The sequence below is a fragment of the Zoogloea sp. genome, from assembly GCF_041908905.1.
Lineage (GTDB): Bacteria > Pseudomonadota > Gammaproteobacteria > Burkholderiales > Rhodocyclaceae > Zoogloea.
Genome location: NZ_JAYREK010000031.1, coordinates 1 through 43628, shown reverse-complemented (window position 1 = coordinate 43628; position 43628 = coordinate 1). Strand labels below are relative to the sequence as shown.

The window sequence follows — 43628 nt, the reverse complement described above, 5'->3', positions numbered from 1 at the left end:
CGGCCCTCCACGACCCCCGCGTGCGCGGCTGACCCGGCTTGGGGCGGCCCGGCGCTTTCCTGCCGGAGGACGACCCCCGGTGCCGGCGCTCCGCGCCGTCACCGCCCCCCGCGGGGGCTGGCAGTAAAGCTTGGGGCGGCCCGGTGCTTTCCTGCCGGAGGACGACCCCCGGTGCCGGCGCTCCGCGTCGTCACCGCCCCCCGCAGGGGCTGGCAGTAAAGCTTGGGGCGGCCCGGCGCTTTCCTGCCGGACGACGGCCCCCGGTGCCGGTGCCCTGCGCCGTCACTGCGCCCCGGAGGGCCGGCAGGGCGCCCGGGGGCGCATGATTTTTGCCTGAGCGTTCATAGCCAGGGCGCGCAGGCGGCGACGAGGGCGTCGATCTCGGCGCCGATGGCGTCGAGGCGCGCGTCGAGGTCGGTGGCGTCGGCGCCGGCTTCGATGGCTTTCTCGAGTTCGCCGGCCGAGTCCATCAGGTCGAGGGCGCAGATGAAGCCGGCGTTGCCGCGCAGGGTGTGCATACGTCGGGCGGCTGCCTCCAGGTCGCCGGCGGCCAGCCGCGCGCGGGTTTCTGTGGCGGCGTCGCGGTTGTCGGCGACGAAGTGCTGCAGCAGGCCGATGAACATCGCCCGGTCGCCGCCCAGCCGGCGGGCGGCCCGGGTGGCGTCGATGCCGTCGATCTCCGGGAAGGCGTTGCTTTCGGCCGGGGCCGGCTCGGCCGCCGGCTGCGGCCGGGGCTTGACCCAGCGGGCCAGCAGGGCCGCCATCTGGTCGAGGTCCATCGGCTTGGGCAGCACGTCGTTGGCGCCGGCCTGGCGGGCTTCTGCCTGCTGGTCGTCGCGCACGCCGGCGGTGAAGGCGATGATCGGCAGCCCGGCGAGGCCCAGCTCGGTGCGAACCTTGCGGGTGGTGGTGAGCCCGTCCATCACCGGCATCTGCACGTCCATCAGCACTGCGTCGAAACCGTCCGGCTTGTTGCGCAGGCATTCGAGGGCCTGCTGGCCGTCGGCGGCCAGGGTGGCGGTGGCGCCCTCCAGGGCCAGGGCCCGCTCGACCAGGTCACGGTTCATCGCGCTGTCGTCCACCACCAGCAGGTGGGCGCCGGTGAGGCGCGGGCCGCGCGGGGCTGCCGGGGCGGGCGCCGTTGCGGGGCTGCCCGGCTCGGCCTGGCCGCGCTGGAAGGGCAGCTCGAAGTGGAAGGTGCTGCCCGCGCCGGGCTGGCTGTCGGCGCCGATGCTGCCGCCCATCAGTTCGACCAGCCGCTTGCAGATCGACAGGCCCAGCCCCGTGCCGCCGAAGCGCCGGCCGATGCCGGCGTCGGCCTGGGTGAAGGGGGTGAACAGCCGGGTCAGGGCGTCGGGGGCGATGCCGATGCCGGTATCGATGACTTCGAAGCGCAGGCGCACGCCGTCGGCGCCGCCGTCGAGGGCGTGAACGCTCACCGCGACCTCGCCGTGCTCGGTGAACTTGATGGCGTTGCCGGTGAGGTTGAGCAGGATCTGCTCCAGCCGCAGCCCGTCGCCGACCAGCGGGCCGGGGGGCAGGGGCGGCGGGGTGATGCGCAGGGCCAGGCCCTTGCTGCGGGCGGCCTCGCCCATCAGGCTGTCGAGGTTGGCAAGCAGCGCGCCAAGCTCGAAGGGACGGGGCTCCAGGCGCAGCTGGCCGGCCTCGATCTTGGAGAGGTCGAGCACGTCGTTGAGGATCGCCAGCAGCGACTGGCCGGCGCTGCGGATGCGCTGCACCATCTCCCGCTGGTTGCCCGGCAGGGGTTCCCGCTCCAGCACCTGGGCCAGGCCGAGTACGGCGTTCATGGGGGTGCGGATCTCGTGGCTCATGTGGGCGAGGAACTCGCTCTTCGCCGCGTTGGCGGCCTCGGCGGCGGCGTGGGCCTCGCGCAGCCGGCTCTCGTAGCGCTTGTGCTCGCTGATGTCGCGGGACACGCCGAGGACTTCGACGAAGCTGCCGTCGGGGCTCAACAGCGGGTTGGCCGACACGTCGGTCCACACGGTGGTGCCGTCCTTGCAGCGCTGTTCGAGTTCGCCGCGGAAGTTCTGGATCGGCCGCCCGGCCTCCAGGTCGGCCCGCAGGCGGTTGAAGTAGGCCTGGATGGTGGTCAGCGAGGCGCCGGCGAAGACGTCCTCCTGGCGCTGGCGCAGGGTTTCTTCGGGGGTGAAGCCGCGCAGCTTCTCGACGGAGGGGCTGACGTAGGTGTAGCGGCCGGCGAGGTCCAGGGTGGCGATCACGTCGATGGCGTTGTCGGCGATCAGGCGGTGGCGGGCCTCGCTGATGCGCAGCTGTTCCTCCATCTGCCGGCGGGTGGTGATGTCCTCGACGATGTAGAGGTAGCGGGGCGCGTCGTCGGTCTCGAGGCGCACCGGCGCGCAGGTCAGGCTGGCCCACACCAGGGTGCCGTCCGGACGCAGGTAGCGCTTGGTGAGGCGGTAGCCGGGGATCTGGCCGCTGTTGAGGCGCCGCAGCAGGTCCATGCCTTCGGCGATGTCGTCCGGGTGGGTGATCTGCTGGGGCGAGAGGCCGGTGAGCTCGGCGGCGCTGCGGCCGAGGATCTCGCACAGGCGCGGGTTGGCGTCGGTGATGCGGCCCTGGCGGGGGTCGAGCAGGGCGACGCCGAGGGGGGCCTGCTCGAAGACCACCCGGAAGCGCGCCTCGGCGTCGCGCTCGGCCTGCAGGGCGGCCATCTCGTGGCGCTGCCGGCCGCGCCGCCACAGCAGGTAGCCGCCGGAATAGACGAACGCGATGCCCAGGCCGGCGAGGAGGGTGGTGGCCCAGGCGATGGTGCGGACGCCGGCGTAGGCTTCGGCCTCGTCGATCTCGGCGATCATCAGCCAGGGCGTGCCGGCCACCGCCGCGGCGTAGGCCAGCACCGGCGCGCGCCGGTAGTCGCGCCCGCCGGCGATGATCCCCCGCTCGCCGCGGGCGGCGCGGGCGGCGGGCATGTCCGGGGTGGTCAGCGGCAGGCTCAGCGCCAGCGCGGCGTCGCGGTTGAAGCGCAGGGGGGTGAGGAAACGGACCTGGTCGCCGTCGCGGCGCACCAGGTAGGTTTCGGCGGACTGGGTCGGCACCGGCCACGCGCCGACCAGCGGGTTGAGGGCACGGTCGGCGCGCCAGGTGACGTAGGCCACGCCGAGGGGCTCCATGTCGGGGGAGCCGATGGGCGCCAGCACGCCGTAGCGCACCTGGCCGTCGGCGTTCCGGTGGAGGTCGACCAGCTCGACCCGCGGGCGGCGCAGGATGTCCTCGATCAGCGCCTCGTGGCCGCGCACGTCGGCGTCGCCGACCACGAAGGCGGACCCGGCGTCGGCGCCGACGAGGGCCAGCCCGGCCCAGCCGCGGGCCTCGGCCATCTGCATCATGAGGGTCTGGATCTGCTTGAGGCTGGCGGTGTCCTTCCGTCCGCTGCCCGCCCACTTGCCGAACAGCAGCTCGAGCTGGGAGTGGCCGTAGAAGCTCAGGTCGGTGTCGACCCGCGCGTCGGCGAGCCAGCCTTCGATCTGCTGGCGCTTCTGTTCGACGATGACCGCCAGGGTGCGATGGGTTTCCCGGCGGATCTCGTCGCTGAGATAGCGGTAGCCGACGCTGCCCAGCCCGGCGATCAGGATCGACAGGGCCAGCAGGGGCAGGACGAAGCGCAGCCAGGGGCGGTCGACGGCAGTGCCTTCGGGGGCTGCCGGGAGGGTGGGGCGGGTCATGGTTCGGCGGGCTGCGCGGGAGGTTGCAGCAGGGCCGTCGTACCGGGCGCGGTGGGCGGCTGTGGGCGTGCGGTGGGGGCGGGCATGGGTGTCGGGGTGAGCGGAGCCAGCCGCTCATTATCCGCCCGTATCGCCCGCCGCGGCGTGATTGATGGCCGGGCCCGAGGGGGGCGCACGCCGCCGCGGGCCCGCCGGCCGGCGCGTGTGCCGGCCTACTCGGTGCCGGGCTCAGCCCCCGGCGGGCGGGTGCAGGCCCTCGTCCACCTTGCGGGCCATGTCCATCATCATGTCGCGGGAGCGGGTGGCGGTGTCGAGCAACCCGGTGACCACGTCGATCATCAGCGGGGCCGCGGTGGCGCCGGGCACCAGGGGCTGGCCGTCGGGGCCGGCGGCCTCGGCGAGATTCGAGAGCTTGCGCTGGTTCTCGGCCACCACCTCCTGGAAGCTCAGGGCGTAGCCGACGGCCTGCTCGATGAGCCGCTGGGCCATCTCGGACTGGGCCTGGCAGAGGCTGGCCGGGTCCCGGGCGGTGAGGAGGGTCTTTACCTCGGAGAGGTTGCCTTCCATCAGCGACTGGGTGGCCTTGAGGTTGAGGTCGATCACCCGGTGGGCGCAGACGAGGGCGTTTTCGTAGAGCGCGGTGAGATCGTTGTGCAGGGAGAACATCGGTTTTTCCTGATAGCTGGGATGCACGGGAGAAAACACCATACCGGCCGTCTGCGTCACGGCCATTGCGGGACGTCAACAATTTGCGTTGCCGCCCGCCGGTGGTGGCGGGCGGCGGGCCGGGCTTACTCGAGGACGACCATCAGGTCCTTGGCGTCCACCGACTGGCCGGCGTTCACCAGCACCTCCTTGACCACACCGTCGCGGGGGGCGTGGAGGGCCATCTCCATCTTCATCGCCTCGAGGGTGGCGATCACGTCGCCGGCCTTGATCGCCTGGCCCGGCTTCACCGCGATGGTGACCACCAGGCCGGGCATCGGCGCGGCCACGTGGGCGTCGTTGCCCTCGTCGGCCTTGCGGCGGCTGACCACCTTGGCGGCGAGCTTGCGGTTGGGCACCTTGATGATCCGCTGCTGGCCGTTGAGCTCGAAGAAGACCTTCACCTGGCCTTCCTCGTCGGCCTCGCCGAGGGTCAGCAGGCGCACCACGAGGGTCTTGCCGCGCTCGATCTCGACGGTGATCTCCTCGCCCGGTTCCATGCCGTAGAAGAAGGTCGGGGTGGGCAGCACCGACACCGGGCCGTAGCGGCGGGCCAGGGTGTTGAACTCGGTGAACACCTTCGGGTACATCAGGTAGGAGGCGAACTCGGCCTCCGAGAGCTGGCGGCCGCACTTCTTCTCGGCCTCGGCGCGCAGCGCGCCGAGGTCGGCCTCGGCGAGCAGGGCGCCCGGGCGCTCGGTGATCGGCTCCACGTTCTTCAGCACCTTCTTCTGCAGGGCCTTGGGCCAGCCGCCCGGGGGCTGGCCGAGGTCGCCGTGCATCATTTCGACCACCGAGGCCGGGAAGGCGATCTCGCGGGCCGGGTCGAGCACGGCGGCGGGGGTGAGGTCCTGGGCCACCATCATCAGGGCCATGTCGCCGACCACCTTGGACGACGGGGTGACCTTGACGATGTCGCCGAACAGGTCGTTGGCGTCGCGGTAGGCGCGCGCCACCTCGTGCCAGCGGGTGTCGAGGCCGAGCGAGCGGGCCTGCTCCTTGAGGTTGGTGAACTGGCCGCCGGGCATCTCGTGCAGATACACCTCGGAGGCGCCGGACTTGAGGTCGCTCTCGAAGGCGGCGTACTGCTGGCGCACGGCTTCCCAGTAGAAGCTGATCCGGCGGATCGCCTCGGGATCGAGGCCGGGGTCGCGCTCGCCGTGGCGCAGGGCTTCGACGATGGAGCCGAGGCAGGGCTGCGCGGTCATGCCCGACATGGCGTCCATCGCCGCATCCACCGCATCCACGCCGGCGTCGATGGCGGCCAGCACGGTGGCGGCGCTGATGCCCGAGGTGTCGTGGGTGTGCAGGTGCACCGGCATCCCGACCTCCTCGCGCAGGGCCTTCACCAGCACGCGGGCGGCGGCGGGCTTGAGCAGGCCGGCCATGTCCTTGATGGCGAGGATGTGGCAGCCGGCCTTCTCGAGTTCCTTCGCCATCTTCACGTAGTAATCCAGCGAATACTTGGCGCGGTTCGGGTCCAGGATGTCGCCGGTATAGCACAGGGCGCCTTCGGCGAGCTTGCCGGTGTCGAGCACGGCGTCGATGGCGACGCGCATGTTGTCGACCCAGTTGAGGCAGTCGAAGATGCGGAACAGGTCCATCCCGCCCTCGGCGGCGCGCTGCACGAAGTGGCGCACCACGTTGTCCGGGTAGTTGGTGTAGCCCACGCCGTTGGCGCCGCGCAGCAGCATCTGGGTGAGCACGTTGGGGGCCTGGGCGCGGATCTGCGCCAGGCGCTCCCACGGGTCTTCGTTGAGGAAGCGCATCGCCACGTCGAAGGTGGCGCCGCCCCAGCACTCCAGCGACAGCAGCTGGGGCAGGCCGCGGGCGTAGGCCTCGGCGACGCCGACGATGTCGCGGGTGCGCATGCGGGTGGCCAGCAGCGACTGGTGGGCGTCGCGCATGGTGGTGTCGGTGATGAGCACGCGCTGCTCGTTGCGCATCCACTCGGCGAACTTGGTGGGGCCGAGTTCCTCGAGGCGCTGGCGGGTGCCGGGCTGGGCGTCGGCGGCGAAGCGCGGCGCCTCGGGCTTGCGGGCGTGGGCCGGCGGCAGCGCGCGGTCGCGGGTCTCCGGGTGGCCGTTGACGGTGACGTCGGCGATCCAGCCGAGCAGCTTGGTGGCGCGGTCCTTGCGCTTGCGGAAGTCGAACAGCGCCGGCGTTTCGTCGATGAAGCGGGTGGTGTAGTCGTTGGCGATGAAGCGCGGGTGGCTCACCAGGTTGTGCAGGAAGGCCAGGTTGGTGGCCACGCCGCGGATGCGGAACTCCATCAGCGCGCGGTCCATGCGGCGGATCGCCTCCCCGGGGGTCGGCGCCCAGGCGGTGACCTTCTCGAGCAGCGAGTCGTAGAAGCGCGTGACCACCGCGCCGGAGTAGGCCGTGCCGCCATCGACGCGGATGCCGAAGCCCATCGCGCCGCGGTAGGCGCTGATGCGGCCGTAGTCGGGGATGAAGTTGTTCTCGGGGTTCTCGGTGGTGATGCGGCACTGCAGCGCGTGGCCGGACAGGCGGATCTCCGGCTGGGCCGGGATGCCGGTCTCGCCGGTGTTGCCGATGTGGCCACCCTCGGCGATGCGGATCTGGGCCTTCACGATGTCGAGGCCGGTGACCATCTCGGTGACGGTGTGCTCCACCTGGATGCGCGGGTTCACCTCGATGAAGTAGAACTCGCTGGTGTCGGCGTCCATCAGGAACTCGACGGTGCCGGCGCCCACGTAGTTCGTCGCGCGGCCGATGGCCAGCGCCGCCTCGCACAGGCGCTCGCGGGTGGCGTCGTCGAGGTAGGGCGCCGGGGCGCGCTCGACCACCTTCTGGTTGCGGCGCTGGATCGAGCAGTCGCGCTCGAACAGGTGCACCAGGTTGCCGTGGCCGTCGCCGAGGATCTGCACCTCCACGTGGCGGGCGCGGCGCACCAGCTTCTCGAGGTACACCTCGTCCTTGCCGAAGGCGCTCTTGGCCTCGCGGCGGGCCGCGGCGACGGAGTCGAGCAGGGTCTCCTCGCTCTCGATCGGGCGCATGCCGCGGCCGCCGCCGCCCCACGAGGCCTTCAGCATCACCGGGTAGCCGATCTCGCGGGCGAGGCGCTTGATCTCCTCCGGGTCGTCCGGCAGCGGCGGGGTGGCCGGCATCACCGGCGCGCCGCAGGAGACGGCCAGGTTGCGCGCCGAGACCTTGTTGCCCAGGGTGCGCATGGTGTCGGGGCGCGGGCCGATGAAGATGATGCCGGCGGCGGCGCAGGCCTCGGCGAACTCGGGGCTCTCGGAGAGCAGGCCGTAGCCCGGGTGGATCGCGTCGGCGCCCGCCTCCTTGGCGACGCGGATCACCTCGTCGATGGACAGGTAGCTCTCCAGCGGGCCGAGCTGGCGGCCTTCGCCGCGGCCGACCTGGTAGGCCTCGTCGGCCTTGAAGCGGTGCAGGGAGAGCTTGTCTTCCTCGGCGTAGATTGCGATCGTGTTGATGCCGAGTTCGGTTGCGGCCCGGAATACGCGGATGGCGATTTCGGAGCGGTTGGCAACAAGGAGGCGACGGATCATGCGGGGTACTCCGAAGGCGGGGGGAAGGCGGACCTCCGGCAGGAGGCCCGTCAGCGGCTCAATAAAAACGATAAATTGCAGTTTTCTCGAGATTTGCGTTGCGTACAATCGGGTGAACCCCGATATGGCCGTCCGGGGCCCTCCCCGCCGACGTCCCGGCGCGGTGCGCGTGTAGTGCGCCGCAGCGTTGCATTCGCGGGGGGCGAGGTTCATGCTGATCCGGACAGATGTCAGGGAGGAGCAGGCGATGCGGATCTCTTTTTACGGCGCGGCCGGCGAGGTGACCGGCTCGTGCACGCTGGTGGAGGCGGGGGGCGTCCGCTTCCTGGTGGATTGCGGCATGTTCCAGGGCGGGCCGGAGGCGCGCACCAAGAACCTGCGGGCCCTCGACTTCGGCTTCGACGTGCGGGGCATCGACTTCGTGCTGCTGACCCACGCCCACATCGACCACTCCGGCCTGCTGCCGCGGCTGGCGGTGCTGGGCTTCCGCGGCCCGATCTACGCGACGCCGGCCACCATCGACCTCCTCGAGGTGTTGCTGCCCGACAGCGCCCACATCCAGGAGAAGGAGTCCGAATGGCAGCTGCGGCAGCAGCACCGGCGCGGCAAGGGCGGCGGCCGCAGCGGCGTCGTCCCGCCGCTGTACACGGTGATCGAGGCCCAGTACTGCCTGGGCCTGCTGAGGCCGGTGGATTACGGCGATGAGCTGCGGGTGGCCGAAAATGTGAAGGTGCGCTTCCACGACGCCGGCCACATCCTCGGCTCGTCCTGGCTCGAGGTGACGCTGGGCGGCGAGGGGCACACCCGCAAGCTGGTCTTCTCGGGCGATCTGGGCATGCGCGACCGCCCGGTGCTGCGCGACCCCGAGCGGCCGGTGCCCGAGGCCGACCTCCTGCTTATCGAATCCACCTACGGCGACCGCCTGCACCGGCCGCTGGCCGAGACCGAGGCGGAGATCGTCGCGGCCTTCGAGCGCACCCGGGCGGCCGGGGGCAACCTGATCATCCCGTCCTTCGCGGTGGGCCGCACCCAGGAGATCATCTACATCCTGGCCGACCTGGTGCGCCGCGGGCGCCTCGCGCCCCTCAAGGTGTACGTCGATTCGCCGATGGCCAACGCCGCGACGCGGATCACCCTGGCCCACCCGGCCCTGCTCGACAGCGAGACCCGCGAGCTGCTGGAGTGGGTGGAGGCCCACCCGGACCAGATGAGGATCGAGTTCGTCGCCGACGTCGAGGCCTCGAAGGCCCTCAACACCGTGAAGAGCGGCGCGGTGATCATCTCCGCCAGCGGCATGTGCGAGGCCGGCCGTATCAAGTACCACCTGCGCGAGAACCTGCCGCGCAGCGAATGCAGCGTGCTGATCGCCGGCTTCCAGGCGGCGGGCACCCTCGGCCGGCGCCTGGTGGATGGCGCCCGGCTGGTGCATGTCTTCGGTGCTCCGGTGCCGGTGCGGGCGCGCATCTACACCGTCGGTGGCCTGTCGGCCCATGCCGACCAGGCCGAGCTGCTGCACTGGCTGCAGGGCTTCCACACCCCGCCCCGGCACACCTTCGTGATGCACGGCGAAGCCGAGGCCTCGGCGGCCCTCGCCCGGCGGATCCACGAAGACCTGGGCTGGAGCGGCGTGACCGTGCCCCGCGCGGGCACCTGCGTCTCGCTGTAGGCGCCGCGGCCAGCCGCCCGACAGGGGGCTCCGGACGGCCGGGAGCCCGCCGGGCGTGCCCGGGCAGGTGGCGAAGAGCGGTCTGGCCCCGGGCTGGGGCAGGCCGGCGGTGCTTTCGTCGCGCTGCGTCACCCCCGGCGAAGACGGGATGACGCGGCGGCAGGGCCGGCAGGATGTCGAGCGCGGCGAGGCCGGCCATCGGCGGGGATGCCCTCGGTGTAATCAGAATGAAAATCCGCCTGATGGCAGGGGAATCCGCCGTCAAACCCACTCCGCCTAAAGATGCGCCTATGACTTCCGATATACGATAAATGACATTTCTTCCGCTCTGCTGAGCCCATGGGCTGCCCATGCGTCTTTTCCCGCCAGGGGGGCCGCCACGGCGGGTGTGCCGCCCGCCTGCGCCGCGTCGTCACCCTGCTGTGGGGGTGCGGGCTGGTGCTGGCGGCGTCGCAGCCCCTGGCCGCGGGGCCGCACGGAGGGACGGACGCCCCATTGCGGGCGGCCTATCTGATCAATTTCATCAAGTATGTGGACTGGCCCGGCGAAGCGATGACGGCGACGATCTGCCTCTACGGTCCCGACCGGCTCGGCCCCCACCTCGCCCGCCACGAGGGGAGCCGCGTGCACGGACGCGTGCTCCACATCCGCCGGGTGCGCCGGTTCGACCCGCTGGCCGGGTGTCAGGTGCTCTACGTGACGGACGCCGACCCGCAGCGCCAGGCGGCGCTGCTCGAGGCCGTGGCGCGGCTGCCGGTGCTCACTGTCGCCGAGACGCCCGCCTTCGTCCGGTGCGGGGGCGCGATCGCCCTGCTGCGCCAGGACAACCGGATGGTCTTTGCTGTGGATGCGGCGGCCATCGGCCGCGCCGGCCTGCGCGTCAGCCCGCAGATGTTGCGGCTCGCCGTCGAGGGCGGCGCGCGATGAGCCGGCGCTTCCTGCCCCAGCGGCTGAGGGCCCTGATCCGGCGCCTGCCCATCCACCGCAAGCTGTCGGTGATCGTCGCCATCGCGGTGGCGACCAGCCTGGTCTTCGTGTTCGTGCTGGTCAGCTTCGTGCAACTGCAGGAGCAGTACGCCGCGCGGGTCGCCAAGCTGCGGGCGGTGGCCGAGGTGGTGGCCTTCAACGCCTCGGCGGTGCTGGAGTTCCAGGATCCCGTCGGTGCCGAGAATCTGTTCCGGGCCCTGGAGGGCGACCCGGGCATCGTGGCGGCCCACCTGGTAGCCCGCGACAGCACCTTCCGCCACACCTATCGGGCCAAGGGCTGGACGGCGGCGCTCCCCGCCAGGGTGCTGGCGCCGCACCAGGAGCTGGCCGGCTACCTCGACCCGGCGACCCTCTCCGTGGTGGTGCCGATGCGCCGGGGCGGCGAACTGATCGGCTCGCTGGCCCTCGTCAGCCGCATCGATGGCGTGTGGGGCGCGCTGGTGCTGCAGTTCGGCCTGTTCTCCCTGGCCCTCGGGCTGGCCTTCTGGCTGGCTACTGCCATCGCGCGCTGGCTGCAGGGCGGCATGACCCACGCCATCGAGGCCCTCACCGCCACCGCCCAGCAGGTGTCGGCGCGGCGGGATTTCTCGCTGCGCGCCGAGAAGACCAGCGAAGACGAGATCGGCCAGCTCGCCGATGCCTTCAACGCCATGCTGGCCGAACTCGCCGCCCGCGACCAGGATCTCGCCGCCCATCGGGCCTCGCTGGAGGAGACCGTCCAGGTGCGGACCCGGGAGCTGATCCAGGCCAAGGAGGCCGCCGAGAGCGCCAACCGGGCCAAGAGCCAGTTCCTCGCCAACATGAGCCACGAGATCCGCACCCCGATGAACGGCATCATCGGGATCGCCGAGCTGCTCGAGGCCGGCGCCCTCGACCCACGCCAGCGCGAGCTGCTCCGCAACCAGCGCTCGTCGGCGACGACGCTGCTCCACCTGCTCAACGACATCCTCGACTTCTCGCGCCTGGAGGCCGGCAGCCTGCAGCTCGAATCGCTGGTCTTCAGCCTGCGGGAGATCATCGTCCAGACCGCCGCGGTGTTCGCGCCGATGGCGCGCAAGAAGGGGCTGGCGCTGCACTTCGAGATCGACACCGAGATGCCCGACCTGTTCCGCGGCGACGCCCACCGGATACGTCAGGTGCTCAACAACCTGCTCAGCAATGCGATCAAGTTCACCCAGCAGGGCGGGGTGACCATCATCTGCCGCCGCGACAGGACCGACGGCGCGCCGGTGCTGCTGGAGGTGCGCGACACCGGCATCGGCATCGAGCCGGCGGCCCTCGGGAAGATCTTCGACCCCTTCCGCCAGGCCGACAACAGCACCAGCCGGCGCTACGGGGGCTCGGGGCTGGGGCTCACCATCGTGCGCGACCTGGTCGGCCTGATGGGGGGCCAGGTGACGGCGGTGAGCGAGCTCGGCGCCGGCTCGGCGTTCACGCTGCGCCTGCCCCTGCCGGCGGCCGAGGCCGGGCGCTGCCTGCCGGCCTGGGCCGAGGGCTTGCGGGGCCGGCGCATCGCGGTGGTCTGCGGCAGCACCGGGCAGGCCGCGCGCTGGTGCGCGATGCTGGCCGCCGGCGGCATGAGGGCCACGTCCCACGCTGCCTGCGGTGGTGCGCTGGAGAGCATCGTGGCCGACCTGCCGGACGCGATACTCGTCGAGGAGGAGGCCTGCCTGCGGATGGCCGCCGAGCACCCCGACTTCGCCGGCCCGGGCGTGCCGGTGCTCTTCGTGCGCCACTGCCTGCGCGCACCGGACGAGGACCTCGCGCTGCCCGCCTGGGTCGGGGGCGAGATCCACGAGCCCTTCTCCGACATCGGCCTGTGGCGGGCGGTGGCGGGCCTGTGGGGGCTCGATCCGGACGCCCGCCCGCACCACGCTCCTTCCCGGGAGCAGGCCCGCCCGCTGCATGTGCTGATGGTCGAGGACAACGCCGTCAATCAGCTGGTGCTCGGCGAGATGCTCGACGGCCTGGGCTGCACCTGCACCGTCGCCGACAACGGCGTGGAGGCCCTCGAGCGCCTCGCCGAGGCGCGCTTCGACATCGTGCTGATGGATGTCCAGATGCCGGTGATGGACGGCCTCACCGCCACCCGCCGCCTGCGGGAGCGCGAGCTCGCCGCCGGCCAGCCGCGCCAGCTGGTGGTCGCCCTCACCGCCAACGCGCTGGCCGGCGACCGGGAGATGTGCCTCGCCGCCGGGATGGACGACTACCTCGCCAAGCCGGTCACCTTCGAGAGCCTGAGCGCCACCTTCCAGCGCTGGCTGCCGGCCGTCGGGGGCGCGCCCGCCGGGCCCGGCGCCCCGCCCGGGCCGGGGCTCGCGCCGGTGGCGCGCTTCGATCCGGGCTATCTGTCCCGCACCCTCGGCGGAGGGGCGGCCAAGATCATCCCGGCGGTGCTCGGCTCCTATCTGACGACGGCCACGCGGGACATCGAGGCGCTGGCCGTGCTGGACGACGATTTCGACCCCCAGCGGGCGCTCCGCCGCCTGCACAACCTCAAGAGCGCAAGCGCCTCGATCGGGGCCGAGGCCTTCGCGGCGCGCTGCAAGGAGGCCGAGCGGGCCGCCCGTGCCGACGCCTGGGACGCGGTGCGGGCCATGCTGCCGGCCCTGATCCGCGAGTTCGCGCCCCTCCGCGACGAGGTGGAGGCCCATCTCAAGTCCCTGGGAGGCGCCCCCCGGGCGTGACGGCCGGCCGGGCCGTGGCAGGCGTCGGTCCCGGCTTTGGCGTGGCGTTCGGCGCCCGCGCCGTGTCCTCCCGGGCGCATCCCGCCCGCGCCGGCGTGGGCCGTGGACGCCGGACATCCGCCTGCGGGGCGGTGGTTGCCGCGCAACTCCGGTCGCCCGGTCGGTCGCGCCGGGGGTGGGCCGGTCGAACCCAGGCCAGTGGCTCAATCGAGAATTCCTTTGCTCAGATCAAGGTTTTTCCGTCGTCCACTGCCTAGAATGAGTTTGTTCGATCAGTCCAAGCCAAACCCATGGATGTTTCCCGTCGCCATTTTCTGGGGGGGCGCAAAGCCGGCCCGGCGCCGTTCCGCCCGCCCTGGAGTGTGCCCGAGGCCCGCTTCGTCGAGGCGTGTACGGCCTGTGGCGACTGCCTGAAGGCCTGCCCGACCGGCCTGCTGGCGCGGGGTGACGGTGGCCTGCCGGTGGCCGACTTCGCCACCGCCGCGTGCACCTTCTGCGGCGACTGTGCCCGGGCCTGCGCCACCGGCGCCATCGGCCGTGACACCGCCGCCACGGCCTGGTCCTTCAGTATCGCCATCGCCGACAGCTGCCTGGCCGTCCGCAAGGTCGAGTGCCGGGTGTGCGGCGAGGCCTGCGACACCTCGGCGATCCGTTTCCGTCCCCGTATCGGCGGCGTGCCGCTGCCCGAGGTGGACGCCGCCGCCTGCAACGGCTGCGGTGCCTGCATCGCGCCATGCCCGGTGAGCGCCGTGCAGCGCGTCGCCGGCACCCCGGCCCAACTTCCGGAGCTTCCATGAACATCGTCAGTCTCGTCCTGCGCATCCACCCCGAGACCCGCGCCGAGGCCGAAGCCGCGCTCCTGGCCTTTCCCGGCGTCGAGTGCCACGGCATGTCCGACGACGGCAAGCTCGTCGTCACCGTGGAGGATGCCGACGGCGCCGCCATGTCCGACACCCTGATTGCCCTGCACCGGGTGCCCCAGGTGCTCGCCGCAACCCTGGCCTACGAACACTCCGATGCGATGCTCCCGGAGGCATCCGCGAGCCAGGCCACCTGATTCACGCCATCACCGAATACCCCCTGCGAGGAGGCTCCACCATGACCATCAACCGACGCGACTTCATCAAGACCCAGGCGATCGCCACCGCGGCCGCCACGGCCGGCATCTCCGTACCGGCGCTGGCGGCAAAGAAGGAAGCCGCCCCGGCCGCGGCCGAAAACACCACCGCGGTGCGCTGGGACAAGGCCGCCTGCCGCTTCTGCGGCACCGGCTGCTCGGTGCTGGTGGGCGTCCAGAACGGCCGCGTGGTCGCCACCCAGGGCGACCCGGACGCGCCGGTCAACCGGGGCCTCAACTGCATCAAGGGCTACTTCCTGTCCAAGATCATGTACGGCGAGGACCGCCTCACCAAGCCGCTGCTGCGCATGAAGGACGGCAAGTACAGCAAGGACGGCGAGTTCACCCCGATCACCTGGAACCAGGCCTTCGACATCATGGCCGAGAAGTGGAAGGCCGCGCTGAAGGCCGAGGGGCCGGGTTCGATCGCCATGTTCGGCTCCGGCCAGTGGACGATCTGGGAAGGCTACGCCGCCAGCAAGCTGATGAAGGCCGGCTTCCGCTCCAACAACCTCGACCCCAACGCCCGCCACTGCATGGCCTCGGCCGTCACCGGCTTCATGCGCACCTTCGGCATCGACGAGCCGATGGGCTGCTACGACGACATCGAGCAGGCCGACGCCTTCGTGCTGTGGGGCTCCAACATGGCCGAGATGCACCCCATCCTGTGGACCCGCATCACCGACCGCCGCCTCACCAAGACCGACGTGCAGGTGCACGTGCTGTCCACCTTCGAGCATCGCAGCTTCGAGCTCGCCGACAACGGCATGATCTTCGTGCCGCAGACCGACCTGGCGATCCTCAACTACATCTGCAACCACATCATCCAGTCGGGCAAGGTCAACCAGGAGTTCGTCAAGGCCCACGTCAACTTCAAGGCCGGCGAGACCGACATCGGCTTCGGCCTGCGCCCCAACCACGCCCTCGAGAAGGATGCCAAGTTCAACGGCTACCCCGGCGCCGACGGCAAGCCCAAGAACAACCCCAGCGACGCCCGGCCGTCCACCTTCGAAGAGTTCAAGAAGTTCGTCTCGACCTACACGCTGGACTACACCGCCAAGCTCTCCGGCGTGCCCAAGGAGCGCCTGCAGAAGCTCGCCGAGCTGTACGCCGATCCCAAGAAGAAGGTCGTCAGCTTCTGGACCATGGGCTTCAACCAGCACACCCGCGGCACCTGGGTGAACAACATGATCTACAACGTCCACCTGCTGGTGGGCAAGATCTCCACCCCGGGCTCCGGGCCGTTCTCCCTCACTGGCCAGCCCTCCGCCTGCGGCACCGCCCGTGAAGTGGGCACCTTTGCCCACCGCCTGCCGGCCGACATGGTCGTCACCAACCCCGAGCACCGCCACCACGCCGAAGAGATCTGGCAGCTGCCCGAAGGCACCATCAACGACAAGATCGGCCTCCACGCCGTGGCCCAGAGCCGCGCCCTGAAGGACGGCAAGCTCAAGTGCTACTGGACCAGCACCACCAACAACATGCAGGCCGGCCCCAACATCAACCAGGAGATCTACCCGGGCTGGCGCAACCCGGCGGCCTTCGTGGTGGTGTCGGACGTGTACCCCACCGTCTCGGCCCTCGCTGCCGACCTGATCCTGCCCTCGGCCATGTGGACCGAGAAGGAAGGCGCCTTCGGCAACGCCGAGCGGCGCACCCAGGTGTGGCGCCAGCAGGTCAAGGCGCCGGGCGAGGCCAAGTCCGACCTGTGGCAGTACATGGAGTTCTCCAAGCGCTTCAAGGTCGAGGACGTGTGGCCGGCCGAGCTGATCGCCAAGAAGCCCGAGTACAAGGGCAAGACCCTCTACGACGTGCTCTACGCCAACAAGGTGGTGAACAAGTTCCCGAAGAGCGAGCTGGTGCGGGTCAACGAGCACGCCATCAAGAACTACACCAACGACGAGTCCGAGGCCTTCGGCTTCTACGTGCAGAAGGGCCTGTTCGAGGAATACGCGATCTTCGGCCGCGGCCACGGCCACGACCTCGCCCCCTTCGACGTCTATCACAAGGCCCGCGGCCTGCGCTGGCCGGTGGTCGATGGCAAGGAAACCCTGTGGCGCTTCCGCGAGGGCTACGACCCGTACGTCAAGAAGGGCGAGGGCGTGAAGTTCTACGGCCACAAGGACGGCAAGGCGGTGATCTTCGCGCTGCCCTACCAGGATCCCCCCGAGAAGCCCGATGCCGAGTTCGACATGTGGCTGTGCACCGGCCGCGTGCTGGAGCACTGGCACACCGGCTCGATGACCCGCCGGGTGCCCGAGCTGCACAAGGCGGTGCCCGAGGCCCAGGTCTTCATGCACCCCGAGGACGCCAAGAAGCGCAACCTGCAGCGCGGCATGGTGGTTAAGGTCCAGTCCCGCCGTGGCGAGATGACCGCCCGCCTCGAGACCAAGGGCCGCAACAAGCCGCCGGTGGGCCTGATCTTCGTGCCCTTCTTCGATGAATCGAAGCTGGTGAACAAGCTCACCCTCGACGCCACCTGTCCGATTTCCAAGGAAACCGACTACAAGAAGTGCGCCGTCAAGGTGGTTCGCGCCTGAGGCTCCGCGCCGGCACGGCGGGGCGGGCCCAGGCCCGATCCGCCGCCGGCGCACCAACCCACACATCCCCATCATGGACCCTGGCAAGAAGCCCGCCCGCCCGGCCACCGCCGAATCTCCGGCCTCGGCCGCCCGGCGCAAGTTCATCAACAGCGTCGCTGCCGCTGCCGGTGGCGGCTGCCTGCTCGCGCTGGGGGCGGGGCTTTACTCCAAGAGCGCCTCGGCGCTGCCGGCCCAGGCCCTGCGCCCGCCGGGCGCGCTGCCCGAGGCCGACTTCCTGGCCGCCTGCGTGCGCTGCGGCCTGTGCGTCCGTGATTGCCCCTACGACACCCTGCGGCTCGCCGACCTGGGCGACCCGGTGGTGGCGGGCACGCCGTATTTCAACGCCCGCAAGATCCCCTGCGAGATGTGCGAGGACATCCCCTGCGTCAAGGCCTGCCCCACCGGCGCGCTGGACCGGGAACTCACCGACATCAACAAGGCCCAGATGGGCCTCGCGGCGCTCGTCGACCACGAGACCTGCCTCAACTTCCTCGGCCTGCGCTGTGACGTGTGTTACCGCGTGTGCCCGGTGATCGACAAGGCGATCACCCTCGAAACCCAGCACAACCCGCGCTCCGACCGGCACGCCATGCTGCTGCCGACGGTGCATTCCGACGCCTGCACCGGCTGCGGCAAGTGCGAGAAATCCTGCGTGCTGCCCGAGGCCGCCATCAAGGTCTTCCCGCGCAAGCTGGCCCAGGGCGCGCTGCCGGCCCACTACCGCAAGGGCTGGGAAGAAAAGGCCCGCCACGGCGGCTCGCTGATCGGCGAGCAGGTCGAGCTGCCGGTGCGCGGCTTCGAAGGCCCCACCGCCGGCCGCTCGGCCACCGAAACGGTGGTGGCGCCGACCACGCCGGCCGCCCCCGTGGTGCCCGACGCGCAGCCCGCCGCGCCCCGCAAGGCGCCGCCGGGCATCAACTCGAACTGGAAGCCCTGAGCCATGGCCACCTCGACGATCCCCGTTGAAACGCCCCAGGGCGCGCGGCGCGGCTTGCTGGCCCGCAACCGCTGGCTGCTGCTGCGCCGGGCGAGCCAGCTGCTCATCCTGCTGGCCTTCCTCACCGGCCCGTGGTTCGGGGTGTGGATCGCCAAGGGCAACCTGTCCTCGTCCCTCACCCTCGGCGTGCTGCCCCTCACCGATCCGCTGCTGGTGCTGCAGACCCTCGTCACCGGCCATCTGCCCTATGCGTCGGCGCTGATCGGCGCGGCGATCGTGCTGGTGTTCTACGTGCTCTTCGGTGGGCGGCTGTTCTGCAGCTGGGTGTGCCCGGTCAATGTGGTCACCGACGCCGCCGCCTGGTCGCGCCGCCGCCTCGGCATCAAGACCGGCCGCGTGCCCGATGCCGACACACGCTACTGGCTGCTCGGCGGCATCCTGGTGGCGGCCGCCGTCACCGGCACCCTGGTGTGGGAGTGGGTGAACCCGGTGTCCCTGCTGCACCGGGGCATCATCTTCGGGATGGGCGGCGGGCTGTTCGTGATCGCCGGCATCTTCATCTACGACCTGCTGATGGCGAGCCGCGGCTGGTGCGGCCACCTGTGCCCGATGGGCGCCTTCTACGGCCTGCTCGGCAAGAAGTCGCTGGTGCGCATCTCGGCCGTCAACCGCAAGGCCTGCGACGACTGCATGGACTGCTTCGCGGTCTGCCCCGAACCCCAGGTGATCCGCCCGGCCCTCAAGAAGGTCGGGCAGGAGAGCCCCCTCATTCTGGCCTCGGACTGCACCACCTGCGGCCGCTGCATCGATGTGTGCGACAAAAAAGTTTTCAAGATGACCCACAGGTTCGACCAAAGGAGCGCGTGATGAACAAGCCGACCTTCAAATCCCCCCGTCTGCGCGCCGCCGCGCTGGCGCTGACCTTGTCCGCGGCCCTTGCCCAGACCTTCCTCGCACCGGCCGCCGCCGTGGCCGCGGAACCCGCCATCAAGCTCATGACCCTGCGTGGCGCCGACATCCAGGCCAGCGACCCCGAGGGCGAGGGCACCCGCTACAGCCGCGACCAGCCGCCGCTGCCCCGCGACTTCGTGCAGCAGCCGCCGCTGATCCCCCACACCATCAAGGGCTACACGGTCACCAAGAACTTCAACAAGTGCCTCGACTGCCACGCCTGGTCGCGGGCCAAGGAGACCGGCGCCACCAAGATCTCGGTGACCCACTTCAAGACCCGCGAGGGCGAGGAGCTGTCGAGCGTGTCGCCGCGCCGCTACTTCTGCAACCAGTGCCACGTGCCCCAGAGCGACGCCAAGCCGCTGGTCGGCAACACCTTCAAGCCGGGCGTCGGCATGCGCTGAGCGCACAACCACGGAGTTCGGACAAATGACTTCCAACAACAAGGGCTTGATCGGCCGCATCCGATCATTGGGCTGGGGCTTCGCCGCGCTGCTGTTCATCGCCGGCGTGCTGTTCTGGGGCGGCTTCAACACCGCGATGGAATGGACCAACCGCGAAGAGTTCTGCATCTCGTGCCACGAGATGAAGGACAACGTCTATCAGGAATACCGCAACACCATCCACGCCTCCAACCGCTCCGGCGTGCGGGCCACCTGCCCGGACTGCCACGTGCCCAAGGAGTGGGGCCCCAAGATGATCCGCAAGATCCAGGCTTCCAACGAAGTCCTGCACAAGGTCCTCGGCTCCATCGACACGCCCGAAAAATTCAACGCCAAGCGTCTCGAGCTGGCCAAACACGAGTGGGAACGGATGAAGAAGACCGACTCCCGCGAGTGCCGCAACTGCCACAACTTCGGCAGCTTCGACTACGCCGAGCAGAACCGCCGCTCCTCCCGCATGCACCAGACCGGCCTCAACGAGGGCAAGACCTGCATCGACTGCCACAAGGGTATCGCGCACACCCTGCCCGAGGTCGAGCAGTCCATCGGCGCGCCCAAGGACGGCGCCACCCCGGAAGAGTTCCACCCGGACACGCCCAAGCCCAAGTCCGAGCCGGAGGCCGCCGCACCGGCCAAGGGTTGAACTGCAGGCCGGGCGCTGGGCAAGGTTCAGCACCCGGCCTCTTCATCTGTCGAAGCGCCCGCCCGCTGGGCGCTACAGTCTGATGCCCCGCAGCACGTGGTCGGGCGCGAGGGTCGCCGCCTGCAGGGCCTCGGCCGTCTGGGCGGCGATGCCGTCGAGGAGGGCGTAGCGCTTGCGGTACATCGCGCGCTTGTGGCCGGGCATCTCGTCGGGAGTGCGGCACCGCGCCTCGACGGGCCGCAGCCAGTTCCCGTCCAGCCCCTGGTGGGCGCCATGTTCGATCCAGTAGGCCCGGTAGTCGAACTTGAACTCGTCTTCCTTCTTTTTGTAGCGCGTGACCTGATGCCGGCTGTCGATGCCCTCGATCCGGCGGATGCCCCAGCAGGCGCAGGCCATCCGGAACACCTCGAGCAACAGCGAGTGGGGGCGCAGTCCGTGGCAGCCCTTGGTCAGTTGGCGGATCAGCCCCATCGTGTCGCCATCGCTGCGCTTGACCCCCTGCATCGAGGCGATCAGCACCGAGTCCGGCCCGGTAAAGCCGAAGCTGAGATTGAAGAGCGGCCGGTTCTCGGCGTCGTTCAGCGAGAAGGCCCACATGCCCTCGATGCGGGTTGGGCGGTTGATGCCCAGATCGATCGAATAGCCGGGGCCCGCGCAGATGTGCATGTTCTGGCGGTTCGCGAGGATGCGCATCGCGTCCGCGCGGAAGTGCCGGGCGGCTGCGCCGAGGTCGGCCTCCAGCATGTCGAAACGCCGCCCCATCGACCAGCGGCGGTCCAGGTAGCGGCGGAACAGCACGAACAACAGGCTGCCGTCCTTGCTGAAGAGCTGCCGCCATTCCGGGATGGCGTCGATGTGTGCCAGCAGGCGGGCCCGCCGCTGGCGCGTGATCGCCATCAGCAGCGCATATCGGTAGCGGTGATACGGCCGCTTCATGCGGCCCGCCCCCAGAACGTCGAACGGGGCCGGCCAGGTCATGGGGGGCGGCGTCGGGTGGGGGGCTGGGAAGGGCGTCTCGATTCGGGCTTGCACGGGAAAACTCACGGAGTGTCGGGAAATGCACCGCGTCGCCGGGCGTGGGGCCCGGGGCGCATGACGCCGTGAGAGGCTACCGGGGGAAGCTGAAGCCAGACTTTCGTTTCCCTGTCGCCAAGCTTGCTGCGGGGGCGCAGCGCGCTCGGGCCGTGCCGGTGCTATGCTCGAAAAACCTATGGCAGATTCGCGAGGCCGACATGGAGCGTAGATCCCCGCTGATTTCCGACGTGCTCCGGGAGCGCCCCGGCGTCTACGACACCGGCAACGGCGCCCTCGAGACCATCGAGGCGAACCCGGGTTTCCCGGGCATCCTGCGTGTCACCGTCCGCAGCTATTGCGGGCGCCACGAGGACGACTGCCGCTATTACCGGCTCACCGCCGAGCCCACCCGCCGCTTTGCCACCCTCGAGGAGGCGCTGGCCGCCCGCCCGGTGCGCCTGACCTGACCTCTGCCGTTGCGCCGGCCCGAGGGGGCCGCAGGTGCCGGACGGGTGTTCCCGTCGCCATGGCCCGGGGCGGCCGTCCCGCCCCGGGTGCGGGCCGGGTGATCGGGGTTACGGGCGGGGCGCCTGCCGCCGGAACCCGTCCATGAAATCCACCAGCTTCTCGACGGCACCAAAGGTCAGGCCGTTGTAGATCGAGGCGCGGATGCCGCCGATGCTGCGGTGGCCACCCAGGCCCGAGAAGCCGGCCGCCCGGGCCGCGGCGATGAAGGTGGCCTCGAGTTCCGGTGTCGGCAGCTTGAAGGCCACGTTCATCTTCGAGCGGTCGGCGGGCGCCGCGTGGCCGGCGTAGAAACCATCGCTGTCGTCGAGGGCCCGGTAGAGCAGGGCGGCCTTGGCGGTGTTCACGCGCTCCATCGCCGCGAGGCCGCCGATCTCGCCGAGCAGCCAGCGGGTGACCAGCAGCACCACGTAGATCGCGAAAACCGGCGGGGTATTGAGGATGGAGTGGGCGGCGATCTGGGCCCGGTAGTCGAGGAAGGCGGGCAGGTCGGCGGGTGCGTCGGCGAGCAGCGTGTCGCGCAGGATCACCACCGTCACCCCCGCCGGACCGATGTTCTTCTGGGCGTGGGCGTAGATCATCGCGAAGCGGGTGTAGTCACCCGGCGCCGACAGGAAGTCGGAGGACATGTCGCAGATGCGCGGCACGTCGTCGCGCCCGATCAGCCGGTGGAACTGCAGGCCCTCGACGGTCTCATTGGAGACGTAATGCAGGTAGGGCGCCCGGGGGTTGAAGTCGAGCTCGCCGTCGGCCGGCAGCCGGCCGAAGCCGCCGGCCTCGCCGCTCCACACCACCCGCACCGGCCCCACCTTGCGCGCCTCGGGCAGCGCCTTGCCGCTCCAGTAGCCGGTGTGCAGGTAGTCGGCGGGCTCGCTGCGGCCTGCCAGCAGGCTCATCGGCAGCATGGTGAACTGCTGGGTCGCGCCCCCCTGCAGGAACAGCACCCGGTAGTCCGCCGGCAGGCCCATCAGCCGGCGGATGTTGTCTTCCAGCTCGGCCACCACCGCAGCGAACCAGTCGGAGCGGTGGCTGATGCCGAGGATCGACAGGCCGACCTCCGGCACGGCGCGGATCGCCTCCTGCACCTGTTGCAGCACGCTGTCCGGCAGCGCGCCGGGGCCGCCGGAGAAGTTGAGGGCGTTCAGCGGGTTGGATGGGGTCATGGTCGAGGGCTCAGACGGGGGTGGGGCGGGGCGCCTGCAAACGGTCGAGGTAGTCCTCGAAGGCCTGCTTCACCTTCTGCATGTGCACCTGCTTGTAGGGGAAGAGGTCTTCCGGGTCCATGGCGTGGACCACCATCGCGTGGTCGATCTCGAAGATCAGCAGCTCGCCGTCGCGGGTCTCGGCGCAGTCGATGCAGACGTAGTCGAGCTGCGAGCGTTGGTGGATGGCGGCCAGCGCGCCGGCGTGGCGCGCCGCGAAGGCGGCGAAGCCTTCCATGAAGGCCAGCTCCTCGGCCCGCTTGGCGGCGTCTTCGTACATGCCGGCGTTGACGTAGTGGATCATCCAGTGGGACGACACGCCCATGTGGCAGGCGAAGGGCCGGCCGTCGATCAGCGCCACCCGCAGCTTGCGGAACTGCCCGTCGGGGCCGCTGTAGTCGATGAAGTTGGACAGGTAGAAGTGAGGGTCGGGCTCGGCGGCCAGGTAGGCGACCATCTCCGCTGGGCTGTCGAGGCGCGCCAGCCCATGCCCGCCGTGGGCGCCGAGGGGGCGCAGGATCACCGGGAAACGGCAGCCCGGGAAGGCATCGCCGATGGGCTGCGCGCCGCCGGCGATGGCGGCCAGGGTGGCCCGGTCCACCGGCCAGGTGGCGGGGATCTGCAGGCCCGGGACGCCCTGCAGCAGCGCGCTGGCGGTTTCCCGTTCGACGTTGGGAATGTACTGCGGGGCGTTGATCACCGGCTTCGGCCAGTGGGCCAGCCGCGCCACGAGGGCGTCGAGGATTGGCCGGCTGGCAGCGGTGGCCGACAGGCCGACCAGCAGCGCGTCGTGCGCGGGCAGGTCGGCGGGCAGCGGGTCGGCGGCGCTCACGTACTGGTAGATCAGCTCCACCTGGCTGTCCTCGAGCAGGCAGTCGATCGGCGTGTTCTCGGCCAGGTCGCCGGCCGCCAGCAGCACCAGCAGGCGGCAGCGGGCCGGCTGCCGGCGGGCGGGCAGGGTGAAGCGGTGCTGCTGCTGCAGGGCCTGGGCCTGGATGTCCAGGCCGAGGGCCCGCTCGCCGAGGGTGAGGAAGGCGGTGGCCAGGTTCATCCACAGGCCGGGGGTGTCCGGGGCCTGCCGGGCCCGCTCCAGCAGCGCCTGGGCCACCGGGCGCAGGTCGTCGCCGGCGATGCTGAGGCGCAGGAAGGGCGCGAGGCCGATGAAATCGTGTTCGGGGTTGAGCGTCATGGCAGGGGGGGCGGCTGGCGAAGCCGGGATTATCCTGGAAACGGCAGTTGACCGCTTTCCGCAGCCTCGAAAACCGCATGACCACTTGCGATAGTGCCTTCGCCGACGCCCACCCGGAGGGTGAGCGCGCTACACGCCCGCTGGCATGCCTGGACGTGCGCCTGGCTTTGTCGCTCCGCCTTGCAGGCACGAGCCTGCGGCGTAGTCGCTTCGCGCCAGACACCCGCCCAGACGCACCAACAGGCGCGTCCAACTACCGTTTCTAGGATTATCCGGTCTCCCGCCCGGGCTGGCGACCGGGTCGCTCAAGGGTCAGGATTTTCAAACGGCATTTTTTTGCCGCCCGTGGCGGCATATCCCGCTGGCGTCGCGGCGCGCCGGTAGCCCACGCCGCCCGGCGCGCTTGACCCGAGTCAAGGACGCCGGCCCCGGCGATCCGGAACATCTGCCCCAAGCTGCGCCGTGCAGCGAAGCCATCCAGGGAGGTTCCATGAGCGGGACATTCACCAAATCCATGGCGCGAAATATCTTCTTCGGGGGCACCGTATTCTTTGCGCTCCTGTTCCTCGCGCTGACCTTCGATTCGATGCAGACGCTTCCCAAGCGGGACAACCGGGCCAATCTCACGCCGGCGGTCGCCGCCGGCAAGAAGGTATGGGAAGTCAATAACTGCATCGGCTGCCACACCCTGCTTGGCGAGGGCGCCTACTTCGCGCCGGAGCTGGGCAACGTCTACAAGCGCCGCGGGCCCGAGTTCATCAAGGCCTGGATCCAGTCGCAGCCGACGGGGGCCCCGGGCCGTCGCCAGATGCCCAATTTCCACCTGACGGAACAGCAGCTGAACGATCTCGTCGAGTTCCTGAAGTACATGTCGGAAATCAACACGGCCAACTGGCCGCCCAATATCGAAGGCTGATCGCCGACCAGAAAGGGAGCCAAACCATGCAATATTCGTCGCAGGCGGTCGCGAAGCCATACTTCATCGCGGCCATCGGACTCTTCACCGGGCAGGTGCTGTTCGGGCTCATCATGGGCCTGCAGTACATCATCGGCGATTTCCTGTTCCCCGCCATCCCGTTCAACGTCGCGCGGATGGTCCACACCAACCTCCTGATCGTCTGGCTGCTGTTCGGCTTCATGGGCGCCGCCTACTACATGATCCCCGAAGAGACGGAGACAGAGCTCTACTCGCCAAAACTGGCGTTGTTGATGTTCTGGATCTTCCTGGTCGCCGGTGCCGCCACCATCCTGGGCTACCTGCTGGTGCCCTACGCCACCCTGGCGCAGATGACCGGCAACGACATCCTCGAGACCATGGGTCGGGAGTTTCTCGAGCAGCCGCTGCTGACCAAGATCGGCATCGTGATCGTCGCGCTGGCCTTCCTGTTCAACCTCACCATGACCATGCTCAAGGGCCGCAAGACCTCCATCGGCATCGTGCTGATGATGGGCCTGTGGGGTCTGGCGGTGTTCTTCCTGTTCTCCTTCTACAACCCGCACAACCCGGTGCTCGACAAGTACTTCTGGTGGTGGGTCGTGCATCTGTGGGTCGAAGGCGTCTGGGAACTCATCCTCGGCTCGCTGCTGGCCTTCGTGCTGATCAAGGTGACGGGTGTTGACCGCGAAGTGATCGAGAAGTGGCTGTACGTCATCATCACCCTCACCCTGGTCACCGGCATCATCGGTACCGGCCACCATTACTTCTGGATCGGCACGCCGGAGTACTGGCAGTGGTGGGGTTCGGTGTTCTCCGCCCTCGAACCGATCCCGTTCTTCGCGATGACCGTGTTTGCCTTCAACATGGTTAACCGCCGCCGTCGCGAGCATCCCAACAAGGCCGCCACCCTGTGGGCCCTGGGTACCGGCGTGATGGCCTTCCTGGGAGCTGGCGTGTGGGGCTTCCTGCACACCCTGGCGCCGGTCAACTACTACACCCACGGCACGCAGATCACCGCTGCCCACGGCCACATGTCCTTCTACGGCGCCTATGCGATGGTCGTGCTGTGCATCATCAGCTACGCCATGCCGATCCTGCGCGGCCGTGCCGCCAACAGCGAGAAGGCCCAGGTGCTGGAGATGTGGTCGTTCTGGCTGATGACCGTGGCGATGGTCTTCATCACCCTGTTCCTCACCGCCGCCGGCATCCTGCAGGTCTGGCTGCAGCGCTACAGCGCCACGCCGATCCCCTTCATGGCGGCCCAGGAGCAGCTGACCATCTTCTACTGGCTGCGTGAAGGCTCCGGCGTGATGTTCCTCGTCGGCCTGCTGATCTACATCACCAGCTTCTTCGTCGGCGGAGGCGAGACCCAGCGCCGCGCCGCCTGATCCACCCGCAGTCGTCGCACCCCCGCGCCCGGTCCCTCGCCGGGCCCGGGTGGCCCGCAAGGCCCAAGCCCCCGCCCGTCGGGGGCTTCGTTTTTGTGCGCCGCGGGCGGCCGCCGTGCTTGCCGCCCCGCGACGGGGGGTGCGAAGATCCCGGGCCCTGCGTCCGGTACCCCAATCACGCCCATGAACCCTCCTGTCCTCATCGTCGGTGGTGGCCTGGCCGGCCTGGTCGTTGCCCACCAGCTCCATCAGGCCGGTATCGGTTTCGTGCTGCTCGAGGCCCGGGACCGGCTCGGCGGGCGGGTGCTGACGGTGGCGGCGGGGAGCGCGGGCTCCGCCGAGGGTTGCGATCTCGGCCCGTCGTGGTTCTGGCCGGACATCCAGCCGGCCATGGCGGCGCTGGTGCGTCGGCTCGGGCTGCCCGCCTTCGCCCAGCACGGCGACGGCGACATGCTCTTCGAGCGGGTCCGCGGCGAGCCGCCGCGGCGTCTGCAGGGGATGTACCAGGCGCCGCCGTCGATGCGGATCGCCGGCGGCAGCGGAGCCCTTGTCGCAGCTCTCGCGGCCGGGCTGCCGGCGCCGTGCATCCGGCTCGGAGTGCGGGTGACGGGGGTCACGCTGCGCGGCGCCGAGGTGGAGGCCCGCTTCGTCGAGGCGGACGGGCAAGCGGCGAGCCTCGTCGCCGGCGATGTCGTCCTGGCTGCGCCGCCGCGGCTCCTGGCGGCAACGGTCGGGTTCTCGCCGCCCCTCGACCCCGCCACGGCCCGCAGCTGGCGCGATACGCCCACCTGGATGGCGCCCCACGCCAAGTTCTTCGCGCTCTACGAGCGGCCCTTCTGGCGCGAGGCGGGGCTCTCGGGCACGGCCCAGAGCAGCCTGGGGCCGCTGGTCGAAATCCACGACGCGACGGGCGCGTCGGGCCAGGCTGCACTGTTCGGCTTCGTCGGCGTGCCGGCGCCGCAGCGCGCGCAGTACGGCGAGGCAGCCATCGTCGATGCCGCCGTCCGGCAGCTGGCCCGCCTGTTCGGGCCCGAGGCCGCCACGCCGCGCGCCACCTTGTTCAAGGACTGGGCCGCCGACCCGCTCACCGCCACCCCCGACGACGCCCAGGCGGGCGAGCACCCGGAATCCGGCGCCCTCGCCGCGGCGCCGGGCGCGTGGCAGCAGCGCCTGTGGCTGGCCGGCAGCGAAGCCGCGCGCCGGGACGCGGGCTATCTGGCCGGGGCGGTGGAGGCGGCCGAGTACGTGGCGACGGCCATCATTGCGCGGCGGGTGGCCGCACAATGATGGCCCGTCGCTGATCCCCCGACCTTCCAAGGAACCCGACATGCTCCGTACCCCGCTTGCCATCGCCCTGGCCACCCTTGCCCTGCCGCTGGCCGCCCAGCCGCCGGCGGCCGGCCCCCACGATTTCATCGACGCCTTCCGCGCCTTGAGTGGCGAGCACAAGGGCATCCGCAAGGGCCACGCCAAGGGGGTCTGCGCCGAGGGCGAGTTCGTGCCGAGCGACGAGGCGCGCACGCGCCTCGCCAGCCCGTTGTTCGCGGGCCCGGGCCTGCCGGCCCAGCTGCGCTTCTCGATGGCGGGCGGCAACCCCCGGGTCCCGGACAACGCGCGCTCGCCGCGGGGCCTGGCCGCCGAGTTCCAGCTGCCCGACGGCACGCTGCACCACCTCGCCATGCTGAGCACGCCGGTCTTCGGCGCCAAGGACCCGGACAGCTTCCTGGGCCTGCTGCGTGCCCAGCGGCCGGGGCCGGACGGCAAGCCCGACGCCGGGCGGATCGCCGCCTATCGGGAGGCCCATCCGGACACCCGGCCCCAGGCCGAGTGGCTGGCCCGCAACCCGCCCCCCTGGAGCTACGCCAACGCCGCCTACCATGGCCTCCACACCTTCTACGTGCAGACCCGCCAGGGCGGCGCGCTCAAGGTCCGCTGGTACCTGCAGCCCCAGGACGGCGAAAGGGGCCTCGACGACGCCGAGCTCGCCGGTGCGCCGGCGGACTTCCTAACCCAGCGCCTGGCGGAGCGGCTGCGCCAGGGGCCGGTGCGCTTCGACTGGATCATGGTGCTCGGCGAGCCCGGGGACACGGATGACGACCCGTCCCGCCCGTGGCCGGCAGGCCGGCCGGTGTTCAAGGCCGGCACCCTGAGCGTCCAGCGCTCGGGCGGCGAGGCCTGCACCCCCATCAACTTCGACCCCAACGTGCTGAGCGCGGGTTTCAGCGCGGGCGCCGATCCGATCCTGCGCATGCGCTCGCCTGCCTACGCCATCTCCTTCGGGCTGCGCCTGGGCGGGCAGTAAGCGTCGCATCCTGCCGCCCACGAAAAGAGGCCGACCTTCCCGGGTTGGCCTGGCGCTGCGGGTCGATCTTGACCACACCGCGTCCCGGCATGTTGTTCCTGGATTTGATCTCGGGTTTCATCCAGTCGAGGCCGGCCGCCATCGCCTTCATGTCCGGCGAGGCCGGCGGCAGCGGGTGTCGTTTCAGCCCGCGTCCGACGGGGCGCTGCCGTGCGGCTCTGCCCGCTCCAGCCACACCGCGGTGTCGTGGTAGGCCACGCCGGCTGCCGGCCAGCCCGGCTCGGCGCTGACCAGCGCGTTGATGCCGATGCCCTCGATGAAGGCGGCGCTGGGCCACTGGCTCTCGACGACCACGGTGTCCGGCTGCAGGCCGTCCGCCGGGCGGGCGTGCAGGGCGACGCTGCCCAGCGCGTTGCCGAGGCGCACCACGTCGCCGTCGGCGATGCCCAGCCGGGCGCAGGTGGCCCGGTGGATGAGGGCGGTCGGCCGGCCCTCGCCACGCTGCGAGCTGGCTGTCTCGGTGAAGGTGGTGTTGAGGAAGTGCCGGGCCGGCGCGGCGACCAGCCGGAAGGGGCGCTCGGGCGTGGCGTGGTCGATCACCGGCTGGTGGTCGGGGAAGGCGGGCATCGCGGCGTGGCCCTCGCCGCGGGCGGCCCAGTCCGGCATGAAGCGGAAACGCCCGTCCGGGTGGCCGAAGCCGTCGAGGAAGTGGGCCGTCTCGAAGGGCGGGGCGCAGTCGAGCCAGCCGGCGGCCAGCAGGTCGTCGGCGCCGGGCTTGCCGGAGGCCCGCAGCACCGCGTCGGCGAGCTGCCAGGCGCCAAGCTCGAAGGCCGGGTGGCGGATGCCGAGGCGCCGCGCCAGCTGCCCGATGAAGTCGTGGTTGGCGCGGCATTCGCCCGGCGCCGGCACCAGCGCCCGCGCCGCCTGCAGGAAGGTGTGGCCGGAGGCCTGGTAGAGGTCGTCGTGTTCGGTGAAGGTGGTGGCCGGCAGCACGAGGTCGGCGAGCCGGGCGGTGTCGGTCATGAACTGCTCGTGCACGCACACGAAGAGGTCGTCGCGCAGCAGCCCTGCGTGCACCCGGCGGCTGTCGGGGGCGACCACCGCCGGGTTGGTGCTCTGGACCAGCAGCGCGCTCACCGGCGGGCCGTCGCCCAGGTCGCGCCGCTCGCCGGCCAGCACCGCGCCGAGGCGCCCCATGTCGAGCTGGCGGGCCGGCGGCGGCGCGGCGTCGAGGCCGTGCAGGAAGCCCAGGTCGAGGCCGTACAGGCCGCCGTTGCTGTACAGCGCGCCGCCGCCCCGGTGCTGCCAGGCGCCGGTGATGGCCGGCAGGCAGCTCACCGCGTGCATTGCCGCCGCGCCGTTGCGCTGCCGCGTGAAGCCGTAGCCGAGGCGCAGGTAGCTGCGCGGAGTGGCGCCGTAGAGGCGGGCAAAGCGCACGATGTCGGCGGTCGGGATGCCGGTGATCTCCGCCGCCCAGGCCGGGGTGCGACGGGCCAGGTGGGCCTCGACGGCGGGGGAGAAGTCGGTCAGCCGGGCCAGGTAGGCGCGGTCGGCGAGGCCCTCGGCGAGCAGCACGTGCATCACCGCAGAGGCTAGCGCGCCGTCGGTGCCGGGCCGCGGCGCCAGGTGCAGGTCGGCCTTGGTGGCGGTGGCAGTGCGGTAGGGGTCGATCACCACCAGCGGCACGTCGCGGCCGCGGCGGGCCCGCTGCACCCAGTGCATGAAGTTCACCTGGGTGTGCACCGGGTTGCCGCCCCACACCACGATCAGCTCGGCGTCTTCCATTTCCCGCGGGTCGACGCCGCGCTTGGTGCCGACCCCGGCCAGCCAGCCGGCGTCCGAGAGGGCGACGCAGAAGGTCTCGCGCTGGCGCGACCAGCCGGCCAGGTGGCCGAGGCGGCGGATGGCACCGCGCTGCACCAGGCCCATGGTGCCGGCGTAGTGGTAGGGCCAGACGGTCTCTGGACCGTGGCGTGCCGTCGCCTCGCGCAGGCGCTCGGCGAGCAGGTCGAGGGCTTCGTCCCAGCCGATGGGCGCGAAGCGGCCCTCGCCCTTGGCGCCCACCCGCAGCAGCGGCCGGGTCAGGCGGTCCGGGTGGTTGGCCCGCTCGGCGTAGCGGGCCACCTTGGCACAGATCACCCCGTCGGTGTAGGGCTGGTCGCCGCCCCGCACGCGGCCGATGCGGCCGTCGGCGCGCACCTCCACCTGGAGGGCGCACACGCTGGGGCAGTCGTGGGGGCAGACGCTGGGGCGGAGCAGGGCGGACATGGGGTGGGCCGGAGGGTGAGGGTGGGGTGGCTATTGTCGCGCCGGACCGGCCGTCCGGCGGGCAATTTTTGCGTGGCCCCGCCGGGGGGCGGGGCCGCGCGGGGGTCAGACCATGCCGCCGACCCGGCTGGCCAGCCAGTGGTAGGTGGGGATGCCGACCATCACGTTGAAGGGGAAGGTGATGCCCAGGGCGGCGCCGATCGACAGGGCCGGGTTGGCCTCGGGCACGGCGATCCGCATGGCGGCCGGCGCGGCGATGTAGGAGGCGCTGGCGTAGAGGGTGGCCAGCAGCGCGGCGCCGCCCACGCTCATCCCGAGCAGGCTGGCGGTGAGCACGCCGAGGGCGCCGGCGAACAGGGGCATGCCCACCGCGAAGCCGATGAGGAAGCCGCCGGCCCGCCGCAGGTCGCCCAGCCGGCTGGCCGCGACCAGCCCCATCTCGAGCAGGAAGATCGCCAGCGCGCCCTTGAAGAGGTCGAAGAACACCTTGTCCAGCGGCTTGATGCCGTCGGCGCCGGCCGCCCAGCCGATCGCCAGGCCGCCGACCAGCAGCACGATGCTCTTGCCGGCGAACACCTCGTGCAGCACCTTGCCGAGGCCCGACTGGGGGTCGCCGCGCCGCGCCAGCCAGACCCCGACCATCAGCGCCGGGAACTCCAGCAGCACCAGGAACACCGCCATGTAGCCTTCGTATTCCTGGCCGAGCTGGCTCAGGTAGGCGGCGCCGACCGCGAAGGTGACCACGCTGACCGAGCCGTAGTGGGCCGCCACCGAGGCCGCGTCGGCCCGGGACAGCTTGCCCAGGCGCTGCAGGATGGGGAAGGCCAGCAGGGGTAGCGAGGCGCCGATGGCGACGATGACCAGCGCCGGCAGCAGCAGGTCGCCGACCGGCTGGCGCGCCAGCTCGACGCCGCCCTTCAGGCCGATGGCGAGCAGCAGGAAGATGCTGAGGGACTCGTACAGCACCGGCGGGATCTTCAGGTCCGACCGCAGCAGCCCGGCCAGCAGGCCGAGCATGAAAAACAGGATGACGGGTTCGAGGGGCATGATTCTGGCTCCGCTAAAGTCTTGATGCGGCGCACTATCCCAGTCCGGGATGATTAAATCCAATTAAACTTTAGGCTGGTTTGTATTTATAAAAACTTATATGCCGCGCCGTCACCTGACCTTCCGCCAGCTCGAGACCTTCGTCACCGTGGCCCGCCTGGGCAGCTTCTCGCGGGCCGCCGAGGCGCTGCACCTGACCCAGCCGGCGGTGTCGATCCAGATCCGGCAGATCACCGAGAGCGTGGGCCTGCCGCTGTTCGAGCAGACCGGCCGCGAGATCCGCCTCACCGCCGCCGGCCAGGAGCTGCTGCAGACCGCTCGCGAGCTGGACGACAGCTGGAACCGCTTCGAGTCGGCGGTGGATGCCCTGAAGGGCCTCAGGAAGGGCCGCCTGCGGGTGGCCCTGGTGACCACTGCCAAGTACTTCCTGCCGCGCATGCTGGGGGCCTTCTGCCAGCGCTACCCGGACATCGACCTGGAGCTGGAGGTGGCCAACCGGGCCCGCATCGTCGAGCGCCTGCGCGCCAACGAGGACGACCTCTACATCATGTCGTTTCCGCCGGAGGAGCTCGACGTGGTGGCGCGGCCCTTCCTCGACAACCCGCTGGTGGCGATCGCGCCGCTGGGCTACCCGCTGCCGGCGGGCCCGCTCACCCTGGCCGAGCTGGCGCCGCACCCCTTCCTGCTGCGGGAGGCGGGCTCCGGCACCCGCCGGGCCATCGACCGGCACCTGGCGCGCTGCGGGCTGACGCTCAACGTCAAGCTGTCCCTGGGCAGCAACGAGGCGATCCGCGACCTGGTGGCCACCGGCATGGGGCTGGCTATCCTGTCCCGCCACGTGCTGGGCGAGCACCCGGAGCAGGACGGCATCCGCATCCTGGAGGTGGATGGTTTCCCGCTGCAGCAGCCCTGGTCGGTGGTCCATCTGCGCCAGAAGATCCTGTCGCTGCCGGCCCGGGCCTTCATGGACGAGCTGCTGCCCGCCCTGGGCGAGGGGCGGCCCGGGTAGGGCGTGCGGCGGGGCTCAGGCTGCGAGCTCGGCGCCGCCTTCGGCCTCGTCGCCGTTGTCGATGGGGAGATTGACGGTGAAGGTGGTGCCCTTGCCGACTTCACTGCTCACGTCGATGCTGCCCTTGTGCTTGCCGATGATGCCGTAGGTGATCGACAGGCCCAGGCCGGTGCCCTTGCCGATGGGCTTGGTGGTGAAGAAGGGCTCGAAGAGGTGGGGCAGGTGCTCGGCGGCAATGCCGCAGCCGGTGTCGCTGATCGCCACGTGGGCCATGCCGTCGGGGCCGTGGCTGGTGGTGATGGTGATCTCGCCGCGCTCGGCGATGGCGTGGCCGGCGTTGACCAGCAGGTTCATGAACACCTGGTTGAGCTGGGAGGCGATGCAGTACACCTGGGGCAGGGTCGGGTCGTAGTGCTTGACCACGGTGCACTTGTACTTGAGCTCGTTCCAGATGATGTTGAGGGTGGAGTCGAGGCAGGCGTGCAGGTCGGCCCAGCCGAAGCCGGATTCACCGACCCGGGAGAAGTCCTTGAGGTTCTGCACGATGTCCTGGACGCGGGTGAGGCCGTCCTGGGATTCGGCGAGGAGCTGGAAGATGTCCTCGTGGAGGAAGTCGTAGTCCTCGCGTTGCTTGATCGCGGCGAGGGCCGCCAGCGTCTCCGGTGTCGCGCTCTGGGCGGCCTGGCCGTCGTAGGCCGCGATGATGGCGAACAGGCTGTCGAGGTAGCCCTTCAGGGTCGTGACGTTGGAACGCACGAAGCCGATGGGGTTGTTGAGCTCATGGGCGACGCCGGCGGCGAGCTGGCCGAGGGAGGCCATCTTTTCGGACTGGAGGAGCTGGTTCTGGGCGTCCTCGAGCTTGCGGTTGAGCTCGCGCTGGTGGGCGAGGGCGGCGGCGAGCTGCTCGCGCTCCTTGTGCAGCAGGGCGTCGGCGGCCACCTTGTCGGTGACGTCGCTGGCATACACCACCACCCGCGGCGGCGCGCCGGGCACCGGGTAGACGGTGACGTGGAAGATGCGCCTGTTGCGGGCGGCGTCCACCTCCGAGCTGTGGCCGGTGAGCATCACCTCGGCGATCTGGTCGGCGATCGGGATGCCGAACTCCGGCGGCAGCAGGTCGAAGAAGTTGCGCCCGGCCAGCTGGGCCGGGGTGGCGTCGAACTGCTCGGCGCCGATGCGGTTGATCGCCATGATGGCGCCCTCCTCGGTGATCATCGCGATCACCTGGTCGGCGCTGTCGAGCACCGCGCTGAGGGTGGCGGTGCGCTCGGCGACGCTCGACTCGAGGGCCGTGTTGTAGTCGCGCAGGGCGTCCTGGGCCTGCTTGAGCTTGAGGTGGTTGCGGATGCGGGCGAGCAGGATGGCCGGTCGCAGGGGCTTGGTGATGTAGTCGGCGGCACCCAGCGACAGCCCGCGCTGCTCGTCTTCGTCGTTGACCCGCGCGGTGACGAAGATCACCGGGATGTCGCGGGTGGCCTCGTCGGCCTGCAGGCGCTGGATGACCTCGTAGCCGTCCATGTCCGGCATCATCACGTCGAGCAGGATGAGGTCGGGGCGGGGTTCGGCGGCGGCGATCTGCAGCGCCGCGGGGCCGGACTCCGCGGTGAGCACCCGGAAGTGCCCCTCCAGCATCCGGCTGACGCCCTTGAGGTTGATGCGTGAGTCGTCCACCGCCAGGATGGTGGCCATCGCGGTGCCGCTGCTCGCCGGGTTGTCCGGGCTGGTTGCCATGTCGTTCTCCGTCTGCCGGACCTGTCCGGGGCAGGTATTTATGGTTTTCCCAGTCGGATTACGGTTCGCGCCGGCCAGACTTGATAGCGCCCGGCCGCGGCGCCCAACAAATCCCGGCGGCCACCGTTTTCGCCGGCCCGGCGCAGGCGCGGGTTGCGGTCGGCCGGGCCTTGCGGAACACTCCGCCTTCCCGATCCGAAAGCCCGTTTTCCATGCAAGCCCTCCTCGACGCGATTGCCCGCATGCCCTTGTCCACCGACGCCTGCCGGATCTTCCACGGCCGCGGCGGCCTCCACCCGGGCTGCGAACACTGGACGCTGGACGCCTTTCCGCCGGTGTGGCTGGTGACCAGCTTCCTGCCGGTGGAGGAGGCCGAGCTGGCGACAGTCCACGCCGCGCTGGCGGCGCGCTGGGCCGAGCTCAAGCCCGGCGAGCCCCTCAACTGGGTCTTCCAGTACCGCCACGAGGCCCGCGCCGAGACCCGCCTGATGGCCGGCAGCGTGCCCGAGCCCCATGTGGTCCGCGAGGACGGCGCCGGCTTCCGGGTGCATCTGCTACGCGGCCTCAACCACGGCTTCTTCCTCGACATGGCCGAGGGGCGCCGGCGGGTGCGCGAGCTGATGGCGGCCCGGCCGGGCGGCAAGGTGCTCAACCTGTTCGCCTACACCTGCTCGTTCTCGGTGGTGGCGCTGCGGGCGGGCGCGCGCCAGGTCACCAACGTGGACATGAGCGACGGCGCCCTCGCCATCGGCAAGCGCAACCACCTCCAGAACGGCCTCACCGCAGGGGCGAGCTTCCTGCCCCACGACATCTTCAGCTCCTGGGGCAAGATCACCCGCGGCGGGCCCTACGACCTGGTGGTGCTCGACCCGCCGAGCTACCAGAAGGGCAGCTTCGTCGCCGAGAAGGACTACGCCCGGCTGATCCGCCGGCTGCCGGACCTCCTCGCCCCGGGCGGCCACGCGCTGCTGTGCCTGAACTCCCCCAAGCTGGGGCCGGCCTTCCTGCAGGAGCAGGTCCAGGCCCTGGCGCCGGGGCTGGTCTTCTGTGGGCGCGTGCCCAATCCGCCGGCCTTCGCCGACGTGTCGGAGGCGCGTTCGCTGAAGGTGTTGCTCTACCGGGCCGCCGCTGCGGCGGAATAGACGCTTCTTATGGGTGGATAGAAACATTCAGGGCTGCCGATGTTGCGCCGCAACAATCAATGTTCTACGATGCAGTTGTCTCCTCCACCCTCCTCCTTTGGTGTGGATTTAACCCGGGCCCGCAAGCGCCCGGGTTTCTTTTTTTGTGGCGTCCCGATCGGCTCCGGGCGGTGCCGCAGACGATGAACTGGCGGCCCTGGCCGGCTACCATACGGGTTCCTTCCCCCCCCTCGGAATCCAGACCATGACCCAGATCATCAAACCCGCTCCGACCCTCACCCTCGCCAACGGCCTCCCGATGCCGCAGCTCGGCCTCGGCACCTGGCCGATGAACGACGCCGAAGCCGCCGTCACCGTCGAGGCGGCCCTCCGGATGGGCTACCGGCTGATCGACACCGCCGAGAACTACGAGAACGAGCGCGGCGTGGGCGAGGGCATCCGCAACAGCGGCGTGGTCCGCTCGGAGATCTTCGTCACCACCAAGTTCAACCGCAAGTGGCACAGCATCGACGGCGCCCGCGCCGCCTGCGAGGCCAGCCTCGAGCGCCTCGGCCTCGACTGCATCGACCTGCTGCTGGTGCACTGGCCGAACCCCGACCAGGGCCGCTACGTGGAGGCCTACCAGGGCCTGGTGCGCCTGCTCGAGGCCGGGCTGGTGAAGTCCATCGGCACCTCCAACTTCAAGCCGGCCCACCTGCAGAAGCTGTTCGACCTGGGCCTCGTGCCGCACCTCAACCAGATCCAGCTCGACCCCTACCACCTGCGCGACGACCTGGTGGCGATCCACCGCGAGAAGGGCATCGTCACCGGCGCGTGGCGCCCGCTGGGCTGCGGCAACGCGATGCTCACCGACCCGGTGATCAGCTCGGTGGCCCAGCGCCACGGCCGCACCACCGCCCAGGTGATCCTGCGCTGGCTGACCCAGCAGGGCTTCGTCGCCACGCCCAAGTCGTCCAACCCGACCCGCATGGCGCAGAACCTCGACATCTTCGACTTCACGCTGTCCGCCGACGAGATGGCCCTGCTGGGCACCCTCGACCGGCCCGACCCCGAGATGTTCGACGCCGACAGCTTCGGCCACTGACCGGCACGGGCGCCCCGCGTGAACCCCGAGCTGCTGCAGGCCCTGGTCAGCCGCGAGATGCCCTTCGGCAAGTACAAGGGCCGGCTCATCGCCGACCTGCCCGGCCATTACCTGACCTGGTTTGCCCGGCAGGGCTTCCCGCGGGGCGAGCTCGGCCAGCTGCTGGCGCTGATGCACGAGCTCGACCACAACGGCCTGACGGGGCTGCTGGTGCCCCTGCGGAGCGTCCGCAAAAATTCATAGAGACATCTTATTTATAAATAAAAATTATCATGTTGCGATGCGGTAGGGGGCGCAATAATATTCTCCCCGTCTCCTCCACCCTCCTCCTTTGGTGTGGATTTAGCCCGAGCCCACATGTGCTCGGGCTTTTCTTTTGTGGGCCGCCTTTTTCACGCATCCGGGCGGTCCCGGCGTTGTGGCCCTGCCACCCGCCCGGCGGGGCAGAGGCGCTCCGGCTGGGCTAAACTCCGGCCTGGCCGTTCACCGCCCCCCGAGTCCATGCACGCCACGATCACCCCCGCCACCCTGGCCTTCGACGCCGACGGCCACCCCTATTCGCCCTTCTTCGACGACGTCTACCACACCACCTCCGGTGGCCTCGGACAGGCGCAGCAGGTGTTTCTGGCCTGCAACGGGCTGCCGTCGCGCTGGGCGGGCCGGGCGGCCTTCACCATCGTCGAGACGGGCTTCGGGCTTGGCCTCAACTTTCTTGCCACCTGGGCGGCCTGGCGGGCCGACCCGGCGCGCAGCCGGCGCCTGCACTTCATCTCGATCGAAAAGCACCCCTTCCGGGTCGATGATCTGGCCCGGCTTCAGGCCGCCTGGCCCGAGCTCGCCGAGCTCTCCGCCGGCCTGCGCCGCCAGTGGCCGGCCCTGCTGCCGGGCGTCCACCGCCTGGGTTTCGACGATGGGCGGGTTACCCTGGACCTCGTCTTCGGCGATGCGGTGCAGGCCCTGCCGCTGGTCGAGGCCCGGGCCGACGCCTTCTATCTGGACGGCTTCTCGCCGGCCTGCAATCCGGACATGTGGTCGCCGGCGGTGTTCGCCCAGCTGGCCCGTCTGGCCGCCCCGGGGGCCAGCCTGGCGACCTGGTCGGTGGCCGGCGAGGTGCGTCGGGGGCTGCAGGCGGTGGGCTTTGCGGTGGAGCGGCGGCCGGGCTTCGGCGGCAAGCGGCAGATGCTTGCGGGCCGCTTCGAGGGGGCCGCTCCGTCACCCGAGGCGCCCGCCGAACGCCGCGCGCTGGTGATCGGGGCGGGGGTGGCCGGCAGCTCGGTGGCTGAGCGCCTCGCCGCCCGCGGCTGGCAGGTGGTAGTCGTCGACGAAGCCGACGGCCCCGGCCAGGGCGCCTCGGGCAACAAGGCCGGGGTGTTCCGCCCCCTGCCCAGCCTCGACGACAACCGCCTCGCCCGCATCACCCGGGCCGGCTTCCTGTATGGGCTGCGTCACCTGGAGCACCTCGCCCGGGTCGGCCATCCGGTGCGCTGGTCGCCCTGCGGCGTGCTGCACCTGGGGCGCGACGCCAAGCAGGAGGGCAAGATGCGGGCGGTGGTCGACGCCCACCAGCCTCCCGCCGACTACCTGCGCTTCGTCGGCCAGGAGGAGGCCGGGCAGCTCGCCGGCTGGCCGGTGGCGGCCGGCGGCTGGTGGTTTCCCGGCGGTGGCTGGATCCAGCCGCCCACCCTGTGCGCGGCCAACCTGGCGGCGGGGGGCGAGGCGATCCGCACCCGCTTCGGGCAGCGGCTGGCGCGGCTCGAGCGGGTCGACGGCGAGTGGGTCGCCTTCGATGCGGCCGGTGCCGAGATCGCCCGGGCGCCGGTGGCGATCCTCGCCAATGGGGTCGGCATCCGCGCGCTGCCGCAGGCGGCGACGCTGCCGGTGCGGCCGGCCCGGGGCCAGGTGTCCCATCTGCCGGCCGAGCCGGCCAGCGCGCCCCGGGTGGTGGTGTGCCGGCTGGGCTACGTGAGCCCCGAGGTGGACGGGCTGCGCTGCGCCGGCGCCACCTTCGTCGCCGACGACGAGGCGACCGAGCTGCGCGAAGCCGAGCACCGCGAGAACCTCGACAAGCTGGATTTCATCCTGCCCGGCTTTGCGGCCCCCTTCGACCCGGCGGGCCTGGCGGGGCGGGTCGGCTTCCGTCCGGCCTCGCCCGACCGCCTGCCGATGATCGGCGCCGTGCCGGCGGTGGCCCAGGCGGGGCGCGACACGCCCCTCGCCGACATCCCGCGTCAGCCGGGGCTCTACGCGGTGTCGGGCTTCGGTGCCCGGGGCCTGGTGTGGGCCAGCCTGGCCGGCGAGCTGCTGGCCAGCCGGCTGAGCGGCGAGCCGCTGCCCCTGGAGCGGGATCTGGTGGATGCCATGGACCCGGCCCGTTACCTGCTGAAGCCCCCGCGCCCCGGCGCCGGCGGAGAGGAGTAGCGGACCGTTTTGTAAGCGTGCGTTGCCGTCGTCGGCCGGCGGCGCGGCCCCGGCGTTGATCTCCGTACCCAACAAGGAGATCAAGCCATGGGCACCCAGACCAACTCCACCCTCCATCCCATGCTGTGGCTGGCGGCCGCTTCGGTGACCGCGGTCAGCCTCGCCGGCGTCGCCAAGCTCGTCGGCTTCATGCCCGGCTCCGCCGAGGCGCCGTCGCCGGTCGCCGCCGCGGCCCCGGCGGCCGCTCCGGCCAGTGCGTCGGTCGCCGCGCCGGTGGCCCGCCCGGTGGCGCCGCCCCGGGCCGAGGCCGCGCCGGCCCACGCGGCACGCCTCCATCGACCCGCCACCGAAACCGCCCGGCCGGCGCCCCGGATGGCCGACAATCCGCCGCCCGTCGCCGCGGCGGTGCCGGAGGCGCAGCCCCATGCGAGCGGCGCCTCCCGCCGGGTTGCCGATGCGCCCCCCGCCGTCTGCCGCGAATGCGGGGTGATCGACAGCGTCGAGGCTGTTCAGCAGAAGGGCGAAGGCTCGGGCCTCGGCGCCGTGGGCGGGGCGATCCTGGGCGGGGTGCTCGGCCACCAGATCGGCGAAGGCTCCGGCAAGCAGATCGCCCGGATCGGTGGCGCCGTGCTCGGCGGCCTGGCCGGCAACGAGGCCGAGAAGCGCTACCGGGCGGTCAGCCATTACCGGATCGGCGTGCGCATGGACGATGGCAGCTACCGGGTCGTCGAACAGCAGGAGGCGCCGGCCTGGCGGCGGGGCGATGCGGTGCGGCTGCAGAATGGCGGGATCGTGGCCGGCGGCGCTGCGCCGGCGGGGAGCGCGGCGTTCTGAGCGGCGCGACCCCGGCGCCACAAAACAAAAACCCGCCGGAACCGGGGTTCGAGGCGGGTTGCTGTGGCAGCGGCCGGCGGGCCGTGCGGAAAATCTGTTGGTGCGTCCTGACGGAATCGAACCGCCGACCTCCACGATGTCAACGTGGCGCTCTAACCAGCTGAGCTAAGGACGCATCCGGAGATTGGTTGCGGGGGCAGGATTTGAACCTGCGACCTTCGGGTTATGAGGCTGATGATTAACATCAATGTTAATCGTAGCCAAGTGTCACAAGACTGGTCTTAAACGTCAATCAGATCGCAATCTGTTGATTTATAAGAAATCTTTTAACACCGCTTTTGTGACAGCTTTCCCCGATTTCGGGAGCAGCATTCGCAAAAATTGTCACAACCGTCGTTTCAACCAACTGCAGAGGGCGCGACTATACCTTGACCGTCGGGTTAACGCAAATCACTCGTCGTGTTCTGCTCGGAGTGCGGCCCGGGAGGGCTGTACCCACCCCTTGTGGCCTGTCTGCCAAGGCCTGCCGAATGCCCGGGTTGCGACAGGGCTCGGCAAAAAAACGGCGGGCGGCGCTGCGCGCGGCCCAGTGGTCAGCGGCTCAGCGATTCAGCGCCCAGCGAAGCAGCGTCCCGCGGATCGATGGGGGAACCACGACACACCCGAAAGCCGATGAAGTAGCTACGGTTGCCGGGCGAGCTGACGTCCCGGAGGGCAGCGCGGCAGCGGTCCGGAAGGCTGCCCCAGGCCCCGCCGCGCAGCACACTGGACTCGCCGTTTTCACGTCGGGAGGGATCACCTGTTTGTTTCAGGCACCATTCCCAGGCATTGCCTGCCAGGTCGAAGACCTCCTTCTCCTGCACCCGGCCAGCCGGAAAGAGCCCCACAGCAGTCGTGCGTCCGATGCCGGATTCGCCCGAGTTTCCTCCGCACTCAAGCCAGTCAGACCCCCAAGGAAAACGCAAACCTGCCGCGCCCGCCTGAGCCACCCATTGCCACTCCCATTCTGTAGGCAGGCGCACCACTTCACCCTCTAAACCCAAGCGGGCGGTCAGCCAGCGGCAAAACGCCATCGCGTCATGCCACGACACGTTGATGACCGGGTGATTGGCAAAATCCCATCGCGCTCGACCGGGCTGCTCCTCATGCTGCAGCTCCCACCACCACACCGGATTGTGATAGCCGTCGTCCGCCGCCACAAAGGCCTTGAACTGTTGCCAGGTCACCGGGTAGCGGGCGATCCGGAAGGGCTCACTTATCCTGAACTGTTGCGGGGGACTGGTCTCCAGCATCACAACAGCGCCCTCCTCGGGAACCGCCACTGCCTCCCAGGCGATTTCGGGCAGCCCGCGCGCATCCAGCCCCACGCCCTTGCGGGGGTCGGGCAGGGTGTTGAGGCGACGGCCGATGTCCTCCCGGCGCATAGGTGAGATTTCGTCCCGCGTCAGCTCGTCCAGCAGCGCCAGGGGTTCGGGGCGCAGAAAGCCGCGCAAAGATTCGTCGAGCGTGTTTTGAAGCGCCAGCCAGGCATGGATGCCCGGGTCGGTGTACTTCGGATCCGGCAGCGGATCGATTCCGCCGAGGGCGCACAGGGCTTCGATGGCCGGTTTCTGGCGCTCCCAGCCCCACATCAGGAGCCCGTTGCCGCTCGACTGCCAGTCGCTGGCCGCCTGCTCGACCTCGCGCCGCCGAGCGAGGAAGATGGCGTGACGCGCACACCAGCCGGCCAGCCGTGGCCAATGCTGAAACAGGGTTTCGTGGGCGATCTGCACATGCCCATCATCGGTGTCGGTGAGCACGCCCTGGGTACGCAGTGCGTCGATCAGATAGGCGATGTTGCTACCCCCGCAGCCCGGCCACCCGAACACTACGGCGCGTAGGGATGCCGTCCACCGAGCTTGCCAGGGCCGAGAACAGGGTGTTGCAGGCCGCAAAGAGCTCCGGATCTGCGTCGATCACCTCGTCCACTGGCGTGGTGGCGCACTTCACGCTCTCCGCCAGGCCGCCGATGGCTTGCCAGGCGGCGCGGGTGATGCCAACTACCGAATCGCGACTCTCGAACAGGCGTTGCAGCGTCAGTGCCAGCAAGGGCAGCGCACCAGCCATGCCCCGGGCGGTGGTGGCCAGCTCGCTGACCAGGTCGTCGTCGATTGGAACGCCACAATCCGTGGCCGGGCGGGCGATGAGTTGCCGGTAGCGTGCGTCGTCAGTGATCGGATCCAGGGGCACCAGGCTTTCGCCGAGCGCGGCAGCGCCGAGCCAATCGGCCAGGGGCGCAAAAAACTCACTTCGCAGCGTGAGCGCCAGATAAACGCCCTCGGCGCCAAGCAGCGCATCTCAGACCGCCCGGAAGGCCGGCCGGCTGCCTTCTGGCGTCTGGGTGAACAGCTCTTCGAACTGGTCGGCAAAGACCAGCAGCGGCGCAAGCGCCGGCAGGTGGAGGCCAAGTGCCTTGCCTGGGTCGGCGCGCAGTTCATCGGCAAGACGCTCCACCCGCGGCGCCTCACGGCTGCGCAACCGCTCCTCGGGCATGAGGCGGTCGAGGGCGTCGGCGAGTCGGGCGAAGGGATCGTTCTGGGGGGTGAAACGCAAGTAGCTCAAACCAGGCAGAGCCTTGCGTAGCGCCGGCAGCGCGCCCGCCGCCACCAGGGACGACTTGCCGGTGCCGGAGCGCCCGACCACGCACACGTAGCGCCGTTCGATGAGCCTGTCTGCCACCCGACGGATGTCCTCGTCCCGGCCAAAAAAAGCATCCGCCTGTCGCTCCGTGAAAGCCGATAGGCCGGGATAGGGGTTGGGGATATGCTTTGCTGGCTTTGGAGAGGGCTCGCCACGATCGCCCGTCGCCGGGGGCCGTCGCAGAATCGCCAGCAGCGCAGCGTACTGTTCGTCTGGATCAAAGTGCAGGAAACCGCGCAGGGGCAGGGGGATGTCCGCCTCACCACTGCCGGTGGGCAGTATCGGAATGAAGCGGCGATTCTCCAGCTTGCTGGCACTGAGCTCCTGCTGGATGAGATTGGCCTCCCAGCGCACTCCGCGGCCCACATCGCCATCCCCGTCGCCCTCGAAGTACTTGAAATAGAACGGAGTGCAGGCAAGCAGTATCCAGGTTGCTCGCCTGAATTCGTCGTTGATCCAGTCCTGCCAGGGTTTCGAGGGGCGCGGTTCGTACTGATCGATGATCACCTCAAGTCCGTCGGCGCCAAGCCGAGCGGCCAGGTTCGCCACCCACTTCGAATGGGCAGGATCACCTTGGGCGTAACTGATCAGCACGCGCGGCATTTGCTCTGTCATGGTTGTCGCAGGAGTTCGGATGACTGCAGTAATGATAAGCCCGAGGTCTGCTTGAGGTAGGCGGTGCGCAAGACAATTACTTGACGTACGATTCCAGCATTCCGATAACAAGCCGGAAGATTGGCCATGACCCGTATGCAGACAGACGCCCCCCCTGAAGCAATGCTCCCAACTTAACGCCAACCCCCTTGTGAACCTGCGCCGTCCCCGGTAAAATCAATGTCATTAAGTCATTGATAAATAGAGACTATGAACTCAAACACTCGATCCCCAATCGCTGCTGGAT

Annotated in this window: 31 protein-coding genes, 1 tRNA gene and 1 pseudogene; 21 read left to right on the top strand and 12 right to left on the bottom strand. The window is 70.2% G+C overall.

What is annotated here, in order from left to right:
* Positions 1 to 341: 341 nt before the first annotated feature.
* From ACE3OU_RS14570 to pyc, 3 genes are all read right to left on the bottom strand, one after another.
* Positions 342 to 3704: a PAS domain S-box protein gene (locus ACE3OU_RS14570; RefSeq protein WP_374242273.1), complete on the bottom strand. Its 3363-nt coding sequence runs from the start codon at positions 3702 to 3704 to the stop codon at positions 342 to 344.
* A gap of 228 nt (positions 3705 to 3932) precedes the next feature.
* A complete protein-coding gene (locus tag ACE3OU_RS14565; RefSeq protein WP_374242272.1) occupies positions 3933 to 4370 on the bottom strand; it encodes a phasin family protein in 438 nt (145 codons plus the stop codon).
* A gap of 125 nt (positions 4371 to 4495) precedes the next feature.
* Positions 4496 to 7945 carry a pyruvate carboxylase gene (pyc, locus tag ACE3OU_RS14560; protein WP_374242271.1) on the bottom strand — a complete coding sequence of 1150 codons (3450 nt, stop codon included), beginning with the start codon at positions 7943 to 7945 and terminating at the stop codon, positions 4496 to 4498.
* A 247-nt stretch (positions 7946 to 8192) separates the two neighbouring features.
* Between pyc and ACE3OU_RS14555 the strand changes: the two genes are divergently transcribed.
* From ACE3OU_RS14555 to ACE3OU_RS14510, 10 genes are all read left to right on the top strand, one after another.
* On the top strand, positions 8193 to 9611 hold the full coding sequence (locus tag ACE3OU_RS14555) for an MBL fold metallo-hydrolase RNA specificity domain-containing protein (protein ID WP_374242270.1): 1419 nt from the start codon (positions 8193 to 8195) through the stop codon (positions 9609 to 9611).
* A 339-nt stretch (positions 9612 to 9950) separates the two neighbouring features.
* Positions 9951 to 10538: a YfiR family protein gene (locus ACE3OU_RS14550; RefSeq protein WP_374242269.1), complete on the top strand. Its 588-nt coding sequence runs from the start codon at positions 9951 to 9953 to the stop codon at positions 10536 to 10538.
* Positions 10535 to 13285, top strand: a complete 2751-nt coding sequence (locus ACE3OU_RS14545; RefSeq protein ID WP_374242268.1) for an ATP-binding protein — start codon at positions 10535 to 10537, stop codon at positions 13283 to 13285. Before ACE3OU_RS14550 ends, ACE3OU_RS14545 begins: the two co-directional genes overlap by 4 nt.
* Before the next feature lie 290 nt (positions 13286 to 13575).
* Positions 13576 to 14082 (top strand): ferredoxin-type protein NapF, encoded by a 507-nt coding sequence (gene napF, locus ACE3OU_RS14540; RefSeq protein ID WP_374242267.1) that lies wholly within the window; start codon positions 13576 to 13578, stop codon positions 14080 to 14082.
* Complete coding sequence (locus ACE3OU_RS14535; RefSeq protein ID WP_374242266.1) at positions 14079 to 14342, top strand: chaperone NapD; 264 nt, start codon at positions 14079 to 14081, stop codon at positions 14340 to 14342. Before napF ends, ACE3OU_RS14535 begins: the two co-directional genes overlap by 4 nt.
* A 41-nt stretch (positions 14343 to 14383) precedes the next feature.
* Positions 14384 to 16942, top strand: coding sequence for a nitrate reductase catalytic subunit NapA (gene napA, locus ACE3OU_RS14530; protein WP_374242265.1), 2559 nt, complete (start codon positions 14384 to 14386; stop codon positions 16940 to 16942).
* Positions 16943 to 17015: 73 nt separating this feature from the next.
* Entirely contained in the window at positions 17016 to 17921 is a 906-nt protein-coding gene (gene napG, locus ACE3OU_RS14525; RefSeq protein ID WP_374242264.1) for a ferredoxin-type protein NapG, read from the top strand.
* Positions 17922 to 17924: 3 nt separating this feature from the next.
* The gene (gene napH, locus ACE3OU_RS14520) at positions 17925 to 18788 is read left to right on the top strand and encodes a quinol dehydrogenase ferredoxin subunit NapH (protein ID WP_374242263.1); all 864 of its coding nucleotides are present in this window, start codon (positions 17925 to 17927) and stop codon (positions 18786 to 18788) included.
* Positions 18788 to 19276 (top strand): nitrate reductase cytochrome c-type subunit, encoded by a 489-nt coding sequence (locus tag ACE3OU_RS14515; protein ID WP_374242262.1) that lies wholly within the window; start codon positions 18788 to 18790, stop codon positions 19274 to 19276. The genes napH and ACE3OU_RS14515 overlap by 1 nt, the downstream gene beginning before the upstream one ends.
* 25 nt (positions 19277 to 19301) lie before the next feature.
* Complete coding sequence (locus ACE3OU_RS14510; protein WP_374242261.1) at positions 19302 to 19958, top strand: NapC/NirT family cytochrome c; 657 nt, start codon at positions 19302 to 19304, stop codon at positions 19956 to 19958.
* 72 nt (positions 19959 to 20030) lie between these two features.
* Here the strand turns inward: ACE3OU_RS14510 and ACE3OU_RS14505 are convergent, their stop codons facing one another.
* Positions 20031 to 20894 (bottom strand): DUF535 family protein, encoded by an 864-nt coding sequence (locus tag ACE3OU_RS14505; protein ID WP_374242260.1) that lies wholly within the window; start codon positions 20892 to 20894, stop codon positions 20031 to 20033.
* Between the two features lie 296 nt (positions 20895 to 21190).
* Between ACE3OU_RS14505 and ACE3OU_RS14500 the strand changes: the two genes are divergently transcribed.
* Positions 21191 to 21439, top strand: a complete 249-nt coding sequence (locus ACE3OU_RS14500) for a hypothetical protein (protein WP_374242259.1) — start codon at positions 21191 to 21193, stop codon at positions 21437 to 21439.
* Between the two features lie 108 nt (positions 21440 to 21547).
* Here the strand turns inward: ACE3OU_RS14500 and ACE3OU_RS14495 are convergent, their stop codons facing one another.
* Positions 21548 to 22660, bottom strand: a complete 1113-nt coding sequence (locus ACE3OU_RS14495; protein ID WP_374242258.1) for a phosphoserine transaminase — start codon at positions 22658 to 22660, stop codon at positions 21548 to 21550.
* Positions 22661 to 22670: 10 nt separating this feature from the next.
* Complete coding sequence (locus ACE3OU_RS14490; RefSeq protein ID WP_374242257.1) at positions 22671 to 23888, bottom strand: RimK family alpha-L-glutamate ligase; 1218 nt, start codon at positions 23886 to 23888, stop codon at positions 22671 to 22673.
* Positions 23889 to 24378: 490 nt separating this feature from the next.
* Here ACE3OU_RS14490 and ACE3OU_RS14485 point away from each other — a divergent pair, with 490 nt between their 5' ends.
* The 4 genes from ACE3OU_RS14485 to ACE3OU_RS14470 all read left to right on the top strand — a co-directional run bounded on the left by ACE3OU_RS14485 (position 24379) and on the right by ACE3OU_RS14470 (position 28515).
* Positions 24379 to 24804 (top strand): cytochrome c, encoded by a 426-nt coding sequence (locus ACE3OU_RS14485; RefSeq protein WP_374242274.1) that lies wholly within the window; start codon positions 24379 to 24381, stop codon positions 24802 to 24804.
* A gap of 26 nt (positions 24805 to 24830) precedes the next feature.
* Positions 24831 to 26213, top strand: a complete 1383-nt coding sequence (locus ACE3OU_RS14480; RefSeq protein ID WP_374242256.1) for a cbb3-type cytochrome c oxidase subunit I — start codon at positions 24831 to 24833, stop codon at positions 26211 to 26213.
* A gap of 183 nt (positions 26214 to 26396) precedes the next feature.
* Positions 26397 to 27500: a flavin monoamine oxidase family protein gene (locus ACE3OU_RS14475; RefSeq protein ID WP_374242255.1), complete on the top strand. Its 1104-nt coding sequence runs from the start codon at positions 26397 to 26399 to the stop codon at positions 27498 to 27500.
* A 40-nt stretch (positions 27501 to 27540) separates the two neighbouring features.
* Complete coding sequence (locus tag ACE3OU_RS14470) at positions 27541 to 28515, top strand: catalase family peroxidase (protein WP_374242254.1); 975 nt, start codon at positions 27541 to 27543, stop codon at positions 28513 to 28515.
* Positions 28516 to 28698: 183 nt separating this feature from the next.
* On the opposite strand, the gene ACE3OU_RS14465 is transcribed toward ACE3OU_RS14470, so the two are convergent.
* Entirely contained in the window at positions 28699 to 30783 is a 2085-nt protein-coding gene (locus tag ACE3OU_RS14465) for a molybdopterin-dependent oxidoreductase (RefSeq protein WP_374242253.1), read from the bottom strand.
* A gap of 105 nt (positions 30784 to 30888) precedes the next feature.
* Positions 30889 to 31830 carry a sodium-dependent bicarbonate transport family permease gene (locus ACE3OU_RS14460; RefSeq protein ID WP_374242252.1) on the bottom strand — a complete coding sequence of 314 codons (942 nt, stop codon included), beginning with the start codon at positions 31828 to 31830 and terminating at the stop codon, positions 30889 to 30891.
* Positions 31831 to 31930: 100 nt separating this feature from the next.
* Here ACE3OU_RS14460 and ACE3OU_RS14455 point away from each other — a divergent pair, with 100 nt between their 5' ends.
* Positions 31931 to 32839, top strand: a complete 909-nt coding sequence (locus tag ACE3OU_RS14455) for a LysR substrate-binding domain-containing protein (protein ID WP_374242251.1) — start codon at positions 31931 to 31933, stop codon at positions 32837 to 32839.
* Between the two features lie 15 nt (positions 32840 to 32854).
* Here ACE3OU_RS14455 and ACE3OU_RS14450 read toward each other — a convergent pair whose 3' ends face one another.
* Positions 32855 to 34570, bottom strand: a complete 1716-nt coding sequence (locus ACE3OU_RS14450) for a response regulator (RefSeq protein WP_374242250.1) — start codon at positions 34568 to 34570, stop codon at positions 32855 to 32857.
* Positions 34571 to 34782: 212 nt separating this feature from the next.
* On the opposite strand from ACE3OU_RS14450, the gene ACE3OU_RS14445 reads away from it, so the two are divergent.
* From ACE3OU_RS14445 to ACE3OU_RS14425, 5 genes are all read left to right on the top strand, one after another.
* Complete coding sequence (locus ACE3OU_RS14445; protein WP_374242249.1) at positions 34783 to 35712, top strand: class I SAM-dependent methyltransferase; 930 nt, start codon at positions 34783 to 34785, stop codon at positions 35710 to 35712.
* Between the two features lie 244 nt (positions 35713 to 35956).
* Positions 35957 to 36796 (top strand): aldo/keto reductase, encoded by an 840-nt coding sequence (locus tag ACE3OU_RS14440; protein WP_374242248.1) that lies wholly within the window; start codon positions 35957 to 35959, stop codon positions 36794 to 36796.
* 18 nt (positions 36797 to 36814) lie between these two features.
* The gene (locus tag ACE3OU_RS14435; protein WP_374242247.1) at positions 36815 to 37039 is read left to right on the top strand and encodes a DUF3820 family protein; all 225 of its coding nucleotides are present in this window, start codon (positions 36815 to 36817) and stop codon (positions 37037 to 37039) included.
* Between the two features lie 258 nt (positions 37040 to 37297).
* The gene (gene mnmC, locus ACE3OU_RS14430; RefSeq protein ID WP_374242246.1) at positions 37298 to 39214 is read left to right on the top strand and encodes a bifunctional tRNA (5-methylaminomethyl-2-thiouridine)(34)-methyltransferase MnmD/FAD-dependent 5-carboxymethylaminomethyl-2-thiouridine(34) oxidoreductase MnmC; all 1917 of its coding nucleotides are present in this window, start codon (positions 37298 to 37300) and stop codon (positions 39212 to 39214) included.
* An 87-nt stretch (positions 39215 to 39301) separates the two neighbouring features.
* Complete coding sequence (locus tag ACE3OU_RS14425) at positions 39302 to 40048, top strand: glycine zipper 2TM domain-containing protein (protein ID WP_374242245.1); 747 nt, start codon at positions 39302 to 39304, stop codon at positions 40046 to 40048.
* A 98-nt stretch (positions 40049 to 40146) separates the two neighbouring features.
* Here the strand turns inward: ACE3OU_RS14425 and ACE3OU_RS14420 are convergent.
* The 3 genes and pseudogenes from ACE3OU_RS14420 to ACE3OU_RS14410 all read right to left on the bottom strand — a co-directional run bounded on the left by ACE3OU_RS14420 (position 40147) and on the right by ACE3OU_RS14410 (position 43330).
* A tRNA-Val gene (locus ACE3OU_RS14420) sits at positions 40147 to 40223 on the bottom strand.
* Positions 40224 to 40641: 418 nt separating this feature from the next.
* On the bottom strand, positions 40642 to 41916 hold the full coding sequence (locus ACE3OU_RS14415; protein ID WP_374242244.1) for a formylglycine-generating enzyme family protein: 1275 nt from the start codon (positions 41914 to 41916) through the stop codon (positions 40642 to 40644).
* Positions 41888 to 43330 (bottom strand): annotated as a pseudogene (locus tag ACE3OU_RS14410) (toll/interleukin-1 receptor domain-containing protein). Before ACE3OU_RS14410 ends, ACE3OU_RS14415 begins: the two are co-directional and overlap by 29 nt.
* Positions 43331 to 43628: the final 298 nt, after the last annotated feature.

Excerpts from the sequence above, each read along its gene's own strand:
- ACE3OU_RS14440 (WP_374242248.1), top strand. The coding sequence starts at position 35,957 with ATGACCCAGATCATCAAACCCGCTCCGACCCTCACCCTCGCCAACGGC.
- ACE3OU_RS14480 (WP_374242256.1), top strand. The coding sequence starts at position 24,831 with ATGCAATATTCGTCGCAGGCGGTCGCGAAGCCATACTTCATCGCGGCC.
- napH (WP_374242263.1), top strand. The coding sequence starts at position 17,925 with ATGGCCACCTCGACGATCCCCGTTGAAACGCCCCAGGGCGCGCGGCGC.
- ACE3OU_RS14465 (WP_374242253.1), bottom strand. The coding sequence starts at position 30,783 with ATGTCCGCCCTGCTCCGCCCCAGCGTCTGCCCCCACGACTGCCCCAGC.
- napF (WP_374242267.1), top strand. The coding sequence starts at position 13,576 with ATGGATGTTTCCCGTCGCCATTTTCTGGGGGGGCGCAAAGCCGGCCCG.
- ACE3OU_RS14535 (WP_374242266.1), top strand. The coding sequence starts at position 14,079 with ATGAACATCGTCAGTCTCGTCCTGCGCATCCACCCCGAGACCCGCGCC.
- ACE3OU_RS14495 (WP_374242258.1), bottom strand. The coding sequence starts at position 22,660 with ATGACCCCATCCAACCCGCTGAACGCCCTCAACTTCTCCGGCGGCCCC.
- ACE3OU_RS14450 (WP_374242250.1), bottom strand. The coding sequence starts at position 34,570 with ATGGCAACCAGCCCGGACAACCCGGCGAGCAGCGGCACCGCGATGGCC.
- ACE3OU_RS14425 (WP_374242245.1), top strand. The coding sequence starts at position 39,302 with ATGGGCACCCAGACCAACTCCACCCTCCATCCCATGCTGTGGCTGGCG.
- ACE3OU_RS14570 (WP_374242273.1), bottom strand. The coding sequence starts at position 3,704 with ATGACCCGCCCCACCCTCCCGGCAGCCCCCGAAGGCACTGCCGTCGAC.
- napA (WP_374242265.1), top strand. The coding sequence starts at position 14,384 with ATGACCATCAACCGACGCGACTTCATCAAGACCCAGGCGATCGCCACC.
- ACE3OU_RS14485 (WP_374242274.1), top strand. The coding sequence starts at position 24,379 with ATGAGCGGGACATTCACCAAATCCATGGCGCGAAATATCTTCTTCGGG.
- ACE3OU_RS14490 (WP_374242257.1), bottom strand. The coding sequence starts at position 23,888 with ATGACGCTCAACCCCGAACACGATTTCATCGGCCTCGCGCCCTTCCTG.
- napG (WP_374242264.1), top strand. The coding sequence starts at position 17,016 with ATGGACCCTGGCAAGAAGCCCGCCCGCCCGGCCACCGCCGAATCTCCG.
- mnmC (WP_374242246.1), top strand. The coding sequence starts at position 37,298 with ATGCACGCCACGATCACCCCCGCCACCCTGGCCTTCGACGCCGACGGC.
- ACE3OU_RS14460 (WP_374242252.1), bottom strand. The coding sequence starts at position 31,830 with ATGCCCCTCGAACCCGTCATCCTGTTTTTCATGCTCGGCCTGCTGGCC.
- ACE3OU_RS14470 (WP_374242254.1), top strand. The coding sequence starts at position 27,541 with ATGCTCCGTACCCCGCTTGCCATCGCCCTGGCCACCCTTGCCCTGCCG.
- ACE3OU_RS14475 (WP_374242255.1), top strand. The coding sequence starts at position 26,397 with ATGAACCCTCCTGTCCTCATCGTCGGTGGTGGCCTGGCCGGCCTGGTC.
- ACE3OU_RS14555 (WP_374242270.1), top strand. The coding sequence starts at position 8,193 with ATGCGGATCTCTTTTTACGGCGCGGCCGGCGAGGTGACCGGCTCGTGC.
- ACE3OU_RS14505 (WP_374242260.1), bottom strand. The coding sequence starts at position 20,894 with ATGAAGCGGCCGTATCACCGCTACCGATATGCGCTGCTGATGGCGATC.
- ACE3OU_RS14550 (WP_374242269.1), top strand. The coding sequence starts at position 9,951 with ATGGGCTGCCCATGCGTCTTTTCCCGCCAGGGGGGCCGCCACGGCGGG.
- ACE3OU_RS14565 (WP_374242272.1), bottom strand. The coding sequence starts at position 4,370 with ATGTTCTCCCTGCACAACGATCTCACCGCGCTCTACGAAAACGCCCTC.
- ACE3OU_RS14455 (WP_374242251.1), top strand. The coding sequence starts at position 31,931 with ATGCCGCGCCGTCACCTGACCTTCCGCCAGCTCGAGACCTTCGTCACC.
- ACE3OU_RS14545 (WP_374242268.1), top strand. The coding sequence starts at position 10,535 with ATGAGCCGGCGCTTCCTGCCCCAGCGGCTGAGGGCCCTGATCCGGCGC.
- pyc (WP_374242271.1), bottom strand. The coding sequence starts at position 7,945 with ATGATCCGTCGCCTCCTTGTTGCCAACCGCTCCGAAATCGCCATCCGC.
- ACE3OU_RS14445 (WP_374242249.1), top strand. The coding sequence starts at position 34,783 with ATGCAAGCCCTCCTCGACGCGATTGCCCGCATGCCCTTGTCCACCGAC.
- ACE3OU_RS14510 (WP_374242261.1), top strand. The coding sequence starts at position 19,302 with ATGACTTCCAACAACAAGGGCTTGATCGGCCGCATCCGATCATTGGGC.
- ACE3OU_RS14500 (WP_374242259.1), top strand. The coding sequence starts at position 21,191 with ATGGAGCGTAGATCCCCGCTGATTTCCGACGTGCTCCGGGAGCGCCCC.
- ACE3OU_RS14515 (WP_374242262.1), top strand. The coding sequence starts at position 18,788 with ATGAACAAGCCGACCTTCAAATCCCCCCGTCTGCGCGCCGCCGCGCTG.